This window comes from Halanaerobium sp. (assembly GCF_003070835.1).
The window spans coordinates 1-57,671 of record NZ_QBLR01000001.1; the positions used below are offsets into that span (position 1 = coordinate 1).

Sequence of the window (57,671 nt, forward strand, 5' to 3'; positions counted from 1 at the left end):
AGTACCGGCTGACCTTTTTGATATAAACTTTTTATTTCTGCGATTACATTCTTGTATTTAGCCTCTTTATTGGTAAATACCAGATCAGGCATATCATCTCTAATCATCGGCTCATTTGTTGGCACAACGACAACTGCCATATCATAAATTTTAATGAATTCTTCTTCTTCAGTTTCGGCTGTACCTGTCATTCCGGACAGTTTATCATACATTCTAAAGAAATTTTGCAGAGTAATTTTCGCAAAGGTCTGACTTCCCTTCTGGACCTCCACTCCCTCTTTGGCCTCAATAGCCTGATGTAAACCCTCACTGTAGCGGCGTCCTTCCATTACCCGGCCGGTAAATTCATCTACAATTTTTACCGCTCCATCTTTAACTATATAATCTCTATCCTTTTTCATTAAGGTGTGGGCCTTTAAGGCCTGATTTAACTGATGGTTAAGCTTAAAGTTCTCTTCTGAATAAAGATTGTCCACATTTAATTTTTTCTCTGCTTTTTCAACCCCGGCTTCAGTCAGAGTTACCAGCTTGTTTTTCTCATCAATCTCATAGTCTTCCTCCCGGTTGAGGGCAGGGATTACGCGATTAAACTTGCGGTAATCTGAACTTTTTTCCTGAACAGGACCGGAAATAATCAGCGGAGTCCGGGCTTCATCAATTAGTATACTGTCGACCTCATCTAAAATTGCATAATGATGCTCTCGCTGAACCAGGTCCTCTTCCTTATAGGCCATATTATCCCTTAGATAATCAAAGCCAAACTCGTTGTTGGTACCATAGGTAATATCACAGTTATAAGCTTCTCTTCTCTCAGCAGGAGACATTCCACTTAAAATTACTCCCACAGACATCCCTAAAAAGCGATAAATCTGGCCCATCCACTCACTATCTCTTTCGGCCAGATAGTCATTAACTGTTACTACATGTACCCCCTGTCCACTCAGAGCATTAAGATAAACAGGTAGAGTTGCAGCCAGCGTTTTTCCTTCCCCGGTCTTCATTTCTGCTATTTTTCCCTGATGAAGAACAATTCCTCCAATCAGCTGAACATCATAGTGACGAAAACCAGCTTCGGTTGCTCTCTGAGAAGCTTCTCTTACAACAGCAAAAGCCTCCGGTAAAAGCTCATCCAGACTTTCTCCCTCCTGATATCTATTTTTAAACTCTGCAGTCTTCGCCTTTAAATTCTGATCGCTCAATGCCTGCATTTCAGGTTCAAGAGCATTAATTTTTTCTACAATCGGTTCCAATTTTTCCAGTTCTTTTTCGTTTGGATCTTTAAATAAGTTCTTGAGGAACTCAAACATTTATCTTCCTCCCTAAATTTGACGATTAAAAAATTTTCAATCGTATTATAATAATATAATTCCATTTGTAAATCTAATGCATTCCTGCTATCTCAATCAAAGTAATTATATCATCTTAAACCCTAAAACACAATTAAAGGCAGATTAGATTATTGGTTAATTCCCGGTACCAAAAGATCTATTTTCTTATTTATAGTGAATAATTTCTCATAATGGTATAAAAAAAGGGAGCCCGCCAGGGCATCCCTCTTAATTCAATCTTATCTAATACTATTATTATCTTAACCAAATGTTGGCTCAATCAAGCCATAATTTCCATCGTTTCGCTTATAAACCACATTGGTTTCTTCTGTATCAGCATTATGGAAAACAAAGAAGTCATGATCTAAGAGGTCCATCTGCATACAGGCCTCTTCTACATTCATCGGCTTCATTGGAAAACGCTTGGTCCTCACAACCTGCGGCTCAAATACATCAGTATCAATATTTTCTTCCTCATTACCTAACTGATGATTTAAGACCTGTTCTTTGCGCTTCTCCTTATATTCTTCTTTGTATTCCTGTTTCTTCTCAATATATCTATCGTGAATCTTAGTTTTATATTTTCTAACCTGGCGCTCAAGTTTATCCATTACACCATCGATAGAAGCATACATATCACCGGAAGCTTCCTCACCTCTAAGGATAAGACCCTTAACAAAGGCTGTAACTTCGACAATATGTCTTTCTTTTTCTACTTCCATGGAGATCTGAACTTCCATCGGTTCTCCATTGAAATACTTCTCCAGCTTCTCTACCTTCTCCTCTGCGTGCTTCTTTAGAGCCGGGGTAACATCAATGTTTTTACCATAGGTCATAATTTTCATGAAGCTCACTCCTCTCATACAACTATTATTATTATTATATTTTGCTTTTCTCTGTATATTATATTATTCTACAAAGTGAAAATAATTCCTGCCTTAAAAAATAATTATTAAAAATCTTAATTTAATTTTAATCTAAATAGTTTTAATTTAAGTTCAGAAAGAAGCGTAACTCAAAAACTAGTCTAACTTAACCGGTACTGAAGCTGCTGTCAGCACATAAACATTTTTGGCACCCATCTCTTTTAAAACAAAATGCGAAATCTCAGAAGAAGTAGTACCTGTTGTAATTATATCATCAATAATCAAAATGTTTTTGTCCTCAAAAATAGCGGGATCAATCTTATCTTTTAACTCAAAAGCTCCCTCCAGCTCCAGTTTTCTTGCCTTCTTGGTCAAAGTATAAAGTGGGAGTGAATTTTTAACTCGAAAAAGCACATCCTTATATTCGACTTTTATTTTTTTGGAAAGCTCTTTTGCCAGTCTGGCAGCCTGATTATAACCGCGATATGTTTTGCGGTCACCATGCATTGGTACTGGAATTAAAAAATCTATATCCCGATCTTTAAAATATTCATCATAATAGAGAAATAACATCTGCGAAAATGGCTCAGCCAGATCTGGCCGATGACCATATTTATATTCCAAAAGTACTTCTCTGGCATAACCTGAATAAGTGAAAACACTGCGGGCATAATTGTAAGGCGGTCTTTCTTCCTTACATTCCGGACAGGGCTGCCCTTCAATTAAGGTTGCCGGAACAACCTCTCTTCCACAGACCGGGCAGGCATCTGTAATAAAAGAAAAACGGGCCAGACAGCGGTCACAAACCCCTTCTATTTCGGAATGATCATATCTGCGACCACAGGCAAGACAGACAGGTTTTTCAGGATAAACCAAATCTTTTAAAATATCCAGTACTTTCAATTTTAATTAACAACTCCTTTGAGGTTGTAATGTTCACGCAGATCATCAATTTTCTTTCTGGCCCTCTGCAGAGCATTGTCAACCGTTTTGACATTAATATCAAGATCTTCGGATATTTCCTGATAGGATTTACTATCCAGATAAAGCATAAACACATTCCATTCAAGATCTGTTAATTCTTCCGAGAGTTCGTCAATAATTGTAGTTAAAGTTTCCTGACAGATAAATTTCTTTTCTAGATTTTCTCCTTCATCTGGTAAAATTTCATTAAAAGTTCTTCCCGTTTCATTGCCATAGTCCAGGCTTTTATCAAGAGAAGCAGAGGTATTTAAAGGCATGTGTTTCTGGCGATTTGCCTTTTTTATAGCAGAAACCAGCTGTCTGTGTACACAAAGCTGAGAAAAACCTCGAAAAGAAGCTCCTTTATCTTCTTTAAAATCCCGGATTGCTTTGTACAGTCCAACTCGTCCCTCCTGAATAACATCATCCCGATCCAGACCCTTGATAAAAAAGAATCTGGCCTTAGCATAGACTATATCCATATTTTGATCTATTAGATATTCTATTGCAAAGTCATTTCCAGCCTGGGCCATCTCTATAATCTCTTCTTCTTCCTTCTCTTTAAACAAGAATATCCCCCCATCCTGGTCTCAGTTTTCCCTCAAAAACTCATCAAATCCTGAAATGAAATACCCAATTCCAGCATTGTCACTCCTAAAAGTAAGAGGGTCAGCAGAATAAGAATTTGTAGTTGACTATTTTTCATCTTTAATCTGCCTTATCTTTTTAATTAAATTTGTTGTTGATTTTCCCTTAACCTCGGTAATTAAAACTATTTTTCCACCATAACTGTAAACTGTCTCCGCCTCAGGTAGATCTTCAATTCTGTAATCTCCACCTTTAACATAAACCTGTGGTTTAATCTGCTCCAGTAAGTTAGTGGCATCAGCTTCCGAAAAGAGTATTAGATAATCGACCATTTCCAGAGCAGCCAGCATTTCGAGTCTGTCAGCCTCCGGCATCAGAGGACGTGTTTTCCCTTTCAGCTTTCTAACTGAACTGTCACTATTTACAGCCAGCACCAGCTTATCACCCAGAGAAGCAGCTTTTTTCAAATAGCGAATATGACCAACATGCAGGATATCAAAGCAACCATTTGTAAAAACAATTAATTCTCCTGCCTCTTTTCGGGCATCAATTTCTTTTTTCAAAGCATCGAGGTCCATAATTTTAGCTGTCATTTTTATTCACTTCCCTGATTAATTCGGCGCCTGTAACTGAAGCAACCCCACTTTTGCGGACAACAATCCCGGCAGCATAATTGGCAATTCTAATCGCAATCTCTGCCGGTGCACCTGCCGCCAGGGCCAGAACCAGTGTACCAACCACGGTATCTCCAGCACCTGTTACATCAAAAACTTCACTAAAATTAGCAGCGGCAATATGCTCTATTTTATCTCCGGGTGCAAAAAGAGTCATTCCATCTCCACCCTGAGTTATAAGCAGATATTTTAATTCCAGCTTTTTCCTCATTTCTAGACCAGCTTTTTCTACTTCAGCCTGAGATCTCAGTTCCCTGCCATAAATAGCAGAGGCTTCTTCTAAATTAGGAGTTGCAATTACAGCTCCCTTAAACTGATTTAACTGATAACGGCTGTCTACAGCTGACTCTTTTCCGGCAGCAGCGGCAGCTTCTACAAACTGAGCCGTACTATTCTGATTAAAAATTCCGTTTCCGTAATCCGAAAAAAGAATCGCATCACTGCTGGCGATATTTTCCTTAAGGTAAGAATTTAATTTCTGCTGAAGCTGAGTACTGATATCAAAACTCTTAACTTTATCAACCCTTACCACCTGCTGGCGAACAATCTGCTCACCACCGGCCAGAATCCTTGTTTTCTCAGCAGTCGGCCTGCTTCTGTCCTTAAAGACTCCTGCAGTTAAAATCTGCCGTTCTTCAAGCTCTTCAATCAGAGCTTCTGCTGCCAGATCCTCTCCTACAACACCAAGCAGATCAACCTCTGCTCCCAGGCTGGCAATATTGGCAGCTGCATTGGCTCCACCACCAGGCAGGATTTTCTCCTGCTGATGTTTTAAAATCAGAACCGGTGCCTCGCGAGAAAGCCTTTCTGGATCAGCGATAATAAATTTATCAGCTATTAAATCTCCCAGAACCATTATTCTTTTTTCGCTAAATTTATTTATATATTTTATTAATTCCTCTGAACTATAGTTTCCCATCTCAGCCCCCTACATTTTATAGGTCAGACCAAAATTTATAACTCGATTGCTGAGATCCCAGTACTGATTACCAATACTTATCTCCAAATCACTGCGGGGACCAATATTATATCTGGCACCACCTCTGTAATAACTGTGATCAGTTAAGTCCTCATCAACAAAGTAATAGGTCTGCCAGAAAAAGTTTAGATCCTTATTTAAAGTTGCAGCCGAAATTCCTACCCCTTTACCAAAGTCTTGAGCATCAACTTTGTCTGTCAGCATCAGATGCAGATCCATTTTAAACTCAGGCTGGGAAATCATATTCAAACCAATATCTGCACCAATATGAAAATCGTCTCCATCAAAAGCGAGGTTCAGCTTCCCCTGATGGCCACCATTAAGAATAAACTTTGGCTCTAACTGCAGAGTGTCAATCTCCATTGAATCACCTGAAATAAGGTAATTTACCTCTTTCAGTTCAGCTGCATTAACTGCTGTAAAAACTGTAAAAATTAAGCTTACTGTAATCATTAATATCATTATTTTTTTAGTCATTTTATCTCTCCTCTAGTGTAATTTTATTATATATTAGATAAAGCTATATTTAAAATTATTTCTGCAAAAGTTACTTTCCAATGCAGAGCTTTAATCTTCGCGATTAACTATGACTCCATTCGAAATCAAACGATCTGCACTGGGACGATTCATTGTAAAACCTCTGATCACCATTCTGGCTGAGGCACCACCATCAAGATTCATAGCTTCAACAGCACCCAGCTCTCTTAAAATTTCAGCTGTTTCTTCTAAACTCATTCCAATGCTCAATTTTTCCTGTCTACCATCAATAGTCAGCATCAAAAGATGATTATCCGCTGTTAATCCAAGTGCTGTTCTCGGCGCTCTACCATTTAAAATGTCAGGTTGAAATTTTTCTTGCTTACCTGTAATTTTTATTTCTCCATTTTTCAATAGACGCGGGCCACCACCGACAGCATAAATAATATTCTTCTCTTCTAAATCAGGCGAAAACTTGTTATTAATCTTTACCCTCTGGTTCTTTAATTCGGGTGTTAAATATATTAAATCTCTTCTTTCGGAACCAACCCGAACCACAAATCCATCCGGGGGAATTGGAGTTTCAGCTCCAGGCTCAGTTTCTGTACCCAAAATTTTTCCCGAACGAATAACAAGATCATAATAGCCCTTACTTAAGGCCGGCATTCGAGCCCCATAATAACTGTTAAAAACAACTGCTTCATCGGCATGAACTGACCTGTTAACACCATTTATTTTAAAACTTCTGGAAAGATCAGTTATTAACAGTTCTCCCTCCCAGTCTACCTGAGCAAAAGAAAGTTCTTTGTCCTGAGCAATTAAAAGTGCAGTTCGTTGATAAAGCGGTTCACTGACCAGAGTTCCATCAAGATAAAGCAGCCCCAGCGGTCTGCCGCTGTAATGAAAATAGCCTCCATTAACACCAGCCAGAGCAGAATGATCACGAATGATATCACCAAGATCTTCCCTTCCCGGTACAACTCCCTGAGCCAGCACTGGCTTTAAATTAAGTTCATCAACTGAGAGGTCATAGTCAACAACCGTAATTACTCGGGGTCCGGCCCAGCTCTTTTGCCTGATTTCCTTAAAATTAAGTCCCCGGTTAATACGAGCAGTAAATTTAAGCTCACTATCTATAAGTTCTGTCAGTTCCGCAATTTCCGCTCGATCATAATAATATTCTATAATCTCCTGAAAATTATAATCTGCCTGAGCCAGGGGAACAATACCAGCTCTGGGACTGTTAATTTCTTTTAAAGAAAAATCACTATTATAATAAAATTCCTTATCCCTGGTAAGTACCTGGCCTGAAGTCGCTGCTACAGCTTCTTTAAACACCGGACTCAAACGACCAAAGGCTAGCTTATTAAAGTTTTCCAGGCGTGCACCCTGAACTTCCAACTGATAGAGCAGTGAAGTCCTATAAAGAATAGACTGGGCCTTTAGTGCCTCCACCGGAGCACCTGCATTAAAAGAACTCTGCAGCAGATAAGCTGTCATCTCCTCCAGATTAGTTTTATAGCTAAATAAGACTGAATTTCCAATCGGTCCAAATTGAAACTCTCCCTGCATTTTTCTATCCTCAACCTTAAACTGACCCCTAATTTTAAAAACATGAGCCGCTCTTATTTTCTCACCAGCATCATTATAGAAATTAAGCCCTTCTCCAACCTCCTGATTGTAGGGCTGAACCTGCTGATTTTCTACTTTTTGCTGAGGATCAGAATCCTGATTCTTAATCTTAATCTCTCTTATCCAGCCATTATAGCCGGCTTGCTGCAATTCTTGCTGGAATGCTTCTGCCTGTCCGCGCTCGTTAAAGGCTCCGGCCAGAACTTTAAAAAGCCCCTCTTCTTCTTTTACAATTATCTGTTCCTCAAAATCTATTTCTACCTGGTTTTTAAACTGACTGGCATTTTCGGCGGTAGAACTGGCCATTATCTGAACTCCCCAGCCACTTTTTAATTCAGGCTGCTGCAGGTTGATCTCTCCCTGAGTTATGTAATACTCTTTGCCAGCTTCCAACTTCAGATTTTCAGCTCCTGCTGCTATTAGAACTGTGTCTTTTTCAGCCCGCAGGCTGATCTCAGCTGTTGGAGAAAAAATAGGTACTGTTATCTGATGGTTGGACTGGATAAAATCAATTAATCCGGATTGATAATACTCTGCAGAAACAGGAAACGCCAGCAAAAGCAATATAATTAGAGCAAAACCAAAAATTTTTAAAACAAATGAATTTAATTTAATCACAATTTTCATCTCCATTTATTATTATCCGATTTTCAATAATCCGTATAAATCCAAAACTTTTCCGCGAGATCTTTTTTCCCTACTTATATATATTTAATCTCAAAGCCGCAAATCCTGCCTGGATTTTTGATTTATTCAGGTATTTTTCCTCGGGTTAAGCTTTATGTTATAATAAAGTCAAAGAAACTGTTAAAAAATCACTTATCAAGATTACATAAAACTAAAGTTGAGACATTAAAAAGCTCTTTTAAACTCTTTTTAAGAGCTTAAAACAGCAAATTAATAGTGAGAAAGGAACTAACCATGAAAAATAACCAGTTAAAAATCACAGTAATAGATGGATATTTAGATGAACCCTCCTGCCTCGGAGTTCCACCTTATATTTCTCCTCATATCCGCTATCTCTGGGGTGCTCTCCTGGAAGCAGGCGTGCGAGACGATAATCTTAACTACCTGACCATTGACAGCCTAAGAGAAAATAAAGATTTAGAACTAAAAAAAATGGAAACCGCAGACATAGTAATTATGATTGCCGGAACCACAGTTCCCGGACATTATCTCGGGGGACAGCCAGCTGCAGCGGCAGAAATTAAAGAAATAGGCAAAAAAGTTTTTTATCCCACCAAAGTTCTGGGGGGGCCAATCACCTTAATTGAAAATATGAAAGAAAAATTTAAAGATAATTTTGATATTATAGCAGCGGAAATCGCTGCAGTAGATATTTTTAAAAGGCTGACCGAAACAGAAATTTTACCAGCTGAAATTGACAAGTATATAAACAAATTTGCCTTAAGCGGCAGTCATTTACTCAAGAGACACCCCAATTATCCAAAAATAATTGCCGAACTGGAAACTTTTCGAGGCTGTCCCCGGAGCAGCCACTGTGCTTTCTGCAGTGAACGCCTAAAGAATTTAACTTACAGCCGCAGCCCGGAAAATATTGCCGCAGAAGTTAAGGCTCTGGCTGAAGTAGGTATTCATCACTACCGCCTTGGAAGCCAGACAGATCTACTGCTCTATGGGGCTCAGCTGAAAAATGAAAATTTTATTTTAAACCCAGATCAGATCAAGGAACTCTATCAGGGCATTCGCAGAGCGGATCCTGATCTCAAAGTGCTGCATATGGATAATATGAACCCGGCTGAAATTGCCCGCAATCCAGAAAAATCAGCTCAAATTATAGAAACCATTGCTAAATATAACACTCCCGGTGATACAGCAGCCTTTGGGCTGGAATCAGCCGACCCAGAAGTCTTAAAGAAAAATAATATAGACAGCAGCAGTAAGGATAATTATTTTGCCATTAAACTAATGAATGAAATTGGCGGCAGAAGAGAAAACGGCATCCCCAAACTGCTTCCAGGTCTCAATTTTCTCCACGGCCTGATTGGAGAAAGCCGAAAAACTCTTAATTATAATTATCAGTTCTTAAAAAAATTACTGACTGATAATTTAATGCTCAGAAGAATTAATATCAGACAGGTTGTCCGCCTGGGCAGTTATCCTGAAGTTAAGTACTCCCAGGGTGAATTCAAAAAATACAAACAAAAAATAAATAAAGAAATTAATCAGCAAATGCTAAAAAAAGTATTTCCGGCAGGTGTTGTTTTAACTGACCTCTATTCCGAAAAGAAAAAGGGCAGTCTCAACTACTGCAGACAGCTGGGTACCTACCCGATACTAACAGCAGTCATCGATCAAAATGACAATTTTTTTCAAAAAGTAAAAGTTGTTGATCACGGTTATCGCTCAATTACAGCTCTCAAATGGCCCAAAAAATTTAATGATTATAGTAAAAAAGAATTGGAAGCTATCCCGGGAATCGGAAGCAAAAGAGCTTCCCGACTAATACTGGAAAAACCAGCAGATATTAAAGAATTATCTGCTCTACTGGGGCCAGATTTTGATCAGAAAACTCTTTCCCATTTTTTTCAATTCTAAATACTGATTAAAAATCTGCTGTCAGTTCCTTTAAGTATTTTTTAAATTCAGGCCCCAAATCTTCTCTTGCCAGAGCCAGCTCAACTGTGGTTTTTAAAAAACCCATTTTATTTCCAACATCATAACGTTTTCCTTCGAAATCATAACCATAAACTACTCGCTTATCAAGCAGAGTCTTTAAAGCATCAGTTAGCTGGATCTCTCCTCCTTTGCCTGGAGGCGTGTTTTCTAAAATATTAAAAATATCAGGAGTAATAATGTAACGTCCTAAAATTGCAAGATTGGAAGGCGCCTCTTCCAGTGATGGTTTTTCTACCATATCTTCGACCCGATAAACATCACCATCTTTGCGGCTATAATCAACTATTCCATATTTATTTACGTCTTTTTCGGCAACAGTTTTACAGCCCAGAACAGCAGTCTCTTTTTCTTCATAAATCTCCATCATCTGCTGAATAACTGGCTTTTTAGAATGGATTATATCATCCCCAAGCAGGACTGCAAAAGGATCATTACCCACAAATGTTTTGGCACAATAAATAGCATGGCCCAGACCTTTCTGCTCCTTTTGCCTGACTGAATGAATAGTAATCATCTCCGAAATATCTTCAACCATATTTAAAAGCTCTGTTTTACCCTGTCTTTTTAAAGCTGCTTCCAGGGCCTGAGATTTATCAAAATGATCTTCAATGCTCTGTTTATCTTTAGAGGTAATGATTAAAATATCCTCAATTCCTGCTGCAACTGCCTCCTCAACTATATACTGAATAGAAGGTTTGTCAACAATCGGCAGCATCTCTTTGGGTTGAGCCTTGGTTGCCGGTAATAGTCTGGTTCCCCAGCCGGCTGCTGGAATTACTGCTTTTTTAATCTTCATTATATCACTCCCAAATAATTTTCGCTAAGTCTAAGTCAGATTAATCAAAATTTCTCTTATTAATATTATAACATTAAATCAGATAGATGTTAAAAACTGTAGGAAAACTGAAGTCCATAGCGTTGATCTTTAATTTCAAAATCATGGGCCACAAATAAATCAACTTCTATTGGTTTTAAACCTAATAAATATAATCTCGAATTAAAAGCAGGCCCAACTGCCAGTCCCTCCTCTGACCACTGCTGATCACTGTAATAGTCAACAAATAGGTAACCTCCAATATCAGTTAACTGCAAGAAATTTAGAAGTTCCATCGGCAGCTGCAAATTATAATTATAATTGAAATTTAAAGAAGCCTGCAGATTGGTATTACTGTCCAGTTTTTGACCCCTATAGATAAGTGGAGATTCCACAAAATCACTGCTATTATAAATAACTTCGGTCCCAATACTCCAGGCCTCAGTAAAATCATAATTAATAAGGTGTGAACTCAAAATATCAACATCACCCTGCTGATAATTTAAAAAAAGATCATTTTCGGACTGCCACTGAAAGTCATCACCCAGATAGCGAAAATCATTTCCAAAAAGCAAATATTCAGTCCCCTGTCTCCTGCCATAGCCGGCAGATAAATTAAATCTTCTACCAAAATATTTAAGTTCTGCTTCATAATCACTTTTAGTAGCCGAATCATAATCATTTCTATATTTTAAATATAGATCAAGACTATCCGTAATTTTTTTTATTCTTAGAGCAGCTGAGTAAGCATCCTCCCAGCTGTCCTCTCCCAATAGAGCAAGCCTGGCCCTGTTATAATAGATCTCAGCACCTACCTGAAATTGATCCAGTGGTGTACGAAATAATTCCTGGCTGAAAGGCGAAAAATCTCTTCCATAATAAATCAGAGGACTTATTCCCCTTTCTTCTACAATCAGCCGGTCGAATTCAAGATCTCGCAGTATGCTGTCCAAACTATAATTTTGACGAGGAACTGGTTGTCGGAGAGGTATACCTGCTTTTTTTAATTCAGCTTTTAACTGTGGAATTTTCTTTAAAGTTTCCAGGTAACCTATTTCTACCAGTCTGCTGGCATAATTAAAATCCATAAACGTATAGTTTTCAACATCGGCAGTAATAATAAAATCAGCATATCTGTCCAGTATCTGGCCGGAATACTCATCCTGAATAATTTCTAAAAAACGGTTTGCTGATTGAAAAGGACTTCCATAATCATATCTTTTCTCATCTTCAGGTGTGTGAGTGGCAATAACATAATCAGCTCCCAGCAGAGCAGCTGATTTTGCAGGAGATGATTCCAGTACCCCTGCATCAATAAAATAATGCTCATTCTGAGAATGGATTGGAAAATAACCGGGAATTGAATAGGCCGCCTGCAGCACCTCTGAGATTTTACCCTCTGTTGTTAAATATTTTTTTCCTTCTGCCAGATCAAAACTAAGCTGAGCTGTCGGAATCAAAAAATCTTCCAATTTTTTTTGCGGTGCAACTGATTCCATAAAAATATTTACTTTTTTACTATTCAAAAGAGCACCCCGACCGAAATTAAAAAGTCTGGCAAAAGGAGTATCAGTTACAATTTCTTCGATCTGATCCACCGACAGACCACTACCATAGAGAGTAGCAATAATTGAACCCATACTGGTTCCAGTCATTAAATCAATGGGAATGTTATTTTCTACCAGAGCTTTTATGACCCCCAGATTTGCAATTGCTCTGGCTCCTCCACCAGAAAGTGCCAGCCCCACGGCCGGCTCACTTTTTGCTCCAATCCTGTTTTTAAAATGCTGATAATTTTCCACCAGATAGCTCTCGCCATCAAATTCTATTTCCTGCAGACTATTTTCTGCTGCAGATCTTTCGGGCTCTGATTCAGCAAAAAGAAGCCCGGAAAATAAAGTAGTGAAAATAATAACTAGAATAAAAATGAAAATTATTTTTTTCATAATAAACACCTCTGTTCGGGAAAAGCTGAATAAAACAGCAAAGGGAGGCAGAGCCTCCCTTTTATTTTTTTAATTCTGCCTCTTATTTTTCTATTACTCTTCTTGCATGCCAAATACTTAGAAGCTGTTCATTATCTCCTCAACTTCAGACATTAAATTCTCCTTAAATCCGGCCAGCACTTTTTCTGCTGTTGCCTGATCTTTTTCGCGAACTGCAAAATAAAATTTAAGTTTGGGTTCAGTTCCGGAGGGCCTAATAGTGAGTTTAGCATCACCTTCCAGTAAATATTGAAGCACATTTGATTTAGGCAGCTTTATTTCTTCTTCCTGATTTTCATCTAAATAATTAATTGTAGATAATTTATAATCCTTAACCACCTTAACCCTGCGGCCTGCTATTTTTTCGGGACTCTCTTCTCTCAGTCTGGCTATTGTTTTAGTTATTACTTCCTGGCCTTCCTTTCCTTCCAGGCGAATCGACTCTAAATCTTCCAGATAATAACCAAATTCTTCTCGCAATTCTGCCAGACGCTCCAGCAGATTTGTTCCTTCTTCTTTATATTTTAGAGCCATAATTGCTGCCAGACCAGCGGCAACCGCAGCATCTTTATCGCGCGCATGTTTACCAATTAAATATCCGAGGCTTTCTTCAAAACCCAGAATAAATTCTTTTTCCCCTGATGCTTCAAACTCTGTAATTTTTTCTCCAATAAATTTAAATCCTGTCAGTACATCGAGTACTTCCACCCCGTACTCAGCAGCAATATCTAAAACCATATCTGTAGAAACAATTGACTTAACAATAACTCCATTATCAGGTAGCTTACCTGCTGCCTTTGCTTCTTTTAAAAGAAAATCAGCAAATAAAACACCTGTTTCATTCCCATTTAAAAACTGATAGTTCCCCTCAGCATCTCTAACTGCAGGTGCCATCCGATCACAGTCAGGATCAGTTGCAATAACCAGATCGGCTTCTTCTTCCTCAGCCAGCTTTAATGCCAGATCAAAAGCCTCTCTGTCTTCAGGGTTTGGACTTTCTACGGTAGAAAATTCTGAATCTCCATCTGATTGTTCTTCCACAAGATGCAGGTTAGAAAAACCTAAATCACTGAGAAGTTTTGGGATTACTGTACTGCCTGTTCCATGTAGTGGAGTATAAACCACTGATAAATTGCTGCCCTTCTCTGCTGCTAGATCTGTATCTGGTAAAATATCTATTAAAGTTTTTTGATAACTATCATCAACTTCGGCACCAATGTAATTTAATAATCCCTTATCAACTGCCTCCATCTCATCCATAGTTTTAACAATAGAAAAATCATCTATTTCTTCAATTTCAGCAATAATATCTCGAGCCTGCTCAGGTACTACCTGTCCCCCATCTTCCCAGTAGACCTTATAGCCATTATATTCCGGTGGATTATGACTGGCGGTAACTACTATGCCACCGATTGCATCTAATTCTCTAACTGCATAAGAAAGCTCCGGAGTTGCTCTCATTCCGGTAAATAAATATGTTTTGATGCCATTTGCAGCCAGCACAAGTGCTGCTTCCAGTGAAAATTCCGGCGAATTATGTCTTGAATCGTAGGCAATTACAACACCTTTTTCCTGACCATCATCACTGTAATTAATTATATAATTGGCCAGACCCTGAGTGGCTTTCCGGATCACATATTTATTAATTCTATTAGTTCCGGCCCCCATTTTTCCTCTCATACCACCTGTACCAAAATCAATATTTTTATAAAAGCGATCTTCAATTTCTGCTTCATCATCCTGGATGGCTTCCAGCTCTTCTTTTGTCTCCTTATCAAAATAGTCACTTAAAAGCCAATCGCGATATCTGGACATATAACTCAAAATTGATCAACTCCTTTGTTGATAAACGATCTAAAGTATTTATGCTACTCATTGAAAATATTATATCACAAATAATTTTTTTTATAAAGTTTTTAAAGAATTAAGAAAAATTAGAGTTTATATTTAAATTTCAAAGAAATTTTGCGGCCACTCTTATCAGTTCGACCGGAATTTTTCGTATTTATCTGCTGGTCAAACTGCAGCTTTGTGTCCAGATCAAGATTTTCGCTAAATTTCCAGCCCCACTTTAAGGAAACTCGATTCAATCGATAGTCATCTTCCGGACTGATCTTATATTCAGTCCACTGTCTTTGAAATAAAATTTCATAATCGTGTTTTTCATTTAAATCATACTGCAGTGTGTACTGCACTCGGGCCAGCTGATAGTCTTTTGTTTCCGCCTCCAGATAATCCTTATCTCGCAGCAAAAGTTTAAATCGATTGCGCAGTTTCTCAGTTAAATAAAAGGTATAATTACCCTCAACTTCTAAATTCAAATTATCATAGGTCTGACTCTGTTCATAAATGCGCTGCTGCCGTTGAGCTTTCAAATAATAATATTCACCTACAGCCAGCTTCTGTTTATATCGCAGCCACTGTTTGTTATACTGATAATAATCAACAATGTTATCTTCATTTTCTTCCAGGTCTCCCGGATCAGTATAAAGCCGATCTCCACTCTCAAAACTGCCACTAATTTCCGGCCTATAGTCTTTAGCTGCCACCGGGGCTGCATAAAAACCAGTTAAAATCAAAGCAGAGAAAATTAAAAGAATAGAAACTATCAGAAAAGTTATTGTGTTCTTTTTCACAAAAATCACCCTTTTTCTTTATTTTTCACGATTAAAAGGAAAATTCCTGCAATTTTGTGAAAAAATATTCAAAACCCTGTCCTTTAATCAGACAGGGTTTTAATAAATTAGATTAGATTTAAATAGAAAGACCAAAATTAATACTTTTATCAACAAATTCATAGCCAATAAAAAAATCAAAACAGTCTTCTTTTTTTCTAAGTCGAAGATTTATTTCGTCCCATTCTTCGCTAGATAAATCAAAACTGCCATCAGTCTCAAGTGCCCAGGCTGAATCTGGATAATCACCTCTGATATCTAGAGAAATTGAAGGTTTAAGCAATCTTTCCTCTTCTTCCCGATCATCGACTAATGGGGTACTGCCCATCACTCTATCCTGCCGATAAAAAAGGGCAGATTTAAAAAGTAACTTTTTATTTAATTGATTTCGATAGCGAAGACCGGTATTTAAAACCGAAAAGTGATAATTCTGATCATAGCCGCTCTGATAATGATCAAGTCGATAATTATGAGTTAAGTGGTAGGAGAAACCAGCTGGAAGCTGCCAGCTATTGTTGTAGTTTAAATTTAATCTGGATTTATTTAACTCTACTCCTCCATTTTCGACCCGTCCTGTCCCCAGGGAAGTTTTAAAAGAATAAAAAGCAGGAAATGAAAGTTCAAGATAAGGATAGTAATTGTAGTCTTCTCCTGCCACATATTTAAGATTCCAGTTAACAGCTGTCTGGTTATGGCTTAAACTGTAATTTTCTTTAATCAGTTCTTCGCTATTATATTCTCTTCTCAAAGATGCATTGACCCCTGTCCCAAAGCGATAGTCAGCTGTATAAACTGTTTCAATTATTTCTTTCTGTTCCGGATCGTATTTCTTAAAAAGACCAGTTTTCAAACCACTTTCAAATTGGTAATTTGCCTCAACAAAATATCGATTGACCGGCTCTGCAGGCAGTAAATCCCGCAAAAGTCCTGCTTCCAAACTTAAATTGCCAGGAGTATAAAGCAGTGAACTTCTAAATTCTTTTTCTTCTTCGTCTAAAACCTCATCCTCAAAATCATAATCATAAAGATAATAATAACGATTTTTAAAACTTAAATTCTCAGTAAATCGCTGGATATTAAGATATTCTCTGCGTTCATCTCTTTCCTCTCCGGACCCTTCCCGCCAGTAATAAATTCGGCCGCTGTTAGAATCTCCAATCTGGTAGGGATAGGACAACTCAACTGTAACTCCTTTTTCAGCATCATAGCCGAATCTGGGCAGGGGAAAGGTGTTTCTAAGTTCTTCTCCCTCTTTTCCGTCAGGATCATAGGTAACAGAATAATATGGAAAGTAAAAAACAGGTATATTGGCTATGTAAGGAACTATATGATGAATAGTAATCGTATTATCAGGATTAATTCTGACCTCTTTAGCCTTAAAATGATAGTGCGGTTCCGGACGACTGCAGGGAGTAAATGCTGCTGACTGCATGACACCTTCTACTGGTGAAGCCGAAAGTATATTTAGCTTCGAACCAGAAAAATATATCTGGCCAACACTTCCTTTCGCACCGTAAAGACTTCCCGTTTCCAGTTGATAATTATACTCCAGGCTGTCACCCCGCAGATCATCTTTATCAGATTCAATTAAAACATTTTTATAAGCTTTTAACTTTTTATTTTCGGTATCAAGTTCAAATTTATCTGCTCTAACAGTAAAATCAGCTGATTTGAAAACAGGTGAACCTTCAAAAACTACCAGACCTGTTTGCTCAATAAAAGTAATTTCTTCTCCTTGAACAACATAATCTGCTGCAGATACTGAAAACGAAAGTAAAAAAAGAAAGGCAAAAACAAGCAGCAAAAATCCTCCAATTTGATTTAACTGACAATGTCTATAATTATTTTTCTGCAAGATTCTAACTCCTTTTCAAATCAGTTTTCTGCTCATCTAAAATAATATGAAAAAACCCGCCTTTCTGGCAGGTTAGATCTATTTTAAAACTATACCCCTAATTTCTTTTTCTTCAATCAGCTGGATATATAACTCTGAACCAGCAGGAATTGTCTCATCTTCACCTTCAACAAAATAACCAACAACTACTCCCGGCAAACCAAGAAGGGCCGTTCCCAGCACACTGGCACCAATAGCCAGTTTCTGTGATTCGTTCTCTTCCCGGGCCTCATCTTCAATTGCAACATCCAGTGAACTACCATCAATAGCAGTCAGTTGAGGAAAACCAATTTTAATGTCTCCATCCTGCCCCATTTTCCCGGCTTCTTTAATTTCTGTAACTTCCAGCTCTCCTGTAGTACCTGCAGGTATGATTAAAACATCCCCAATTTTAATATCTTCTACCACCTGATAGGGAACCTTCTTACCCCGGCTGGCAGTTTTAGAATCAATTTCTTCCAGCAATTCGATCCTGATTAGCTGATTCTCTCTACTTTTTACAAGCTGAATTGGCATTTCCCGCCCGCTGATTGTTAGCTGATAAAGCTTCTTAATCCTTTCTTTAAGTGGACCCTCAGTAACTTGACCACTTACCATCTTCTCTAAATTATTGATCCGTTCAAGCAGGTTAGATCTCCCGATTTCTCCACTTATTGCCCACTCAACTGTATTAAAGAGAAAAACAAGAGAAGGAGACTTTTCTGTTGTTTCAAAAAGATCAGAAATTATTTTTTCTGTTCTTTCGACAATGGATCCCGACTGCCTTTTTTGATATAAACTCTGTTCAACATCACTAACCCGTTCTAAAATCGGCTTATCCGATACGGAACCATATAAAAGCCTTTCCGCATCTGCCAGACCATCGAGTGGAATAATCCCCGCAGCCTGCAGCTGGGAATAAGGCAAAATAGGTGTCATAATAATTGAAAATACTAAAATCAGTACTGTAATTTTTTTTATATTTATTGACAAAATACTGCACCATCCTTAAAAGTTTATTTCGAAAGAAGCACTAATATTTCTTTCGCTATCATCCTTATTTTCATCATTTTCGATTAATTCATAACCAAGATTCAAACCATAATTTTCATCAAAAGTTACTCCCAGACCTAGATCCCAGGCTGTCTGAGATTTTAAAGTTGACTCCAGGTCCTCTGGGTTCAGCAATTTATAGGAAGCACTAAAAGTTGCCAGATTATTAAAATCGAGCTCAACACCAGTTATTCTCTGAGTCAGTTCGTCATTTAAATCAATCTGATAGCTGGCTCTAATTGTTCCCATTGGATCATTATACTGCAATCCAAAGACTGTAGTATCAGCATTTAAGTCATAATCATCATTAAATGTATTTAAATCATTATTTTCTATAAAATCAGCAGAAACTGTAAGCCGATCACTGGTTTGATAGGCAAGTCCCAGACTGCGCCGACTTTCATTTTCTTCTCTAAAAACTCTCTCAGAACTGGCAGGTGTTAATAGGTTTTCCTCACTGTTAATAGTAAGATTCGGATTAGCTTCCGAATCAACTGTGGAAGAATTTACACTCTGCACCTCCCACCATTCTCGGTTAGCAAGACTGTAACCTGCTCTAATCAATGCTCGCGAATTAATGGCATATTCAAGCTGCAGCTGGGTTTCACTAATGACTTCATCATCAATAATCTGCTGGCTATAATCCGTATTAAAATTAAGATCAGATAAAAGCTGCAAACCTGTATTCTGCTGGCTTCCATTACCAGTAAGATTAAAGCTGCTGTTATCTATTTCAATATCTTCGATGTTAGTTGTGCTTTCAAACTGAGAAGCAATACCAAGCAGTTCTTCCCTGGCAGAATCGGAAAACGACTTTTCCTGAGACAGGTCCAGACTTTTAAGATTTTCTGTTTCAGGATCAGTATTGGTCTGATCTGCTTCCTGAGCCGAAATATTTAAAGTAAAAATTAACAAAATAATGGCAGTAAATATCAATAATCTCTTCATCTTTCCCTGCCTCCTTTCTTTTATAATTACACACTTTAATTATAACAGATCTGGCCTGAATAATCCAGATAAGAAAACCTTTTATTTTCCAATTTATTATATTTGTCTATTTCGATATAGTATTATATAATCTAATTAATAAAAATATATTTGAGGTGGTCATATGTCAGCAGATATAGGTTTGATTGCAGCTCTTTCGGCAGGACTTTTATCTTTCTTTTCTCCCTGTATTTTACCATTAATACCGACCTACCTGTCTTATCTAGTCGGTGATTACGCAAAAGCGAAAGAAAAAAATAAGAATATTTCAATTGTAATCTCTTCTCTCAGTTTTATTGCTGGTTTTACTATTATATTTATTTTGCTGGGCTTATCAGCCACATTTTTAGGTAAATTTTTAATTAGAAACCAGAATATCCTGACAAACATTGGCGGCATTATTATTATTATTTTTGGTCTTCATTTAACAGGAATTCTTGAAATAAGCTATTTCTATCGAGAAAAGAAATTTGAGTTACCGGATTATCTGCAGGGAAATTTGCGTTCCTTTGTAATGGGATTAATCCTGGCTCTCGGTTGGACCCCCTGTATTGGACCTATTTTAAGTTCAATTCTGATTGCTGCCAGTACAAGGTCTAATATCATGGAAGGTGGCTTGTTACTTTTATTTTATTCAATTGGTTTATCAGTCCCATTTTTCTTATCAGCAATTTTTATGGATTATCTCTTGCCAAAGTTAAAGGCTTTTAATAAGTATCTGCCATTAGTAAACAGAATAACAGGAATATTACTAATTATTTTTGGATTTTTAATGATCAGTGGTTATCTGGAAGTTTTAAATAGAATGCTGCTTTAAATTTCAAAAGATACCTTATAACAAAAACTTTTAAGAACATTATCTTGATCAGTAGCTTAAAATTGAGTTTCATATTTAAAAATAAAGGAGACTAATAATTTGCAAAGAATTATATATCATGGTACAAAATAAATAACCTCGGGAGAGATAATCTATGGAAAAAAGAAAACATATATTAGTACTTATATTGACTTTAATTTTATTTTTAAGTGGAACTGTATTTGCAGCACCCGAAATAGATATTTTTGATAATTGGATTACAAGTAAAAGTAAAGATTCTGAATCAGGGAATACTACTGTAGAAATATACCAATCAGATTATGCTATACCTTTAAGGGTGATTTGGAAAAATGGCGAGATAATGATAGTTATGAAGCCTTATAAAATAGAAGAACTAGGTAATGAATACGAAATATATTATCAATTCGATGATGGTGTAACTAATAGAGTTGTTTGTGAGGTTTCTCAGGAAAGAAAAAGTCTTTACCTTCCTGACCAGCTGGAAAAAGAATTGATTGAAAAAATGATGACTCATGAAAGCTTAAATATAGGAAGCTTTAAACTTCCAGATCCTACAGCAGGAAATGAATTAAACTATGATTTAAATAAATTTGATGAAGCAGTAAAAAAATACAGAGATTTATTTTTGACTAATTAAATTATTGTTTTAAAAAGCCCTTAAGTCAAAATTTGAATATCTGCCTTAAGGGCTTCTTATTAATTATTAATTTATCGCTTAGAAACTCTATGTTAAACCAGCTTTATATGAAAATCCGTTACTGTAAACATCTCCTTCATCCTCATCATCCATTTCAAGATATAGATAATCTATACCAGCATTAAAATCCCAGCTATCAGCAAATTGACGTTTATAACCAATACCCCATCTATAACTAACCGCATCTAAATCTACTTTTTCATCTACTAAACCTGAAGCAGCAAAAGCTTGACCTTCAAAATTCTTATCTTTAGTACCTTTATAAAAAGCTACTCCTCCACCAGTTGTCCATCTTTCACTTAATTCATAATCAGCTAAAAGAGCAAGACCATTAAGTGCAACATCAATTTCAGCTGATCCTTTTCCAACAGCAGAATCAAAATTTGTTTCTACTGCACCAAAGATATGTTCATACTGAATATTTGCTGTCCATTTATCACTTACTTTCTTTTTCGCTCCTAAATAAAGCATAGGAACTTTATCAATATTGTCCATTTTTTCAATATTACTTGTTGATATTGAACCCTGAAAATTGCTTGCAACTAAATTATTTAAATCATCTATTGTAGAATTCCATTTATCTAATGTAACATTTGTAATAGAAATCCCACCAACAGCTTCCCAATCAGATGCAGCTGCACTTCCTGCTAACAACCCTACTATCATTAAGGCCATCATTAATATTATAATTTTATTCTTCATTCTTTAAATTCCTCCTATAGTTTGTTATTTTTTTCCTATAAACATAGAAAACCCGAGGGATAAATCCCCCGGGTTGTTTTTATTTCTTTATATTAGACTATGATTAGAAGCTTACAGATAAGGAAGTAGTTACAGCATTACCTGTACCTTCGCCCTCAACGTCATCTTCTCCGTCAATCCACTTAGCTTCTGTATTCCAAGTCATATTATCTGAAAGTTCTTTTGTCATATAACCTTTCAGGTAGTTATAACTAATTACAGTGGCACCATTATCATCTTCATCTTTATTAACTAATTCTGCACCAAGAGTAGTTGTATCGTTCCAAGCATACTCAGTACCCAAAGTGATGATAGTAGTATCATATCCATCTTTGTAAGTATCATTCATAGTATAAGCAACAGATGCACTATTAGTAAACTTACCATAACTATTATCTAATGCTACTTCTACAGTATTTTTATCTTCGTTATTGTCATTAGATTCATCTTGAACTAATGTATAGTCACCAGTAACCGTATTATTTTCATTTAATACATATGATGCACCTACATTAAACTTGTTATAGTCATTAGCTTCTTCAAGATCTCCTAATACACTTGCTGACTCAAAATTCTCGCCAACAGTTTCAAACATACCATCAACAGTTAATGCGTCACTAACTTTTGCTTCAGCATTAACATTGAATAGTGTATCACTTTCTGTATCAGTATCATTAAACACAACTTCTCCACCAACAGTTACCATATCAGTAACAGCTACATCAGAAACTTCTACTGCTACATCAGTAACATCTTTAGTTTCTAAATCAAAACTAGCCTGATATACTTTTCCAGTAACAGTACCGAAGTCCATTTCTCTACTTACATGAACACCATAATAATCTGTATCAACATCATAATCTTCTCCTAAAACAAAAGCAGTGATGTCATTACCCATGTAAGAAGCTGTCATTTCCATACCTTCCATATCTTCATCATCAATGAAGTATGAAGAAGCTGTATATCCGTCTAAGTCACCAAACTTAAATCCATAATCATTATAAGCAACTTCTAATAAAGCACTATCAACAGCTAAATCTAATCCATCTTCTTCAACACTATAAACACTGCTATCAAAAACAGTATCTTCTTCAGCAAATACATTAGTAGTAGTATCTACAGCAAGATTAAAGCTAGCTCCATTTAATTCACCAGCAGCGTTAATTCCAATTTCCTGCCAGAATTTCTTTTCTGCTGGGAAATCTTCTGCATCTTCTTCTTTAGAAGGACTAACTGGTGCAGCAATATCTAGAGCGTCTCCATCAGCCCACAGTTCTATAACAGCATCTGCGTTATCACCATAGTTAGCAACTTCTGCAAATGTATCTATAGTAGCTGTAAATTCAATGTTATCTTCTGGTACGTCCATAGCGTCTACTTTAGCTTCTAATTCAGCCATATCTTTACCTAAAGCATCAACGTCTGCGCCTAATACTTTAAGCTCAGCAGCTAATTCGAAAGTTAAAGCGTCAACGATATCTGCTACTTCTTCAGCTTGAGCATCGCTTAAGCTGTCCTGAGTGTTCTTTTCCATTAAGGACTTAACGATAGCAGTTACGTCTTCTGCCTGACCTGTAGTTAGACCTTCGCTCATTTCGTCCATTGCAGCAGCCATTTCTTCCTGCTCAGCAACAATGTTGTCTAATGCGCGGCTAACCATAACAGCCATTTCGTAACGAGTCATGTTCTGGCTACCTTTGTATTCGCCATCAGGATAACCTTCGACGATACCAGCAGCAACTAATTTGTTAATTGCATCGTATGCCCAGTGATCACTTGGTACGTCAGAGAATGACTGACCAAATGCAGGCATAGCTAATGCTACGACTAAGATTAAAGCAATTGTAATTGTAAGTTTTTTCATTATTAAAATCCCCCTTGATTGTGTTCTAACATTTTTCTTTTTCGATATATAAGTTCTAATAACTTATACAATCATAGAGGACATCCGAGCGAGTTACCTAGTTTCCTCTTCATCTGTCCAAAAGATTTTTGATAAGTATCTTAGAACTCTTATAACTCTACAGCTCCGCAGCTTCGGGGGCACCTCCTTTCCGCCGCATTTTAGCGTTGAGTTTATAAGCATAATTAAATTATCAATTTGCAAATTAAATTATAACAGTAAACTAACCTAACTGTCAAATTTATTTACTATTAATCCTCAAACCCTATTGTAAAGCACTTAATCGATTTTGTCAAGCTTATCGAGATATTTTTCACCAATTATTAAGGCTGCATAATCATCAAGCGGCTTTTTAAGCTTCCAGCTGACCACTTTTCGCAGCAGTTTTTCGTAGTTAGACATCGGCTTTTCCTTTAAATAGCGGGCCTGAGCTTCCTCTGTTGTATATTCTTCAGCAACCATTGTTATTTTTAAATCAGAATAACGGCTGCTGACCATTTCTTTTACTGAATCAGCCCCGGTCCCATCACCAATTATTATTTCTTTGATCTGATAATTATTAAAAATCTCAGCTAAATGATCTAAAAGCTCTTCTTTTTTGACTATTGTTTTTTCTTTTTCTTCTTTAGTATAACTTAAAACTGCAGTCCCAACTTTGTCACTGCCCGGATCCAAAGCAAGTAGATTATTCATTATTAGCCTCCTCAGCAGAACCATCAGCCCCAATCTCTTCCAGCTCAAAGTCTAAATTATCATTTAGTCTATCCTGTCTCCAGATATCTCTGCCGGCATAAATATTAATCCGGACTTCACCACTGGCTGAGCGTACCCTGTTAACCAGATCATAAAACTGGCTGAAGTTGATACTGCCGACCTGGCCTGAGTTATCGGGTAATAGTCCCTGGTTAATTGCTTTCTGGTTAATATCCTGCAGCAGTGCTTCCAGTTCAGTCTCTATTTCTTTACTACTCTGTTCAGCACTAATTTCTCTACTGCTGATTAGCTGTCCCTTTTTGAAGACTTTAAAATCCTCATAAAGCTGGAAATTCGCATAAAGCCAGTCGTTTTTAGGAACATTAACTCTGGCTATTAAAGAAACAATAACTCTACTGCCCGGCTCCATATTGTAAATGATGCGGGCGGCATTTAAAATATCCTCAGTCTGTAAGCGGAGTGCCATCCCGGTTTCTTCATTAACTTCAATCTCTTTTTTTACTGCAACCTGATTGGCTGCCTGCAGATACTTATTTAAAGCAGAAATTGTTTCCTGTTCACTGCGGCCGCCTTCTAGCACATCAGTATAGATCACATCACCTTTTTGATAAACCATATCTTCACCCATGTAGTAGATCACACCGGCCTGCAGCTGGTTGGCAACCTTCCGCAGCTCATCATAATCAGCTTCCAGCTCGGAAATTTGATTTTTTAGCTCAGCAACCTGTGATTCCAATTCTTCGCGCTGAGAACTCAGTTCTTCTACCCGCTGCTGCAGCTGGTTTCTATTTTGAGTTAATTCTTTTAGTTCACTTTCTACAGCTGCTATTTCCTTATCCCTTTGAGCTATCTCTTTTTCTCGTGCCTCAATTTCAGCCTCTTTTTTAGCTATCTCTTTTTCTCGCGCCTCAATTTTCTGCTGCAGTTCTGAGAGCTCCTGGTCTTTTGCTGCCAGCTTCTTATCTTTTGCTGTCAGCTGCTGATCTCTATCTGCTAATTCTTCGTTTAAATATTCCAGTCTTGTTAGAACATCATTAATGTTAAATAAGGCTTGTCTCAGCTCAGAATAAACCGCAAGCAAAATGGTAACTGAGAGAACAGCGATTAAAATTCCGGTTACAATAGTAATAATAATTGAAGAATAACGGGGGCGGAGACCAAATAAGGAAACACGCTTTTTACCCATCTTCATTCCAATCCGATCACCAATATAGGCGATTAAACCACTTAAGATAACTACTGCTCCTATAATTACAAATGCGTTAATAATCTCCACCTCCTTTAAATCTACTGTCTTGCCGTTTTAATTAAAAGTCCAACTCCAACAATAAAGATTACTATATTCTGCAGCCAGGCTCCAAGCCAGGGCTGAATTGTTCCCTGACTACCGAGAGCATCCCCAACTGTCATTAAAACATAATAGATAAAGATAATGATAATACTGATGCCAAAACCGGTTGCCGAACCAGCTGAACGCTGAGGCTTAATCCCCAGCGGTGCTGCCAGCAGTGCAAAAATAAAGCTGGCTAAGGGAATCGAAAAACGGTGATGCAGTTCAACCCGCTCCTCATAAGCTGCTCGACCCTGCTCTTCTTTAAGGGCAATCTGTTTGCTCAGCTCTCTCACATTCATCTCATCAATATTCTTACCCAGACTGCCTGCCTGAGCTGGAGAATGAATCTCCTCCCGGGAGCGGTAACTGCTGAATTCTAAAGCCGGCTGCCTGTTATTTCTATCTAAAAAATAAACCGTTCCATCATAGAAATGCCAGCCGTCACGCAACCATTCAGCTCTTTCTGCTTCCAGCACACTGTCTGGACTACCGTCCTCAAAGCTCTGAACAACCACATCCTTCATCATCCCGCTCTCTCCATTAAAACTGTGGGCATAGAGCATATAGTCAGGTCGGCGGGTACTGCTGTCCATTGGGGTTAAAAATAAATCATACTGAGTTTCCGGCCGCTGCTCTCCGTGGCGGGCCTGATACATAATCTGCTCAGCCTGATAATTGGCATTGGGCACTAAAAATTCTGAAATAGCAACAGTAACTCCACTGGTTACAAGCCCCATAATCAGTGCCGGCAGCACCAGCGAAATAATGCTGATCCCTCCAGCCCGCATAGCTGTAATCTCACTGTCACCAGAAAGCCTGTTGTAGGCCATAATTGTTCCCAGAAGAGATGCCATTGGAAAAGTTAAAACAATAATCTCCGGCAGGCTTAAAAAGAAAAGCCTGATTAAAGTTAAAACATCAACACCCCACTGCGTATAAAATTCTGTCAGTTCAAAAATTAGATCAGTCCCGATAAAAATACCGGTAAAAGCTGCTACACCAAAGAAAAAAGGTGCAATCAATTCTTTATAAATATATTTGTTAATTGTTTTCAAAAAAGATGCACCTCACTAAATTTTAAATTTATCTCCCAGATAAAATTTACGTGCCTGTTCATTATCTGCAATTTCCTCTGAGGTTCCGGAAAGTAAAATCTTACCCTCATGCATAATATAGGCTCGATCTGTAATCGAAAGGGTCTCCCGCACACTGTGGTCAGTGATTAAAACCCCAAGACCTCGATTTTTAAGATAGCGGATAATCTCCTGAATATCATTAACTGCAATCGGATCAACTCCGGCAAAAGGTTCATCTAAGAGAATAAAAGCCGGATCAGCAGCCAGGGCTCTGGCGATTTCCACCCGGCGCCGCTCACCACCGGAGAGCTGAAAACCCTTGCGGTTTCTCAATCCTTCAATGTGAAATTCCTGCAGCAGTTCTTTAATATTTGCTTCAATCTCCTGACTGTTTAAGTCTCTGTACTCTAAAATAGCCTTCAAATTTTCCCCCACCGTCATTTTACGAAAAATCGAAGCTTCCTGAGGCAGATAGCCGATCCCGAGTCTGGCTCTTTTGTAAACAGGGAGGTTTGAAATATTATGCTCATCAAAAAATATCTGACCTCCATCAGGATTGATTAAACCTAAAATCATATAGAAAGTAGTTGTTTTGCCGGCTCCATTAGGGCCTAAAAGACCAACAATCTGGCCGCGTTCCACTTTTAAATCAACTTCGTTAACAACCCTTTCCTTATTATATTCTTTAATTAAGCCCTGAGCTTTAATTGTCATCTAATTATTCCTCCACTGTCTCACTATTAGTATCTGCAGCAGCTTCCTCTTCACTGAAGCGGAGAGTTGCTCTTCCGCGCAGCTTAACTTCTTCAGTCTGCTGATTAACCTCTGCTGACTGAGAGCTAAAGGACTCTCCATTTCGCTCACCCTGAACATTACCTTTCAGAGTTATTATTTCACTATTGAGATTATAAGTTATCTGATCTGCTTCAGCCCAAAAATTATTATATTCCAGGTAGGCATTACCCTTAACCTCTATTCTATCTTCGGACCGGTAAATATCGATCTGTTCTGCCTGCAGCAGAGAATTTTCGCCTCTGACTTCAGCCTCTTTGATTAAATGAAAAACCTGAGTCTCAAGATTTCCGGTCAGCTCAACAGCCTTCGCTTCAAAGTCCTGGTAAAAAAGTTTTACATTATTTCTAAATTCAATTTCCCCGTTATAACGGCGGTAAATACCAACATCTTCAGCTGTAATCCTAAGCTCATCATATATCAGTTCTACACTGCCGGTGGCTCTAAACACCTGACCGGCTTCAGTCTGCTCCAGGTCAAGATTATCTCCGTTCAATTCCCTGACTGCAGCTGCATTAGCTGTCAGCGCCAGGATAAATACTAATAAAAAAAATAAAATTTTTTTCTGCATCATTAATGACTCCTCATTCAAATATAATGGTTTTAGAAAGTATTTCTAGTCCTCCGACATCTCATCAAAATCCACTTCAGCCTGTCCATTATCACCCTTAAGCTTTAAGTTCCTTAAATCAAGATCTGAATTAAAGCTTGCTGCCCGGGAATTAAATTCACTTCCCGTAATTTTAACAGAGCCTCTTCCTTCGAGATAATTGCGGTTTAAATAATAGTCGAGCTCCTCTGCTTCAATCTGATAGCGGTCACTCTCAATTAAGACATTACCTCTGATCTCCAGATATTGATCATTACTGTGATAGACTGCAAAATCACCACTGAGCGTATATAATAGCTGGTTGCTGTTTGTTGAATAAACTTCTGCCTCAAGTGGTCTAAGTTCCATTCGCTGTTCATCTTTAAAGTTTTTTAGGTGTTCAGTCTCCAGCTTCAGCTCCTGATTCTGCTGGTTATTAAAAACACTGAAATTCACGCCCTCCAGCTCCTCTTCGGGTAGCTCTTTATTTTCAGCTGTCGGCTTAGGTGGAGTGATTGGATTTTCTTCCAGAGTAAAATAGAGTGAAAAAATAATAGTGATAAAAATAAAGAGCGCTAAAAAAATACTTTTTCTATCCACTATTTTTTAGCCCTCCTTCTCTAAGCAGTAAGTCTGCTGTTTTTTCCACTGCACCTCCACCACCAAGTTTGTGGCGCACGGTCTGCAGCTTCTCTTTAATTTTATTCAATTCTTTTTTATCATTCAGCCAGTTCAGGGCAGTTTCTGTAATTTTTTCTGCTTCAAAATCCTGCTGCAGCAGCTCGGGTACAACCTCTTCGCCGGCAATGATATTGGGTAGGCCGACAAATTCAACCTTAAAAACATACTTTGCCAGAAAGTAGGTGGTCAGAGCCGCCTGATAGCAGATAATCTGCGGTGTATCCAGAATCGCCGCCTCCAGAGTTGTGGTTCCCGAAGCAGAAATTATAAATTCGGAAATCTGCATCAGCTGGTAATTCTTCTTTTGAATAATCTTTAAATCAAGCTCAACCTTTTCGGTAAAGGATTTTAAATACTCAGGCTCAATTCCTTCTGCAGCTGCCAGCAGAAATTCAATTTCCGGTTTTTCTGCTTTTATACTGCAGGCTGCCTGGAGCATCTCCGGCAGCAGTGACTCGATTTCTCCCCGGCGGCTGCCCGGAAAAAGCGAAATCACCTGTTTCTGCTGATCTAAATTTAACTCCTTTTTAATTTCTGCTGCTGTTTTATCAACTTCGACAATATCTACCAGAGGGTGACCGACAAAAGTAACTTCTGCTCCGGCTTCTCGGTAGACATCTCTTTCCATTGGAAAAACAGCTGCAATATGAGTTCTATAGGAAGCCATTTTGTCAGCCCGGCGCTTATTGTAGACCCAGGCTGAAGGCGGAAAATAATTAACCGCCTTAATTCCCTCCTGACTGCAGGCTTTGGCCAGTTTCATATTAAAGGCCGAATAATCAACCAGAAATACCAGATCTGGCTTCCGCTCCCGCAGGATTTTTTTCATCTCTTTGAGATGTTTAAAATGCTCTTTCAAATTTTTTAAAGCTTCTATATAACCAATAGTACTGATTTTGGTGGGGTCGATTAAAATCTCTGCTCCTATTTCCCGGAGAGCAGTCGAGCCCATACCAAAAATTTGGATACTACTATTTTTTTCTTTTACTTTTTTTAGGACGGCAGCGGCGTGCATATCACCAGATACTTCGCCTGCTGAAACCATTATTTTTGCCAAGGTAGGATTAACTCCTCTTTATTATATTCCGCAGCAGCAACTACAATTCCTTCTGCAGCTGCCCGGCGGCAGAATTCTTCTTTGTTTAAAATAAATGTTTTATCTGCTTCAATTATTAAAGCTCCTGCTTCTGCCTCAATTAAATTCTCCAGGGTTTTTAAACCAACAGTGGGCAGGTCAAACCGAATATCCTGATTTCTTTTGCTGCATTTAGCCATTACAATTCCCGGACCTCCAAATTTTGCCGCCCGCTTAATTGCTTCATCTGTTCCTTCGATTGCTTCCAGGGCCATAACTGCTCCACCTTTAACTAAGGCAGTCTGACCGATATCAAAACGACCGAGGTTATAAGCGGTCTCAAAAGCAAAAACCAAATCTCTTTTTAGTTCAGAATCTACTTTACCAGCCAGAATTCCTGGCTCTGCCAGCTGTTCTTCTAAAAGATAGGTCTGGGGCAGGATTTTAACTCCCGAATTTATAAATTCCAGGGCCAGAGCCATCAATATAGTATCATCATTTAATTCCGGCAGCTGTTTAAGCAGCTGCTGGAGCTTCTGGTCCGGATTGAAATCATTAAAAAGATGTGCCTTCTGGATCTTACCGAGCCAGATAGCCTCTTCGATTTCTTCTTCTTCTAAAATCTGCAGGATTTCTCCCAGCTGAGTTAAATTAACCGTATATTCTGCACAGTCTAAATCAGAGAATTCAGCTGTGATCTCTTCGGCAATTTTAATTACAATAAAATTCTCAGCCTGAGCTGCAGCCTTTTCAGCCCAGAGACGGGGCAGCTGACCCCAACCTGCGATTAGAGCTTTTTTAGTCATCACTGCCACCTACCGGCAGATTCCGCGGCTGGCATTGCGCAGAAAACGCAGAAAATGCTCGATTTCCTCACTGGCATCGAGTTCCTGGTCCATCTTTTCTATCGCCTCGTCAATATTCAGCTTGGAGCGGTAGAGAGTTTTGTAGGCTCTTTTTATTTCTCTACGCATTTCGGGGCTGACCCCATTGCGTCTTAAACCAATAACATTGATCCCGTTGACTCCTGCTGGATGACCATCGACTAAAATATAGGGAGGTACATCCTTAACTACCTTAGAATGTGCACCAACCATACTCATCTTACCAATGCGAACAAATTGATGGACTCCAACCATACCTGCGATTACTGCATGATCTTCGATTGCTACATGGCCTGCCAGGTTTGTCGCGTTGGACATTACAATATGGCTGCCCAGCTGACAGTCATGTGCTACATGACAGTAGGCCATTAATAAATTATCATTTCCAATTCTTGTCTCCCCTCCGCCATCGGCGGTCCCCCGGTGGATAGTAACATTTTCTCTAATGGTATTATTGTCACCGATAAAAAGGTAACTCTTTTCCCCATCAAATTTTAAATCCTGGGGCTCAAAACCTATAGAAGCCCCGTGGAATATTTCATTATTTTTACCAATCTGAGTCCAGCCCTTAACTACCACATGAGGTCCAATTACTGTCCCCTCACCGATTTCAACATTTTCACCGATGATGGCATAGGGCCCTATTTCAACATTTCTCCCAATTTTGGCTCCCGGAGCAACAATTGCTGTCTCATGGATATTGCTCATGTGGAGCACCTTTCCTTTTTTTTCAGCTGCCAAGACTATCATTCCCCTTCCAGAATTCTCTATCTATTTCTCCTCAAATGTAAACATCATTTCCGCTTCTGCAGCAAGATTATCGCCCACATAAGCTTCTCCTCTCACCTTAGAAACTCTTTTACGCAGTCTTACTATTTCAACCTTGATTCTTAACTGGTCACCCGGTTTAACAGGTGTCCTAAACTTAGCTTTATCAATACTGGTAAAAATAGGGAGCTTATCTTCCATATCTTCAAAACTGTAATAAATCAAAATTCCTGCTACCTGGGCCATCGCCTCAACTATCAGAACACCCGGCATAATTGGGTGATCAGGGTAATGACCTAAGAAAAACTCTTCGTTGATTGTTACATTTTTAATCCCAACAATTGATTCCTTTTTATGGACTTCTTCAATTCTATCTACTAATAATAAAGGATAACGGTGGGGTAAAATTGACCTGATTACACCAATATCAATAATTTCATTTATCTCACTCAAATTAATTTTCCTCCTCAAGCATTTTTTCTCTAATCTTCTCCGCCAGTCTGACATGAAGTCGGTGACCGGATTTGACTGCTATTATATGCCCCATAATTCTACCATTTAAAAACATGTCCCCAATAACATCTAAAATTTTATGTCTGACAAACTCGTTCTCAAATCTGAGCGGGTTAACCGTTTTTGTTTCTTCTATTAAAACCGCATTATCAAGACTGCCTCCCAGTGCCAGCCCCTGAGCATGGAGCTTTTCTACCTCGGCTGCAAAACCAAAAGTTCTGGCCCTGGAAATTTCTTCTGCAAAATCTATTTTTTCAGCATCGAATTCGAAATAACTGCTTCCGATTACAGGATGCTGATAATCGAGAGTATAAGATATTTTAAAACCATCATAAGGCAGGATAGTAATATATGAATCATCCTGACGGGCATAAACTGGAGACTCAACTTTAAAAATTTGCCGCTGCTCCTGCTGTTCCTGCAGCCCGACACTGATTATCTTTTGATAATAAGGATAGGCACTTCCATCTATGACTGGAATCTCTGGACCAGAAACTTCAATTTCTAAATTATCAATTCCACTTCCCCAGATTGCAGCCATCAAATGTTCTATAGTACTGACTTTAGCCTCTTTAACTTCTCTACTGCCGATGGTTGTATTTCTAACCAGATTAACTACTGACTCTGGAACTGCCTTCAGCTTCAGCTGCTGTTTCAAATCAGAGCGAAAGAAAACTATTCCGGTTCCTGCAGCTGCCGGTTTTAGTCTAATTTCTGCATCCTTACCTGAATGGAGGGCAATTCCTTCGATTATAATCTCTTCATTTAATGTCTTCTGCTTGCCTTTTTCTATATACAAAGCTGTCATCCTTTCATTAAAAGCCTTTCAATAGTTTATTATATATTTATTGACTTTATAATTCAAGGATTATTTATTTTCCAGCTCCGCCAGTCTTTTTTCTAATTTTTTTATTTTATCAATATATTTCGGCAGGCGCCTTAAATAGGCCTGTTCCTTAAGAGCTTCCCGGTGAATCTGAGCCGGCGCTCCGGAAATAAAATCCCCCTCATTTGTCGGTGAAGTAACCATTGCTCTGGCGGCGGCAGTAGTATTGTCTGCCAGCTTGATGTGGCCGACTACACCAGCCTGCCCCCCCAGAGTTACCCGGCGGCCGAGTTTGGTGCTTCCCGCTACTGCAGAATGCGCTACCAGCAGTGACTCTTCTCCGATTTCAACATTATGCCCAATCTGAATCAGGTTATCAAGTTTGCTTCCCTGCCTGATAACTGTTGGTCCGCTGGCTCCTCTGTCAATTGTGACATTGGCTCCAATCTCGACCTCAGATTCGATAATCACATTACCCTGCTGAGGAATTTTGTGGTGACCGTCTTCGTCTGTTGCAAAGCCAAAACCATCAGAACCGATTACAGCACCGGATTGGATTATAACCTCATCCTGAATTATCGTTTCTCTTTCGATAATAACTCCGGGATGTAATAAACAATTAGCCCCAATCTTTACATCCGGTCCTATAATCACTCCTGGTGCCAGGACTGTGTTTTTACCAATCTCTACATTTTCAGCAATTACAACTCCGGGATGAATAGAAATGTTTTCTGCCAGTTTAACTGTCTCAGCAAGCACAGATTTCTCAGAAATTTTCCCACTCTCATAAGGTCGCGGTGTTAAAAGATCAGCTATTTGAGCATAAACTCTCCTTGGATTATCAGTCAGCAGAAAAGTTTTTTTCGCTTTTAAGTTTGAGTCCAGCTCTTTACATATCTGCTGGCTGCTGACAATTACTGCTGCCTTAGATTTTAAAGCCAGTTGTAAATATTCTTTTTGATCAGCAAAGGTGACCGAGCTGCCTCCACTTTCTTCTATACCACGCGCATTAGTTATTTTTAAATCTTTATCCCCTTTGATTTCTGAATCTGTAATTTCTGCTAGTTCTTCGACTTTATAACTTTTTGCTGCTGTCAATTTAATCTTATCCCCCTTAGAACAAAACTAATTATTTATATTTGTTATCTATTTTATCAGCAATTTCCTGGCTGATGTTTTTTCCTCCCTGATAAACTGCCTGGTCAATTATAATACTGCTGTAACTATTTTCTGCAGCAATAATTTCTGCTTCCCTGCGCAAAATTTTCATTATTTCCTTTTCTGCTGCCCGAAGAGAGCTCTCCCTTTTTTCTGATTTATCTCTGACTGCTTGCTTAATCTGACTTAAGTGTTTGCTGGCAGCAACTACCTGATCTAAATTAACAACTGCTGTTTGCTCTTCTTTATCTAAAAATAGTGGCATGATTAAAGTTAGCACAATGATAAATACTGCAGTTGCCTTACGATAATAATGCATTTAAAATAAACCTCCTGGTTTAATAATACAATTTTTTACTATTAGCAATTATATCTTCTAATTCAGCATCTTTTTCTGCTTTTGCTAAAGCTAAATCTTTTTTTATTTCTTCTCTGGCTGCCGCCAGTTCAGCTGAGATTTTTTCCCGCAGCTCAGAAAGTATCTGCTGATGCTTATCTCTAATCTTCTCGCGATAAGCAGCATACTGCTGATTAAATTCCATGATCAAAGCACTGGTTTTACTGGAAATGGCCTCATTTAATCTAGAATTTTTTGCGGCCATTAAAGCCTGCTGTTCTGATCGTACTTTTTTCAGCATATTCCTAAATTTTTCTTTTTCACTTTCTGTGTGAGCTGTAAATTCAATCTGAAGCTGTAAATTAATTATCCTTAAATAATTGTCAAGTATTTCTTTCTGATTAAAATCAGAATATTTGTTCCTTATTTCCTGCCTCAGCTGCTGCAATTTTCGCGAAAGTTCAGCCTCCAGTTCCTGCCTTTTTTGCTGCAGTAGCTTCTCCTCTCGCTGATCTAAAGTCCTTCGTTTAGCTTCTAATGCCTGCATCTTTTCTTCCCGCAAACCATTCAGTTTTTCTAGATAACCTGCAGTAATAACTGCCAGCATCCTTTGTTTGCTCTGCTCCATCAGTTCAAAACTTCTATCTCTTAAAGTTTTTTCAAAGGCCATTTTTTCCTGCTGCAGAGATTTTTCTACTGCCAGAGATTCGAAATTAAAAGTCGGCTTTTCCTCTGAAAAAATTGACTCTTTCTGCTGCAGTCTGTAAACCGGGTAATTTTCTCGCTGCTGAGGAGTGAAAACATAAATAAGAAGAAAGGCAAAAATTAGAGCCAATAAAATTGAAGTTAAAAATTTTATCGAGATAAAATGATAATCATATTTATCCATTTTGCCTTTCTCCTTTCTATTTAAGTATTAATTAATATTTAGTTGATAAAATGATAGTTTACCATTCTTTATTAATTTTTTTAAGAACATCATCAGTCAGGTTATAACCACCGGCTAGAATCTGTTCTGATTCCAGAACAAATTTTACTTTTTTTTCGGCTGCAGTTTTTTTGATTAGTTCCTCAACTTCTGCGGTAACAGAGGCCAGCAGTTCAGACTCTAAATTCTGCAGTTGCTTTTGATATTTTACCAGCAATTCTTTCTGCTCAGCCCCGGAAAGATCTTCAGCCTTATTTTCCAGCTGCTGCTGATATTCGGCAGCTTTTTGGTTTAAAGTTTTTTCGGCCGCTGTTCGAGCAGGGTGTTCTTCAAAAACTCGCTGCAGATTTACATAAGCAACTCTGTCAACTGATTTATCTTCTGTAATTATTCCAAGCAGAAGTACTGCAGCCAGAATGGCCGCCAGTAAAAGTACAACTGCCAGTTGAAACTTACGCTCACTCAAAATCATTTCCTAATTCCTCCAGGTAAATCAATTATCTTTTATCCAGCTTGATTGTCATTCTGTAATTCCATTAGTTATTTCTGCTTCGACTTATATTAAAATGTATTTCCAATACTGAAGTAAAGCTGACCATCCTGTTCCTCATCCCAGCCGTAGTCCAAGCGCAACTGGCCTACAGGGGTGTTCATTCTAACTCCAAGCCCATAACCGTAATTAAGATCACTTAGAGAAATACTATCCCTTTCTTCCCAGACATTACCGGCATCTGTAAAGATTACCCCGGTAAAGCTCTCATTAAAGGGTATTCTGTATTCTAAGTTTAATAATAATAGGTTATTATTTGGCTGACCTTCAATATCAAAGTCGCTGCGCTCATAACCGCGCAGGCTGTCCGAACCTCCGAGATCATATTCTTCAGAGTCTAATGGAGTTCTGGGTTCACTCAAACCAAGTTTCATCCTTACCGCCCAGGCATGGTCACTAAATCCCTGATAATAATGACGGGTATCCAGATTGAATTTAGTAAAGTCCATTTCTCCACCAATAAAACCACCTGCTTGTTCGATTTCAAAGTTATTTATTGAGCCAGAGGTGGGATGGAATCTGTTATTAGAAGTATCTCTGCTGAAACCAAGAGTTACTGAGCGAAGGCTATTATCATACTCAATTACATTACTATCACTCCGAATTGCTTTTGTATCCTGAGCTCTATATCTCAGTGATGTCCTCCACTGATTTGGCAGTGAATAGCCAAAGCTTACACTACCACCTTTACTTTCTTTCGTGTATTCCCCTATATTATCGGTTCTTTTACTTTCGCGATCATAAATACTGAAACCAAATGAAAAATCACTCTGTAATAGATAAGGCTCATAAAAGTTTAAAGAATATGTTGTTGTATCACCAAACTGCCATTTGGCACTGATATTCTGACCGTTGCCAAAAAGATTCTTCTCACTTACATCAACAAAGCCCAGCCAGCCATCTGTAGAGCTATAACCACCACCAAAATTAAGTCTCCCTGTTTTGGCTTCATCTAAATTTATTACCAGTTTAGCAAGGTTTTTCTCACTGTCTACTCGCTGTAGTTCAGGGTTAATGTTTTCAAAAAATTCGAGTCTGTGCAAATTTTGATAACCCCGCTGAATTTTTTTAATGTTTATGATATCCCCTGCTTCGATTGGCATTTCTCTTAAGATAACATCATCGTTAGTTTTTGTATTACCACTGATCTCGACTGAATCGAGATATCCGGGGCTGATTTCAACTGTCAGCACACCTTCCTCAGAAATATTCACATTTTTATAACGGGCCAGAATATAGCCGTCATCCTGCATTTTTTCCTGAAAAGACTTTAAATTCTCATTCATCTTTTTTACATTTAAAACTGTCTCCACTTTGAGGTCAAGTGCTTCTTTGATTTCTGCCTCAGTGTATAAACCTTCGTTGCCTGAAATCTTAATTTCCTTCAAGACAGGATTTTCTACAACTTCAAAAATTACATTCAGACCACCTTCAAAATTTTCAAAAACAATATTCACATCAGAAAAATAACCAAGATCAAAAATCGACTGCATATCTGACCGCAGGGCTTCCTGGTCAGTCTGATCTCCAACCTCAGTTTTGACTGCATTTAAAATTTCAAAATCACTAACATACTCATTTCCTTCAACTGTGATTTTAGTAATCTCATCAATTGGAATGTTTTGAGCTACAGTTGAACCGGCAAAAGTAATCGTTAGGGTCAAAATCAAAAATGCTGTTAATAAAACTTTTCTCATTTCTCTGCCTCCTAAAATTCAATTTCTGTTTCTATACTGATCTGATATTCGTCATCTCCAAAATAAGTGCCTTTTAAAACTGTGGGTTCTGTCAATTTATATTGGAAAGATATTTCTCCTCGGCGTCCTTCTTCATCAAAAAAGGATGCATACTCTAAGTAAAGTTTATCTGTAATATTTTTCCCTAAGTAAATTGCAAATTCTCTCTCCAGACCATACTGAAAAGCATCAATCTCTGCTCTGTCTAGGGAGAAAATCGTGGCAACATCTGACTCCAGATCAGAAATTACTCCCCGCTGCAGAAATGAATTGACTATCCGCATTAACTCCTGCCAGATAATATTTTGAATCCCTATATCCTCTCCCCCAATTATAGCAGAACCAAGAGCTCCCCGGGTAGAAAGCAGATTTAAAATCTCATCTTCTGTCAGATCAGAATTTGAGCTCAGGGTAATCCGCATATTATCTGCAGAACCTGTTAAGTTGATATTAATTTCATTTCCACCAGCATAGGTAACCGCGTTAACACTAAGGGTTGGAATGTCTCCTTCATCAACCGGAGTAAAGACTGCTTCTGCGTTTTCCAGCCTAAAACGGGAATTATAATAAGTAAAGGTACCCTCTTCACTACGCAGGCGGCCTTCCATTGCCAGCGGATCCTCCAGCTGATTATTAAATTGGAGATTAAGACTACCGTTTTCCACCAAAATTTCCATATTCTCATTTTCAACAGTTACATTTTCTCCCGGTCTGATGTTCAGATTTAATTCCGGGACAAAGGCATCGGGATTGACCTCATTTTCTGGCCACTCAAAAGGAATCCCAATCACAAAATCATAGACCAGCAGATCTCCCTCGAGTAAAGGATTAACTAATGGACCAGTAAAATTAAGATCTGCGTCAAAGTCTCCCGCCAGAGAGCCCTGTTCAAAATAAAGCTTCTGACCACTCAGTGATAAATCCCAGGCATTTTCGGGATCAGATAAATTTAAAGCTCCCTCAATCCTAAAGTCACCTTCAGCAAAACGGCCGCTTAGATTATCAATAACCGCACTTCTGTCCTGAAGATCAATCTTTAGATCCAGGTCTTCAATTGGGTCTGTAAGACCAAGCTCCAGAGTGTCAGCTTCAAGGTCAAGATTACCACTTAAAGTAGGAGATTCAAGACTACCCTCGGCTCTAAAAGAACCATTAATTCTACCGGAAGCAGAATAATCTTCGCCCAGAAAAGAAACCAGGAATCCAAGGGGCAGAGACTCCAGATTTGAACTTAAATTTAATTCCTGATCAATCATAGAATAACTGCCATCAAGGTTGAGAGAACCACCCTGGCGATAATTAATGATCTCTGAAATTGAAAACCTCCGGTTGCTCTCAAGTATAACTTCTCCTTCAACCTGGTCCAGAAGATTGTTATTTACACTCAACTCTCTCAACTTATGGTCAAATCTGACTACAGGAGAACTGAGACTTCCCTCCACAGTACCACTAAAATCAACTAAACTTTTTAAATTCAAATTAAAATCATACTGTCTGGAACTAAAATCAATTCTAATTCCTGAGCCCTCAAAATTGAGAGACAGAGAGTCATTAATTGTCCCAGCTAAGTTTAGGCTTCCCTGACCTGATTTAGAACTGGCACTGATGTCCATCCGAGCCTGATAATCCCTTCCCTGAGAATTTAGATCTACATTTCCAGTAAAAATAAACTCAGATGTCAGAGGATAAAAGTCAATAAATTTACGAGTTAACTCTCTGGTTGGGACCTCGATCAGTTTAAGATTTAGCGTGCTTTTTAGCTTGCTATTTATATCAAATATTTGACCACTCAAATTATAGCTGCCAGAATCAACAGCAAAATTAAAACGGTCAATTAAAATTTTGTTTTCATTAACTATAAAACTGAGAAAATTATCGCCTATCTCCAGATCAAGCTCTGCATAACTTAAGTTTTTAGACTGAAGCTGGAAATCAAAAACCGGCTTCTCAAGTGCACCACGCAGATGTCCTTCTAAAGAAAGGCTACCGTCAATATCACTGGCATATTGATAATTATTTAAATAGTCTGCAGGCTCAAAACCACTGAGGCTTAAATCAATATCAAAACCTTCTTCAAAGTTAAAGCTGCCCACCGCCTTGAGACTTAAATTCTGCTGCTCAGCAGTTAAATTTTCAACTATAAAATCACCATTAGTTCTGCTGATTTCAGCTTCCAGTTTAGAAAACTCGATCTCCTGTCCATCTAATTGCAGAATACTGTTGCCAGCTGCAAATTTTAAGTCAAGATCATAATCAGCCAGGCTGCCTTTAATTCCTGCCTGCAGCTGAACTTCGCCGTTTAAAGGAATTTCTTGCGAACTGAAATCCTCTAGATCCTGAAAATATAGATCCTGACTGTTAAGCTTGAGATCAAGTTCCGCCTGTTCCAGACTGGAAATTTTTCTGATCTCACCTGAAGCAGAAATTCCTGCCTGAGCAATCCCTGCCTGGAAATTATTGATTTTTAAATTATCATTTTCATAATCTGCCGATAAGTTTAAATCCCTAAGCTGATAACTGTCGTAATTTAGCTCTGACATTTTGAGATGAATACTGGCTGATGGACTGCTAAAAGAATTAGAAATTGACCCCTCCACATAATCTATATCAGAATCAAGTTCCTTTAAAAGTTCTAAATGATCAGCTGTAAACTCGTTAAGTAGATCAGCTTCCAGATTTCGGGCTGCATATCGGAGCTGTATTGATTGTGTGTCGAAATCCAGCTCTCCCATTAAATCCAGTTGACCATAATCTGAATTGAGTTTTAACGCATTAAGAAAAAGCTTGTTATCTGTATACCAGAAAGAACTGTCCACTTCAAAATCTGAGTTTGAAGCGGCTGTTTTAAAAGCTAAATTAAAATCTCCATTTACGGAAATAGCGTCGATCCCATTATATATGCCAGCGGCATCAATTTTAAAATTTAAATTTCTATCTTTTATTCTGTCTATCTGACTGAGGTAATTATTATTTTCAAAGTACTCTATTTGGCTGAGCTGGGAAAGTATTTTTTCGGAAATAATAAAATCTTCTGCTTCAGCGCTCAAAAGATAGTTTTTTTCGGTCAAATTATAGCTTCCTTTTAAATTAAGCTGATTATCTTCACCCATTATAAATTCGGCTCTGTTGACAAAAATCTCATTTTGAGCCAGCATTAGAGATATTTCTGCTCTTTCCAGGTTCGAATAATCACTTTTCAACTCCGAAGCTGAGACTTCTGCTCTTGCTGTTTGAATCCGATTTGACTCTGCAGCCAGCTGAAGAGCAAAGTCAAAACTGCCTTTATATAAATAAGGTCTTAAAAATTTATAATCAAAATTAAAATTTTGGGCCCTTAGTTTCAGATCATAATCCTGAGTCTGCTTCCAGTTAAAACTTAAATCAACCGGATTTTGGTCCAAAAAAACTCTACTTTCAGCAATCGAAAGTTTCATTTCAGGACCTGCAAGCTGAATATTTAAGATAGGAGCAGTTAGTTTTATATCCTCCTTCTGAGCTGGTTGAGAGCTGTAGCTGCTCATTAGTGCTAAGTTTTCAATATCAAGCTGAGCTTTATAATCCTGAAGCCTGTGATTCTTAAAACTGATTTCTCCTCTGGCTGAACTGAGGCCTCTGAGAGTTTCTAAATCAAGCTCAAATCCCTGATAATTAAATTCGGATACAGCTATATTAGCTGCTAATTCTGCCATTCTAAAATCTCTGGCATAAAAATAAAGTTCGGCCCTGGAATTTTTTCTGTCAAACTGCAGCTCTAATTTATTTATATTAAAGTTAATTAGGTTCCGACCGCCAGCAAGCTGCAACTGATTAAGCTTCAGAGCTGTAGTAATATTTAGAGTATAAATACTGCCTGCTTCTGCTGTCAGACCGAGCTGTAGGTCAGTTAATTTTAGATCAACAGCTTCCGAACTTAAATTTAAACTGGAATTTCTAATGTTGACTTTTAGGTCTGACAGATAATCCGGCAGATTAAGCTCAGTTAGAAAATCAGGATCATTCAGCACAGTTCTTAGATTTTCAGTACTGTCTGGATTTTGAGTGCCATCTGAATTATCAGTTAAATTAAGAAACTGATTAAGCTGATTTTGGACTTCAATTTTTGCTCCTAAAAGTTCTATAAACTCAATCTCAATTATTTCGTCATCTCTAAAGTTAAGACTGTAATCAAGATTCAAAGCTTCAGCTTTGAAATAACTCCCCTCACCGTTAGTAAATTCAAACTGATTGAGTCGAATTCGATTCAGAGGCCATAAAGAGACAGAGCTGAAAGAAATCTCTCCCTCAAATCTTTCTTCCAGAAAAGCAATAATATCGTCTTTAAAATACCGGGGCAGACCACTCAGCAGGCTTAAAAAATAGGCTGTAATAAGCAGTAAAATTAAAAGCCCCAAAAGATATTTAATTTGCTTATCCATTTAAAAACCTCCATAGAAAGCTCTCAGAAAAAAGATTTAATACTGCTTTTTTATATTATTTATCGGACCTGCGGTATTGTCTCCTTCCACAGAACTTACTTCTGCCTCCCCTGCGCTGTCTCTACTGGCCGGGTCCATAATTTCTAGATCAAGATTCAGACTCCCCTCCAGCACATAGTCAGTGGAATAGCGTTCTTTAATTTCTTCATCAACATTTTCCAATTCATCAGCTTTCTGCTGCCCTTTCTCAGCTGTCTGGGCTTCCGAATCTCCTTCGGTAGATTCTCCCTCATTGTCATGTCTGGGAGCTGTTTCGCTGCTCTCCTGATAGATCGGAGCAGCATAAGAAGGGTATAACTGTAAAATTAGATCATTATTATCCGGAGAATCCAGATATGAGTTAAGCATTGACTCGAAACTTTTGTGCCCTGAAATTTCGGCTTCATTTAAGCCTCCACTGCTCTGAATCTGAGTCGAGCTTTCTTCCGGCCGCATAGTCTCACCTGTATAGCCGCCATCAATAAAAAGGGTTGCAATACCCGGTTCTACATCTTTGGGCACCTTAAGTGTAAGTTTCTTTGTTTCGGTTCCATTCCGGTAGCGGTGTAAAGTCACCTCTACCTCAAGTTCATCTCCCGGGTAAATCTTATCATTTAAAACTTTCGCTTCCTGAATCAGCGCCACACTGTCACTTTTATTGAAATCTAAATCCAGTCTAATATCAATTAAATTAACCTCTTTAAAAGGATTGGTCAAAATCAAATCTAAAAGCTGAGAAAAATCATAAAGAGCCATGCTGCCAATGTCATTCTGACTGTAGTACATATTACTTGATTCTATCTGAAGCTGTGGCAGTCCCCTTCCCATGATTTTTACTCTAGATTCTGCTGATCCAGGTCCAATCCTGTCCAGGGCAGAGTCGACCGCCTGTAAGGCTGCACTATTGGCCAGCGAAGAGAAAAAATATTCGTCATTAATAATCTGAAGATTGACTTCTTCCAGTAATCTGCCATTTTCTGAAATAGAAATATACAGGGGAGTTATCCTGGGATAGGTATCTATTCTACCTGCGATTCCAGCCCCTCTATCCTGAGTTACAGAGCCCAGAAGTCTGCTGAATGGTGAACCAAGTTTAAATGGCTGTTCTGAACTAGGTATTACTGCATTGATATTGGCTCTACTTAAAAGATAATTAACCTCTCCCTTATTTGTAAACGGGTGTCCAAAAGCTAAAAACTGTCCCTGATCAACATAGGTCAGAGTCCCTATCGAAGCGACACTGATATCACCTCTTACCAGCTGAACCGCAATTGCTTCTCCTGGTTCAGGCGGCCTGCTGATCTTGTCCTCTTCTTCAATTCCGGAACCTGGAATCACATCCAGATTTAATTGAGCCAGATTTTCTTCCAGCCTTTTCAGAGCTCTGCCGCTAATACCGCTGACCATGATCGGGCTTTTAGTTCTAATAATGTTTTCTCCCGGATTAAATTCTTCCAGTTCAAAATCGATATCACTAATATTACCACTGCTTTTTTCAACTTCATTATCCTCCAGAAGTTTTAACATCCTCCCAATAGGAGTAACTAGACCATACCGGTGATCACTGTTATTCCAGCCATAACCGATTGCTCCAATCAACTGATCATTGAGATAGATGGGGCTGCCGCTCATCCCGGCAGCAATACCACCATATTCCTCTACCTTATCTCCTGTCAGCTTAATTAATATTAAATCCTCATCTAAACTTCGGTTGTCCAGCACGTCAACTATTTTTACTTCAAATTTTTCTATCCTGGTACCAGAAAAAACAGTCTTCCCATAGCCTGTCATTCCTGCTTCTACTTCATCTAATGGCATAATCTTTTCGGCGGCAAAAACCGGAGTATTTATTAAAATAAGAACTATAAAAATATAAAATAAAATTTTAGCTGTCTTCCTTTTCAATTAAATCACTCTCCAGTTACTTTTACGATAACATGCCCTGCTCACCTGTGCTTAAAACATTTGATATCCTGTCCAGTTCACTTAGAGCCTGTCCGGTTCCTTCTGCCACACAAACCAGTGGATCATCAGTTACAAAAGCACCAACCTCTGTCTGCCTGCTGATAAACTTATCCAGGCCTTCAAGCAGTGAACCACCACCTGTTAGGATAATTCCTTTTTCAACTATATCAGCTGATAATTCTGGGGGTGTTTTTTCCAGAACTCTCCTGGCGGCCTGAGCAATATTATCCAGCAGTTCTTTAAATGCTTTGTTAGTCTCTTCTGCTGACAATTCTATGTGGCGGGGCAGACCTGACATCAAATCTCTTCCTTTAACTTCAAATTTAGCAGAAAAATTAGGATCTGCACTACCAATGTTAATTTTAATCTCTTCGGCAGTAGATTCTCCAATAACTAAGTTATAATTTTCTCGAACATAGCGTACCAGAGCTTCATCAAATTTGTCACCACCGACTCTAATTGACTCACCAACTACTATTCCTCCAAGTGAAAGAACTGCTATTTCTGTTGTTCCACCACCTATATCAATAACCATATTACCTTCTGCTTTCTCGATTCTGAGACCGGCCCCAATTGCAGCTGCTACCGGCTCTTCAATCAAAAAGGCCTTGCGCGCACCCACCTGTACTGCGGCCTCAAGAACCGCCCGACTTTCTACTCCTGTCACACCTACAGGGATACAGACCATAATTAGTGGTTTAATAAACCTGCTCTTAACCCCAACTTTTTTCAAAAAGCTTTTGAGCATCATCTCCGCTACCTCAAAATTTGCTATCACACCATCTTTTAGTGGTCTGACAACATCAATATTAGCTGGAGTCCTTCCGAGCATTCTCCTTGCTTCTTCTCCAACTGCAATCACTTTATTTGATTTGGAGTCAATAGCCACAAAAGAAGGTTCCTGCAGAACAATCCCTTTGTCACTTTCGTAAATAATAACAGTAGCCGTTCCTAAGTCAATTGCAATTTTCTTGCTGAATTTATTCAAAAGATTCAATAGCATACTCCTTCCTTATAATAACACTGTCTGTATTAAATAAGCATTTACAAAACAGTACTTTAAAATACATTCGCTCTACAATATAATTTCTCTAAAAATACAATGATTCCTGCTGTTTTAACTGATCATTTATCCCTCCACTTCTCCTGATCTAACTACCGCTTCTTTGATGAATAAAGGACCGAAAATCTCAGTCAAAGCTGCTGTCAGAATCATCATGTTAAAGATCATAAATATGAAACCGCTACTGCAAATTATGCAGCTCAAATGCTGATTCTAAACTGTTTTACATTCTTACACCTCATTATAGACTATCAATCTTAAAATAAAATTAAAAAGCAATAATACTTTTAGTGATGATTAGTCTCCATTTGTGATTCACCTGCGTTTACCACAGCATATTTAGTTAATAAAGGACCAAAGACTTCAGTCATTGCTGCTGTAAGCAGTAGAGTATTAAAGATTAAAAGCCCTACTTCTGGATCCTGGACATACTGCTGCTGGACTGAATAGGCCAGGGCAATTGCAACACCACTTTGTGGTAAAAGTCCTAAACCAATATATTTTTTTACAGCTTCCGGAGCCCCGGAGATTCTAGCAGCCAGGGTAGCCCCCCCCACCTTACCGATGATACGCGCAGTTAAATAAATAAATGCTATCAGCAGAAAACTAAGGGAACCCATCTCTGAAAATCTAATCTCTGTACCTGCAATTATAAAAAACATTGCATATAATGGAATTGTCAATGTATCTATTTCTTCTGAAATCTGCAGATTCTTTTTGGCAAAGTTACGCACAGCAAAACCAACAGACATATTTGCTATCAGAGCTGAAAATCCAAAGAAAATAGAAACAGAAGAACTCAAAGTAATTGTAGTGACTATGGTCAGTATTTTGCGGGTTTTTTCGTTAAATTTGGTTAGTAAATATTGGGCAGCATAACCAAATAACAGGCCCAAAATTATAGCACCAAAAATTTCTATCAAAGGCAGAACCAGGACTTCTGAAAAGTTAATTGCCCCTTCCCCCTTATACTGTGAATAAGCTATCGGACTAATTAAAGAAAAAATAATTAAGGCGAAGGCATCATCAAGCCCTACAACCGCCATGATTGTTGAGGTCAGCGGTCCTTCAGCATTATATTCTTTTAGAACCATGACTGTAGCCGCCGGTGCTGTTGCAGAAGCTATTGCACCAAATAAAAGAGCCATATAAAGCGGTCGACCTATCATATATACTGCTGCAGTAACCACTAAAAAAGCTGCCGCAGATTCCATAAGTGCAATTGAAAAGATGCTTTTGCCCAGTCTTTTTATTGTTTTTATTGACAGCTCACTACCAATTGTAAAGGCAATAAAAGCCAGGGCGATATTTGTAACATAATCTAAATTAGCCAGAACAAAAGTATACATATTCGACATTTCCTGATCTATCTTAGGAAAAATAGAGATAATATCCGGACTCAGTAAAATCCCCAAAAATACGTAACCAACTACAATTGGTATTCTATATTTTTTTGCCAGTAATACTACTAAAAATGCAAATAAAAAGAAAAAAGAAATCAAATACAACTCTTTATCGGCAATATTATTTAAAACCAGCCAATTTTCAACCTCATGTGCAGAAAAATTAATTAATTCATTCATTAATCACACCCCATTTTATACTATTTTCTTATAAAATTATAAAAATTATTAAATAGTTTATTAAGTCAAATATAATAATGACTCAACTATTCTCCATCTCCCTCAGCCTCATCCAGTAAATAATGCAGCAGATTGGACCTTTCAATAAAGCCCCTGAGATAACCCTTGTCATTAATTACAAAAAGCAGTGACTCCTTATTATTTAGCATAATATCCGCGATCTTTTTCATATCACTGTTTTCTTTGACAGCATCACGATTGCGGGCCATATATTTTTCCACTCTTTCGTCTTTAACATATTTTAGATTCTCCACCGCTTCGTTAACTTCATAAAAAAGGCGGCTGCTGTCTAAAAAGCCGAAGCTCTCAGGAATTATGTTCTTTAAAATATTGTTGCTGTAGATGGTCCCCACAAAAAGATTCTGATGATCCACCACCGGCAGTACAGACTGTTCTGATCTGTACATTAAAATTATCGCCTTGCGGATACTGTCATCAGGAGTCACTGAATTCATAGTCCGCACCATATAATCTTTTACATTACTCATTTTTTTACACCTCCAGCTTATTGATTTCGAGTCTATCCAGACAGCTGTTATAGTTTTTGCGATCATCTAAATAAATTTCTTTATTTTCTGCGATCCACAAAGCAGCTGCTCCTCCACGCCGATTCGCCTCTAAAAAGTCAAATTTATCCGTTTTGAAGGCATAATCTAAATAAGCAGAATTATAGGCGTCACTTGCCCCCAGCCAGTTAATTATACAGTAACCTTTTGGTGAAAGCTGATAAACTGAGCCATCCTTATCAAAAAGAAGGCGGTCACAGTGGAAAGGTATCATAACTCTTTTGGCACCCATTTCCTGCATTTTTTTACCTACTCTTAGATAATCTTCTTTATCATTCATTTCCATGTCCAGAATAGTTTTGTGGTGCTTAAAATATGGAGTAACAATATCTGGTTCTGATTTTAGAGCCAGTTTTAGAGCTTCCCCGCTGGCCTGCAAAAATACATGTTTACCTTTCTTTTTAGCAATTTTTATCAACCGCTGATAAATATCAAAATCTACACCCTCGGGTACTGAGCCGGACATTAAAATACAGCCGCTTTCAGAAATTGACCGCTTAAAGCGAATAATTAGTTCTTCTACTTCTTCCTTTTTCACTTTAAATGTATAGTCGTTGTACTGAGTATAGGTAGCCGGTTCCCGACCAATTATTTTAACATTATTTCTAATTTCACTCTCAGTATAAATATAATTACTGATAATGTCGTGTTTTTGAACCATTTTTTCAAAAAACAATCCCTGCTTACCGCCAACAAAGCCAATATTCTGCACATCACCATAACCCAAATTTTTAAAGTTAATAGCGCTGATCAGGCCCTTACCACCTGGATAAACTTTTAAATCTTCATGACTATAAATGAACTGATTTTTCATAACCTCATTTTTGTCAACAAAATATTCGCGGTCAATCGCCGGATTTAATGTAACTGTTGTAATCATTTTTTTCACCACCCTATTTTTTTGAAAAGCATAATTAATTTTTAAAACAGAAAGCCGCTGAAATATCAGCGGCAGGTTATATTTACTCAGATACTTTATTTATTGAAGCCCCAACTCCCCGGAGCCTCTCTTCTATATTTTCATATCCTCGTTCTACATGGTAGATATCTTTGACTTCTGTTTTACCTTCAGCAGCCAGTCCGGCCAGAATAAGCGCAGCTCCTGCCCGCAGATCTGTAGCCCTTACTTCGGCACCTGTCAGTCGGCCTGGTTTGATGAGAGCACTGTGTCCATCAATCTTAATTTCCGCTCCCATTCTCTTAAGCTCATCTACATGCATAAAACGATTTTCCCAGACTGTCTCAATAATTAAGCTTGTCTCGTCAGCCTGAGTCAGTAAAGCCATCATCTGAGACTGCATATCTGTAGGAAAACCAGGATAAGGCAGTGTCTTAACATCAACAGCCTTTAATTTATTGCCAGCTTTGACTCTGACTCCTGCTATATCTTCTTCTACAGAAATACCCATCTCATGCATCTTAGCAATTAGTGGTTTTACATGCTCTGTCAGCACATTGCGGACAAAAACATCCCCACCGGTAATAGCAGATGCTATCATATATGTACCGGCCTCAATCCTATCCGGGATGATGCGGTGTTCAACCCCGTGCATCTCATCCACACCCTCAATCTTAATAATATCTGTACCAACACCTTTAATATTAGCTCCCATAACTGTTAAAAAGTTGGCTAGATCTACAATTTCGGGTTCTCGAGCAGCATTTTCGATCACTGTTTTTCCTTCAGCCCGGCTGGCAGCAATCATAATGTTGATTGTTGCTCCTACACTTGGATAATCCAGATAAATTTCAGCACCTTTAAGCTGATCACCCTTAACATCTACCACCCCATGGTCCAAATTAACCTCTGCTCCCAGAGCCCTAAAGCCCTTAAGATGGAGGTCGATCGGACGATTGCCTATGTTGCAGCCTCCAGGCAGAGTAGTTCTTGCATGACCGGACCTGGCGAGCATTACACCAAGAATATAATAAGAAGCACGCAATTTTCGGGCCAGATCATGATCAGCCTCTGTCTTGGAAACTGTGCTTGAATCAATTTCAATTCGGTTTTGATCTCTTTTAACTTTTGCACCCATATCTTCAATAATACTGCATAAATTTGTTACATCTCTAAGTTTCGGAATATCTTCTAAAACAACCTGAGAATCAGCAAGTAATGATGCAGCTATAATCGGTAAAGCCGCATTTTTTGCTCCCCCAACTTTAATCTCTCCGTTAAGTGGATTTAAACCTTCAATAATATACTTGTCCACCTCTAAAAGCCCCTTTCTAAATAAATCACGCCTTTAAAGGCCGCGTTAAAAATCATCATTTATAATTATAATGACGGTTATTTTTTCTGGCAGCCTGTACAGCCTGTACCTGTTAATTTATCAAATATGCCGGCCTTTTTATAATTAACTTCTTCCTCCGGCGCTTTTTCCATTAATTCCTTCCAACAATCACTGCAGAGCAAAGAACCTGCATTCTTTATAATGTTATCAGATAAACCCTTTTTTTGCAACTTTTCTTCCCGGTCAGGAATCTTGCCAAACTGCTGTTTTACTGCATCTTTTCCAGCAACTGCCAGCGCTACATTTCCCCGGAATTCTGGAGAGTTTTTTCTGTTAAAACTGACTCCTGCCTCACGGGCCCATTCTATATAATCTGAGATAAGACTTTTATCAATATCGCCTCTAATAATCAGCTTATTTGCTTCCTTACTCTGCAGGGCCTCTTTGATTTCAGGATATAATGCCTTTTCCTTAATCTGACTCTCTGAGAGATAAGCAATTACTCGCTCCTCAAACTCACCTAAAAATCTATTTTTTTCTCCCTTTTTTAGCTCTGTTGGACCAAAAGCTCCTTCGCGGGCAGTCTTCTCTAATTTGCTTTCACCATTGTTATTCATAGAAATACCTCCTCTTAATATTTTATCACTTTACTCCACCGATGTACAGATATGTGCGTTTGTGTTTGTATTTGTTTGTTTATGTGCACGCACCGTGAACCTGTCGGTTTTTGTCGCAATTTCTACTTGACACCCGGCAGTAATAGTGATAAATTTAACTAAACATTGTTTAATATTATAAACAATGTTCATTTTGCTATTTTTGCAGTAAAATAAAATACTGAGAAAGGAGTAAATTATGAATGAAAATTTAAGGAATGCCAAGAATAAATTGATCAAAGACAGTATCATTAAAGCAGCAAAAGAAATTATCGAAAAAGATGGACTGGCTGCTCTTTCAATTCGGAAGCTGGCAAAAAAGGTGGGCTATTCTCCGGCTGCTATTTATCAGTATTACAACAGCAAATCCGAGATTGTCAAAGCTGTAATTGAGGAAGGTTATAAAGATATTATTAAATCTATTGTGGGTGGACGCTCAAATTTCAATTCTGTCGAAGAAGAAATTCGCTTTAAATTAAAAAACTATATTAACACTGCTCTGGAAAATAAATATTACTATCAAGCTGTAATGCTTAGCGAAGAGAAAAATATTCTGCAATTTACAGCGGTTTTGAATACAGATCTCCGCCCTAATCAGTCAGCACTGCAACTTCTGATAGATTTACTTAAAAAGGGTCAAAAACAGGGTGAATTTTCAAGTGGAAAAGCTGAAAATATAGCAAAAGTCATCTGGACAGCCACCTTTGGCCTTATCAGCAGAATGATTATCGAGAGAGTTGAGGAGCAGAAGAAGCAGAATGAATTAATAGAAAGTCATTTTCAGTTGGTTTTTAGTGGGATCAGAAAAAAATAAGGGAGGAAATATGAATATTTTTAAATTTGGATTCTGGCCGAGCCTGGCAACTGCAGCTTTACTTTTGATAATTTTAGGAACTACTGCAGTTTTAATTGGAAAGTGGGAGTTTAATAAACAGATTGATTCAGAGCTTGAAAGATTAAGCGCAAATAATGCAGCAGCAGATATTAATCATCAGAAAATTAAAGAAGAAGATCTGGAAGCTCTGCCGGAGCCGGTTAATAAATGGCTTAGAAATTCTGGTATCATTGGGAAGAATAAAATTTCAACGGTTAATTTAAAGCAGAGCGGAAAGATGAAATTAGAGCCCGGTCAGGAAGAATGGTTTAAACCAGAAGCAGAACAGCTAATCACTCTCAATGAACCCGGTTTTCTCTGGCAGGTTGACCTGAATATGATGCCATTTATTAAGACTAAAGGCCGGGATCTCTTTCAAAATGGCGAGGCTTCGATGCTGATTAAAATTGCCTACCTGCTGCCGGTTGTTGATCAGAAAGCAAATGCTAAAATTAATGAATCAGCCCTGCATCGATTTTTACTGGAACTTCCCTGGTACCCAACTGCCGCCTTAAATAATTATCTCAGCTGGGAGAAAATTGATGCCACTACTGCCAGGGTTACAATGAATTATCAGGGGATTCAGGCCTCTGCAGACTTTTATTTTGATCAAGAGGGAAATCTTTTAAGTACTGAGGCAATGAGATATAAAGAAAGTGATGAAAGTGCTGAGAGGTTGAAATGTACCGGTGAATTAAAAAATTATAAAGAGTTTAATGGAATTAAAATTCCGACGGAAATTGATGTCAGCTGGTATCTGGACGGCGAAAAATTTACCTGGTTTAAGGTTGAAGTTGAGGAGATATCATTTAAATACTGATAGATGAATTTATTATGAATAAATTATAGTTTAAAAAAAGGGCCCTAATTAGGACCCTTTTAATTTTATATTAAATTTTCTGCCCTAAACCACCCGACTTTTTTCGACAAAAAGCGGGTGGTTCACGGTGCGTGCACATAAACGAACATTTTCGCTTACAAACGATCATAGCCGTGATCATGGTGTCCGGCTGCTTTTAGGCGGGCCAGAGCACGATCATAGGCAGCTTCTGCCTTAGCAAAATCTATATTATCATGATCTGTTTCCAGCTTTTCTTCTGCTCGATCACGAGCAGATTTAGCACGATCAACGTCAATTTCTTCAGGCAGCTCAGCTGTTCTAACAACCAGATTAATCTTATCAGGCTGAACTTCCATAAAACCTTCGCTGATAGCTATTTGAATTTCCTCACCATCTTTAACAACCCTGACAACTCCGATCTGCATTGCAGTCACCAAAGGTGCATGGTCCGGCAAAATACCAATCAGACCGTCAATGGCAGGTCCTTCGATCAGGTCTACCTCTTCACTGTAAACCAATTTTTGTGGTGTTACTACTTCTAGCTGAATTTTTGGTGCAGCAGCCATTGGCTACTCACCTTCTTCCAGCTGTTTAGCTTTTTCTACTGCGTCTTCGATTGTACCTACCATATAGAAAGCTTCCTCAGGCAGATCATCATAACGCCCTTCTAAAATTCCTTTAAAGCCGCGAATTGTGTCATCCAGTTCCACATACTGACCTGGAGTTCCTGTAAACTGCTCAGCAACATTAAAGGGCTGAGATAAGAAACGCTCAATCCGGCGGGCTCTATTTACAACAATTTTATCCTCTTCAGATAATTCATCCATACCTAAAATAGCGATGATATCCTGTAAATCCTTGTATTCCTGCAGAACCTCCTGCACCTCACGGGCAACCTGATAATGCTCCTCGCCAATAATTCTTGGATCAAGAATATTAGAAGATGAGTCAAGCGGGTCAACAGCAGGATAAATTCCTTTCTCCACAATATCTCTGGAGAGTACTGTAGTCGCATCTAAGTGAGCAAATGTAGTTGCAGGAGCAGGGTCAGTCAGGTCATCTGCAGGTACATAAACAGCCTGAACAGATGTGATTGAACCTTTCTTTGTTGAAGTAATTCTCTCCTGTAAAGTACCAACATCATAAGCAAGTGTAGGCTGATAACCTACCGCAGATGGCATTCTACCTAAGAGAGCGGATACCTCAGAACCAGCCTGAATAAAGCGGAAGATATTATCAATAAATAATAATACATCCTGACCGGCTTCATCACGGAAATATTCGGCCATTGTCAGTCCTGTTAAAGCAACTCTCATTCTCGCTCCAGGTGGCTCGTTCATCTGACCAAAAACCATGGCAACTTTATCTAAAATATCAGCTTCCTGGAATTCCAGCCAGAGGTCATTACCCTCTCTGGTTCTCTCTCCTACACCAGAGAATACAGAATAACCACCGTGCTCTGTCGCAATATTGTTAATTAACTCCTGGATAAGTACTGTTTTACCTACACCAGCACCACCAAATAAACCAACCTTACCACCACGAGTATATGGTGCTAAAAGGTCAATAACTTTAATACCTGTTTCAAAAAGTTCTGTTGAAGATTCCTGCTCCTCAAATTTTGGAGCCGGACGGTGAATAGGCATTCTCTCATCTGTTCCTACTTCACCCCGATTATCAATTGTATCTCCTAAAACATTAAAAATTCTTCCGAGAACAGCTTCTCCAACAGGTGCACTGATTGGAGATCCCTGTCCAACAGCTTCCATGCCTCTAACTAAACCATCAGTTGAGGACATAGCAACCGAGCGAACTCTATCGTCTCCTAACTGCTGCATAACCTCACAGGTTAGGTCAATTCCTTTTTCTTCATTCTCTATTTTAACCGCGTCATTAATCTTGGGTAGTTTTCCATTCGGAAATTCAATGTCAACTACCGGACCAATAACCTGAACTACTCTACCAATGTTCTGGTCACTCACGCAAATTCCTCCTTTATAAAACTTTATTTAAGTGCCTCTGCTCCACCAACAATTTCAGTAATTTCTGTAGTGATTTCAGCCTGACGGGCTCTGTTGTACTTAAGCGTCAGTTTATCTATCATTTCGTTTGCATTCTCGGTAGCAGAATCCATTGCTGTCATCCGGGCACCGAACTCACTCGCCTTGGACTCCAAAAGAGCTGAATAAATAACATTAATTAAATACTGGGGTAAAATATTATCGAATACCTCAGCTGGAGAAGGTTCAAAAATGTAATCTACATAATTTTTGGCTGCTCCATCTTCTCCCGGAGTTTCAGCTTCCATTTTTTCTGCATCCTCGTCAGTTTTTTCGGCTTCCTCAGCAAATTTCTCTACCGGTAAAAGCTGCATTTTCTTTACTGACTGGCTGATTGCAGAATTAAAGTGAGTATAAATCATCGATACCTTGTTAACATCCTCTGCTTGAAAATGATGAATAATCTCATCAGCAAGATTGTTGGCAAAACCATAACCCGGGTAATCTTCAAGCTGAACATATTCAGCCATAATATCTGTACCACGGCGGCGGAAATAGTCTCTTGCCTTACGGCCGAGAACCATTAGTGAAACTTCTTCTTCCGCTTCGACAATTTCTTCAGCCAGATCAATTACCTTATGGTTATAGGATCCACAGAGACCTCTATCACCTGTAATAACAATAACTAAATGCCGGCCACCTTCTCTCTCTGCTAAAAGTGGGTGGGCTGTTTCTTTAGTCCGAGTAAAAACTCCTCTTAAAACCTCCACTGTTTTATTGAAAAAAGGTCGGGCATCTTCTGCTCTATCCTGAGCATTTTTCAGCTTGGCGGCAGCAACCATTTTCATGGCCCTGGTAATTTTTTGAGTGTTTTTAACACTCCCTATCCGCCGCTGAATATCACGCATATTTTGCATTGTTATTTCACCTCAGCTTCCTCTGCTTCGGCATCAGATTCTTCAGAATCCATATCTACAATTTTATTCTCCTGAACCTGGAACATATCTTTAAATTCAGCAACAACCTCATCGAGTTTGTCTCTTAAATCATCAGATAATTTACCAGATTCAACAATTTCTTCTTTGATTTCTGCATAATTACTGTCGATAAAGTTTAAGTATTCTTCTTCAAAGCGTCTTAAGTTGTCAACAGGAAGATCATCTAAGTGACCATTTGTAACAGTATAGATAATGATAACCTGTTCTGCTACCGGCATTGGCGAATACTGATTCTGTTTTAGAATTTCTACGATTCTCTCACCACGGGCCAGCTTCTGCTGAGTTGACTTATCAAGGTCAGATCCAAACTGAGAGAAAGCCTCAAGTTCACGATACTGAGATAAGTCAAGACGCAGTGTGCCTGCAACATCCTTCATTCCCTTAATCTGGGCGTTACCACCAACACGAGATACAGAAATACCAACATTAACCGCCGGCCTTACACCAGAGTTGAAAAGTTCACTCTCAAGATAGATCTGGCCATCAGTGATTGAAATTACGTTGGTAGGAATGTAAGCGGAAACATCTCCAGCCTGAGTTTCAATAATTGGCAGAGCAGTTAAAGAACCTCCACCTAAATCATCATTTAACTTAGCTGCACGCTCTAATAAACGTGAGTGTAAGTAGAATACATCTCCAGGATAAGCTTCACGTCCAGGTGGTCTTCTTAAAAGAAGTGACATGGAACGGTAAGCTACCGCATGTTTGGAAAGATCATCATAAATAACTAATACATCTTTATCATCTTCGTACATAAAATGCTCACCCATAGCACAACCGGCATAAGGTGCAATATATCTGATTGGAGCAGGCTCACTTGCTGTAGCAGAAACTACAATAGTGTAATCCATTGCTCCTTCTTCTCTCAATCTTTCTGTAAGCTGAGCTACAGTTGAGTTTTTCTGACCAATAGCTACATAAATACAGATTACATCATTATCTTTCTGGTTGATAATTGTATCAATACCAATTGCTGTTTTACCAGTCTGACGGTCACCAATAATTAACTCACGCTGACCTCTACCAATTGGAGTCATTGCATCAATTGATTTTAAACCAGTCTGCAGTGGAACCTCTACCGGCTGACGCTCAACAACACCAGGTGCCTCAGATTCTACAGGACGATATGTATCACTATCAATTGAACCTTTACCGTCAAGTGGCTGTCCAAGTGGATTTACAACTCTACCTAAAAGTGCATCTCCAACTGGAACCTCAACCACACGGCCGGTTCTTTTAACATCGTCACCTTCTTCAATCAGTCTTTCATCACCGAGTAAAACAACCCCGATATTATCTTCCTCTAAGTTTAGAGCCATTCCGAAAACTTCATTGGGAAATTCCAATAATTCTCCAGACATAGCATCCTTAAGTCCGTAAACATGAGCGATACCATCACCTACATCTAATACAGTACCGACACCCACGGATTCTAATTTCTGTCCGTAATTTTCTATTTCTTTTTTAATAATCGAACTAATTTCTTCAGGTCTCAGTTTCAAATTAATTCACCCCTAACTTACTTACCGGAATCATCTTTAACTTCTGCTGTAATGAATTAAGCTCATTACGCAGACTGCCGTCAATAATATAATCTTCGACTTTAAGAATTAATCCAGCAATAATGTCTTCATCAATTTTATTTTTGATCTGAATTTTATAATCTAAAAGTGAATCCAGTTTAGATTTTAATTTTTCCAGCTGTGATTCATCTAATTCTACTGCGGAAGTAACTTCTACATGGAGAATGCTCTCTGCCTCATCAACAAGGGTGTTGAATTCCTTGATAATTGATTCCAGAAAAAATTCTCTCCGCTTATCAATTAAAATAAAAAGAAAATGTAAAATATCCTGATCAAGTTCTTCAGCAAAAATTTTATCCAGAGTTCTCTTTTTATCTTCCGGCATAATCCGCTGATGGAAAAGAAGTTCATTTAGATCCTCATTATCTTCTACCAGCTGCCAGAATTCATCCAGATTCCTTTTTAACTCCAAAAGATTATCATGATCTTTCCCCAGCTCAAAGAGTGCTCGGCTGTATTTGGAAGCTACTTCGTTTCTCATTGCAGCTCACCCAGTTTCTCTTCGTCCAGCTGGTCTATAAAGTCCATAATCATCTTCTGGTGTGTCTTTTGGTCTAACTGCTCCTGGATAAGTTTGTTTGCAGCTAAAACAGTGTAATCAGCAATGCTGTCTCTAAGTTCAGCTGCTGCTTCCTTTTTAGCCTGCTCAATCTCTTCTAATTTCTTGGCCTTTAAATTCTCGGCCCGTTCTTCTGCTTTATTTATAATATCTTTAGCCTTTTTGTTGGCTCTTGTTTCTGCATTATCTACAATTTCCTGTGCCTCACCCCGAGCATCTTTTAATTTCTGCTCATATTTTGCTTTTAATTCTTCTGCCTCTTTGCGGCGGGCTTCTGCATCATCTAAATCACCATTGATCTGAGCTGCTCTCTGATCAAGCATATCCTTAATCGGTGAATAAAGAAACTTGCGCAGTAAAAATAAAAGCACAAAAAAGTTAATTAACTGCCATAACATTGTAGTATTAATATTAACCAAGAGTACATTCACCTCCTGAAATATATTTACCCATCATAAGATGGGAGAAAATTCGTCAGCTATAGTAAGTACTATTAAGTCAGGAGATTGCTCTCCCGACTTAATTTAAACTCTACTATATTGTAAAGATTAAAACAATGGCG

Annotated in this window: 53 protein-coding genes (1 of these 53 running past the window's edge); 5 read left to right on the forward strand and 48 right to left on the reverse strand. The window is 38.4% G+C overall.

The window, feature by feature from the left end; genetic code table 11:
• The 8 genes from CI949_RS00005 to CI949_RS00040 form a co-directional block, all read right to left on the reverse strand.
• The coding region (locus CI949_RS00005; RefSeq protein WP_290761745.1) for a DEAD/DEAH box helicase at positions 1-1,307 on the reverse strand (1,307 nt) is incomplete at its 3' end.
• Between the two features lie 281 nt (positions 1,308-1,588).
• On the reverse strand, positions 1,589-2,173 hold the full coding sequence (gene raiA / locus CI949_RS00010) for a ribosome hibernation-promoting factor, HPF/YfiA family (protein ID WP_076545712.1): 585 nt from the start codon (positions 2,171-2,173) through the stop codon (positions 1,589-1,591).
• Positions 2,174-2,350: 177 nt separating this feature from the next.
• On the reverse strand, positions 2,351-3,097 hold the full coding sequence (locus CI949_RS00015) for a ComF family protein (protein WP_076545711.1): 747 nt from the start codon (positions 3,095-3,097) through the stop codon (positions 2,351-2,353).
• A 2-nt stretch (positions 3,098-3,099) separates the two neighbouring features.
• Positions 3,100-3,726, reverse strand: a complete 627-nt coding sequence (sigH, locus tag CI949_RS00020; protein WP_076545710.1) for an RNA polymerase sporulation sigma factor SigH — start codon at positions 3,724-3,726, stop codon at positions 3,100-3,102.
• Positions 3,727-3,852: 126 nt separating this feature from the next.
• Positions 3,853-4,338, reverse strand: coding sequence for a D-glycero-beta-D-manno-heptose 1-phosphate adenylyltransferase (gene rfaE2, locus CI949_RS00025; protein ID WP_076545709.1), 486 nt, complete (start codon positions 4,336-4,338; stop codon positions 3,853-3,855).
• A complete protein-coding gene (locus CI949_RS00030) occupies positions 4,328-5,338 on the reverse strand; it encodes a bifunctional heptose 7-phosphate kinase/heptose 1-phosphate adenyltransferase (RefSeq protein ID WP_076545708.1) in 1,011 nt (336 codons plus the stop codon). Before CI949_RS00030 ends, rfaE2 begins: the two co-directional genes overlap by 11 nt.
• A 9-nt stretch (positions 5,339-5,347) precedes the next feature.
• A complete protein-coding gene (locus tag CI949_RS00035) occupies positions 5,348-5,875 on the reverse strand; it encodes a hypothetical protein (protein ID WP_076545707.1) in 528 nt (175 codons plus the stop codon).
• Positions 5,876-5,965: 90 nt separating this feature from the next.
• Positions 5,966-8,134, reverse strand: a complete 2,169-nt coding sequence (locus CI949_RS00040) for a phosphodiester glycosidase family protein (protein ID WP_133530575.1) — start codon at positions 8,132-8,134, stop codon at positions 5,966-5,968.
• A gap of 294 nt (positions 8,135-8,428) precedes the next feature.
• Here CI949_RS00040 and CI949_RS00045 point away from each other — a divergent pair, with 294 nt between their 5' ends.
• Entirely contained in the window at positions 8,429-10,066 is a 1,638-nt protein-coding gene (locus tag CI949_RS00045; RefSeq protein WP_133530534.1) for a radical SAM protein, read from the forward strand.
• Between the two features lie 7 nt (positions 10,067-10,073).
• Here CI949_RS00045 and galU read toward each other — a convergent pair whose 3' ends face one another.
• The 7 genes from galU to CI949_RS00080 all read right to left on the reverse strand — a co-directional run bounded on the left by galU (position 10,074) and on the right by CI949_RS00080 (position 19,495).
• Positions 10,074-10,943 carry a UTP--glucose-1-phosphate uridylyltransferase GalU gene (gene galU, locus CI949_RS00050; protein ID WP_076545705.1) on the reverse strand — a complete coding sequence of 290 codons (870 nt, stop codon included), beginning with the start codon at positions 10,941-10,943 and terminating at the stop codon, positions 10,074-10,076.
• 89 nt (positions 10,944-11,032) lie between these two features.
• Complete coding sequence (locus CI949_RS00055) at positions 11,033-12,907, reverse strand: patatin-like phospholipase family protein (protein WP_114489475.1); 1,875 nt, start codon at positions 12,905-12,907, stop codon at positions 11,033-11,035.
• A 117-nt stretch (positions 12,908-13,024) separates the two neighbouring features.
• On the reverse strand, positions 13,025-14,770 hold the full coding sequence (locus CI949_RS00060; protein WP_084566200.1) for a phospho-sugar mutase: 1,746 nt from the start codon (positions 14,768-14,770) through the stop codon (positions 13,025-13,027).
• 110 nt (positions 14,771-14,880) lie between these two features.
• A complete protein-coding gene (locus CI949_RS00065) occupies positions 14,881-15,582 on the reverse strand; it encodes a hypothetical protein (RefSeq protein WP_133530684.1) in 702 nt (233 codons plus the stop codon).
• Positions 15,583-15,700: 118 nt separating this feature from the next.
• Positions 15,701-17,476: an LPS-assembly protein LptD gene (locus CI949_RS00070; protein WP_133530683.1), complete on the reverse strand. Its 1,776-nt coding sequence runs from the start codon at positions 17,474-17,476 to the stop codon at positions 15,701-15,703.
• Between the two features lie 78 nt (positions 17,477-17,554).
• Positions 17,555-18,487 carry a hypothetical protein gene (locus CI949_RS00075; protein ID WP_133530682.1) on the reverse strand — a complete coding sequence of 311 codons (933 nt, stop codon included), beginning with the start codon at positions 18,485-18,487 and terminating at the stop codon, positions 17,555-17,557.
• Between the two features lie 15 nt (positions 18,488-18,502).
• Positions 18,503-19,495, reverse strand: coding sequence for a hypothetical protein (locus CI949_RS00080; protein WP_133530681.1), 993 nt, complete (start codon positions 19,493-19,495; stop codon positions 18,503-18,505).
• Positions 19,496-19,658: 163 nt separating this feature from the next.
• Here CI949_RS00080 and CI949_RS00085 point away from each other — a divergent pair, with 163 nt between their 5' ends.
• On the forward strand, positions 19,659-20,351 hold the full coding sequence (locus CI949_RS00085; protein ID WP_133530680.1) for a cytochrome c biogenesis CcdA family protein: 693 nt from the start codon (positions 19,659-19,661) through the stop codon (positions 20,349-20,351).
• Between the two features lie 154 nt (positions 20,352-20,505).
• The gene (locus tag CI949_RS00090) at positions 20,506-21,009 is read left to right on the forward strand and encodes a hypothetical protein (RefSeq protein WP_114489473.1); all 504 of its coding nucleotides are present in this window, start codon (positions 20,506-20,508) and stop codon (positions 21,007-21,009) included.
• Between the two features lie 87 nt (positions 21,010-21,096).
• On the opposite strand, the gene CI949_RS00095 is transcribed toward CI949_RS00090, so the two are convergent.
• The 26 genes from CI949_RS00095 to CI949_RS00220 all read right to left on the reverse strand — a co-directional run bounded on the left by CI949_RS00095 (position 21,097) and on the right by CI949_RS00220 (position 50,215).
• A complete protein-coding gene (locus CI949_RS00095; protein WP_133530679.1) occupies positions 21,097-21,771 on the reverse strand; it encodes a hypothetical protein in 675 nt (224 codons plus the stop codon).
• Positions 21,772-21,874: 103 nt separating this feature from the next.
• Positions 21,875-23,674, reverse strand: coding sequence for an S-layer homology domain-containing protein (locus CI949_RS00100; protein ID WP_290761780.1), 1,800 nt, complete (start codon positions 23,672-23,674; stop codon positions 21,875-21,877).
• 318 nt (positions 23,675-23,992) lie between these two features.
• Complete coding sequence (locus CI949_RS00105; protein ID WP_133530677.1) at positions 23,993-24,406, reverse strand: RuvX/YqgF family protein; 414 nt, start codon at positions 24,404-24,406, stop codon at positions 23,993-23,995.
• Positions 24,399-25,703 carry a DUF3084 domain-containing protein gene (locus CI949_RS00110; protein WP_133530676.1) on the reverse strand — a complete coding sequence of 435 codons (1,305 nt, stop codon included), beginning with the start codon at positions 25,701-25,703 and terminating at the stop codon, positions 24,399-24,401. Before CI949_RS00110 ends, CI949_RS00105 begins: the two co-directional genes overlap by 8 nt.
• An 11-nt stretch (positions 25,704-25,714) precedes the next feature.
• A complete protein-coding gene (locus tag CI949_RS00115; RefSeq protein WP_290761785.1) occupies positions 25,715-26,815 on the reverse strand; it encodes an LptF/LptG family permease in 1,101 nt (366 codons plus the stop codon).
• Positions 26,816-26,830: 15 nt separating this feature from the next.
• Positions 26,831-27,550 carry an LPS export ABC transporter ATP-binding protein gene (gene lptB / locus CI949_RS00120; protein ID WP_290761788.1) on the reverse strand — a complete coding sequence of 240 codons (720 nt, stop codon included), beginning with the start codon at positions 27,548-27,550 and terminating at the stop codon, positions 26,831-26,833.
• A gap of 4 nt (positions 27,551-27,554) precedes the next feature.
• Entirely contained in the window at positions 27,555-28,199 is a 645-nt protein-coding gene (locus tag CI949_RS00125) for an LptA/OstA family protein (protein ID WP_290761791.1), read from the reverse strand.
• A gap of 45 nt (positions 28,200-28,244) precedes the next feature.
• Complete coding sequence (lptC, locus tag CI949_RS00130) at positions 28,245-28,817, reverse strand: LPS export ABC transporter periplasmic protein LptC (protein ID WP_290761793.1); 573 nt, start codon at positions 28,815-28,817, stop codon at positions 28,245-28,247.
• The gene (gene lpxB, locus CI949_RS00135) at positions 28,810-29,955 is read right to left on the reverse strand and encodes a lipid-A-disaccharide synthase (RefSeq protein ID WP_290761795.1); all 1,146 of its coding nucleotides are present in this window, start codon (positions 29,953-29,955) and stop codon (positions 28,810-28,812) included. The genes lptC and lpxB overlap by 8 nt, the downstream gene beginning before the upstream one ends.
• Entirely contained in the window at positions 29,943-30,779 is an 837-nt protein-coding gene (lpxI, locus tag CI949_RS00140; RefSeq protein WP_290761797.1) for an LpxI family protein, read from the reverse strand. Before lpxI ends, lpxB begins: the two co-directional genes overlap by 13 nt.
• Positions 30,780-30,788: 9 nt before the next feature.
• Positions 30,789-31,607 carry an acyl-ACP--UDP-N-acetylglucosamine O-acyltransferase gene (lpxA, locus tag CI949_RS00145; RefSeq protein ID WP_290761799.1) on the reverse strand — a complete coding sequence of 273 codons (819 nt, stop codon included), beginning with the start codon at positions 31,605-31,607 and terminating at the stop codon, positions 30,789-30,791.
• 21 nt (positions 31,608-31,628) lie between these two features.
• Positions 31,629-32,078, reverse strand: a complete 450-nt coding sequence (gene fabZ, locus CI949_RS00150) for a 3-hydroxyacyl-ACP dehydratase FabZ (RefSeq protein WP_076545687.1) — start codon at positions 32,076-32,078, stop codon at positions 31,629-31,631.
• Position 32,079: 1 nt separating this feature from the next.
• On the reverse strand, positions 32,080-32,937 hold the full coding sequence (gene lpxC, locus CI949_RS00155) for a UDP-3-O-acyl-N-acetylglucosamine deacetylase (protein ID WP_290761809.1): 858 nt from the start codon (positions 32,935-32,937) through the stop codon (positions 32,080-32,082).
• A gap of 69 nt (positions 32,938-33,006) precedes the next feature.
• Entirely contained in the window at positions 33,007-34,062 is a 1,056-nt protein-coding gene (gene lpxD / locus CI949_RS00160) for a UDP-3-O-(3-hydroxymyristoyl)glucosamine N-acyltransferase (protein ID WP_290761811.1), read from the reverse strand.
• 31 nt (positions 34,063-34,093) lie between these two features.
• Positions 34,094-34,441 carry a hypothetical protein gene (locus CI949_RS00165; RefSeq protein WP_290761814.1) on the reverse strand — a complete coding sequence of 116 codons (348 nt, stop codon included), beginning with the start codon at positions 34,439-34,441 and terminating at the stop codon, positions 34,094-34,096.
• 19 nt (positions 34,442-34,460) lie between these two features.
• Complete coding sequence (locus tag CI949_RS00170) at positions 34,461-35,348, reverse strand: hypothetical protein (protein ID WP_290761817.1); 888 nt, start codon at positions 35,346-35,348, stop codon at positions 34,461-34,463.
• 58 nt (positions 35,349-35,406) lie between these two features.
• Positions 35,407-35,859, reverse strand: coding sequence for an OmpH family outer membrane protein (locus tag CI949_RS00175; protein WP_290761820.1), 453 nt, complete (start codon positions 35,857-35,859; stop codon positions 35,407-35,409).
• 89 nt (positions 35,860-35,948) lie between these two features.
• The gene (locus tag CI949_RS00180) at positions 35,949-37,634 is read right to left on the reverse strand and encodes an outer membrane protein assembly factor (RefSeq protein ID WP_290761824.1); all 1,686 of its coding nucleotides are present in this window, start codon (positions 37,632-37,634) and stop codon (positions 35,949-35,951) included.
• 11 nt (positions 37,635-37,645) lie between these two features.
• Positions 37,646-42,088, reverse strand: a complete 4,443-nt coding sequence (locus tag CI949_RS00185; protein ID WP_290761827.1) for a translocation/assembly module TamB domain-containing protein — start codon at positions 42,086-42,088, stop codon at positions 37,646-37,648.
• A gap of 36 nt (positions 42,089-42,124) precedes the next feature.
• Positions 42,125-44,032 carry a SpoIVB peptidase S55 domain-containing protein gene (locus CI949_RS00190; protein WP_290761830.1) on the reverse strand — a complete coding sequence of 636 codons (1,908 nt, stop codon included), beginning with the start codon at positions 44,030-44,032 and terminating at the stop codon, positions 42,125-42,127.
• 22 nt (positions 44,033-44,054) lie between these two features.
• The gene (locus CI949_RS00195; RefSeq protein WP_290761833.1) at positions 44,055-45,095 is read right to left on the reverse strand and encodes a rod shape-determining protein; all 1,041 of its coding nucleotides are present in this window, start codon (positions 45,093-45,095) and stop codon (positions 44,055-44,057) included.
• Positions 45,096-45,442: 347 nt separating this feature from the next.
• Complete coding sequence (locus CI949_RS00200; protein WP_290761836.1) at positions 45,443-46,738, reverse strand: cation:proton antiporter; 1,296 nt, start codon at positions 46,736-46,738, stop codon at positions 45,443-45,445.
• A gap of 86 nt (positions 46,739-46,824) precedes the next feature.
• Positions 46,825-47,286: an HPP family protein gene (locus CI949_RS00205; RefSeq protein ID WP_290761840.1), complete on the reverse strand. Its 462-nt coding sequence runs from the start codon at positions 47,284-47,286 to the stop codon at positions 46,825-46,827.
• A 4-nt stretch (positions 47,287-47,290) separates the two neighbouring features.
• A complete protein-coding gene (locus CI949_RS00210; RefSeq protein WP_290761843.1) occupies positions 47,291-48,244 on the reverse strand; it encodes a 1-phosphofructokinase family hexose kinase in 954 nt (317 codons plus the stop codon).
• 82 nt (positions 48,245-48,326) lie between these two features.
• Positions 48,327-49,577, reverse strand: a complete 1,251-nt coding sequence (locus tag CI949_RS00215) for a UDP-N-acetylglucosamine 1-carboxyvinyltransferase (protein ID WP_290761846.1) — start codon at positions 49,575-49,577, stop codon at positions 48,327-48,329.
• A gap of 77 nt (positions 49,578-49,654) precedes the next feature.
• On the reverse strand, positions 49,655-50,215 hold the full coding sequence (locus tag CI949_RS00220; RefSeq protein WP_108137677.1) for a YueI family protein: 561 nt from the start codon (positions 50,213-50,215) through the stop codon (positions 49,655-49,657).
• Between the two features lie 238 nt (positions 50,216-50,453).
• Between CI949_RS00220 and CI949_RS00225 the strand changes: the two genes are divergently transcribed.
• On the forward strand, positions 50,454-51,068 hold the full coding sequence (locus CI949_RS00225; protein ID WP_290761851.1) for a TetR/AcrR family transcriptional regulator: 615 nt from the start codon (positions 50,454-50,456) through the stop codon (positions 51,066-51,068).
• 10 nt (positions 51,069-51,078) lie between these two features.
• Entirely contained in the window at positions 51,079-51,948 is an 870-nt protein-coding gene (locus CI949_RS00230; RefSeq protein ID WP_108137673.1) for a DUF6920 family protein, read from the forward strand.
• 155 nt (positions 51,949-52,103) lie between these two features.
• On the opposite strand, the gene CI949_RS00235 is transcribed toward CI949_RS00230, so the two are convergent.
• The 7 genes from CI949_RS00235 to atpE form a co-directional block, all read right to left on the reverse strand.
• Entirely contained in the window at positions 52,104-52,535 is a 432-nt protein-coding gene (locus CI949_RS00235) for a F0F1 ATP synthase subunit epsilon (protein ID WP_108137671.1), read from the reverse strand.
• A 3-nt stretch (positions 52,536-52,538) separates the two neighbouring features.
• Positions 52,539-53,951, reverse strand: coding sequence for a F0F1 ATP synthase subunit beta (gene atpD / locus CI949_RS00240; RefSeq protein ID WP_290761857.1), 1,413 nt, complete (start codon positions 53,949-53,951; stop codon positions 52,539-52,541).
• Positions 53,952-53,974: 23 nt separating this feature from the next.
• On the reverse strand, positions 53,975-54,886 hold the full coding sequence (gene atpG, locus CI949_RS00245) for an ATP synthase F1 subunit gamma (RefSeq protein ID WP_290761860.1): 912 nt from the start codon (positions 54,884-54,886) through the stop codon (positions 53,975-53,977).
• A gap of 2 nt (positions 54,887-54,888) precedes the next feature.
• Positions 54,889-56,469, reverse strand: a complete 1,581-nt coding sequence (atpA, locus tag CI949_RS00250; RefSeq protein WP_290761863.1) for a F0F1 ATP synthase subunit alpha — start codon at positions 56,467-56,469, stop codon at positions 54,889-54,891.
• A 1-nt stretch (position 56,470) separates the two neighbouring features.
• Positions 56,471-57,031, reverse strand: coding sequence for an ATP synthase F1 subunit delta (gene atpH / locus CI949_RS00255; RefSeq protein ID WP_108137663.1), 561 nt, complete (start codon positions 57,029-57,031; stop codon positions 56,471-56,473).
• Positions 57,028-57,528, reverse strand: a complete 501-nt coding sequence (atpF, locus tag CI949_RS00260; protein WP_108137661.1) for a F0F1 ATP synthase subunit B — start codon at positions 57,526-57,528, stop codon at positions 57,028-57,030. The genes atpH and atpF overlap by 4 nt, the downstream gene beginning before the upstream one ends.
• A 115-nt stretch (positions 57,529-57,643) precedes the next feature.
• Positions 57,644-57,671, reverse strand: partial view of an ATP synthase F0 subunit C gene (gene atpE, locus CI949_RS00265; RefSeq protein WP_076544182.1) — the 3' portion only. Its footprint extends 230 nt past the window's final position; the window shows 28 of its 258 coding nt (coding positions 231-258); its start codon lies beyond the right edge, outside the window; it ends in the stop codon at positions 57,644-57,646.

Bases quoted from the DNA above. Each gene is read 5' to 3' on its own strand.
- raiA (WP_076545712.1), bottom strand. From the start codon at position 2,173: ATGAAAATTATGACCTATGGTAAAAACATTGATGTTACCCCGGCTCTA.
- rfaE2 (WP_076545709.1), bottom strand. From the start codon at position 4,338: ATGACAGCTAAAATTATGGACCTCGATGCTTTGAAAAAAGAAATTGAT.
- CI949_RS00030 (WP_076545708.1), bottom strand. From the start codon at position 5,338: ATGGGAAACTATAGTTCAGAGGAATTAATAAAATATATAAATAAATTT.
- CI949_RS00035 (WP_076545707.1), bottom strand. From the start codon at position 5,875: ATGACTAAAAAAATAATGATATTAATGATTACAGTAAGCTTAATTTTT.
- CI949_RS00040 (WP_133530575.1), bottom strand. From the start codon at position 8,134: ATGAAAATTGTGATTAAATTAAATTCATTTGTTTTAAAAATTTTTGGT.
- CI949_RS00045 (WP_133530534.1), top strand. From the start codon at position 8,429: ATGAAAAATAACCAGTTAAAAATCACAGTAATAGATGGATATTTAGAT.
- galU (WP_076545705.1), bottom strand. From the start codon at position 10,943: ATGAAGATTAAAAAAGCAGTAATTCCAGCAGCCGGCTGGGGAACCAGA.
- CI949_RS00055 (WP_114489475.1), bottom strand. From the start codon at position 12,907: ATGAAAAAAATAATTTTCATTTTTATTCTAGTTATTATTTTCACTACT.
- CI949_RS00080 (WP_133530681.1), bottom strand. From the start codon at position 19,495: ATGAAGAGATTATTGATATTTACTGCCATTATTTTGTTAATTTTTACT.
- CI949_RS00085 (WP_133530680.1), top strand. From the start codon at position 19,659: ATGTCAGCAGATATAGGTTTGATTGCAGCTCTTTCGGCAGGACTTTTA.
- CI949_RS00090 (WP_114489473.1), top strand. From the start codon at position 20,506: ATGGAAAAAAGAAAACATATATTAGTACTTATATTGACTTTAATTTTA.
- CI949_RS00095 (WP_133530679.1), bottom strand. From the start codon at position 21,771: ATGAAGAATAAAATTATAATATTAATGATGGCCTTAATGATAGTAGGG.
- CI949_RS00100 (WP_290761780.1), bottom strand. From the start codon at position 23,674: ATGAAAAAACTTACAATTACAATTGCTTTAATCTTAGTCGTAGCATTA.
- CI949_RS00105 (WP_133530677.1), bottom strand. From the start codon at position 24,406: ATGAATAATCTACTTGCTTTGGATCCGGGCAGTGACAAAGTTGGGACT.
- lptB (WP_290761788.1), bottom strand. From the start codon at position 27,550: ATGACAATTAAAGCTCAGGGCTTAATTAAAGAATATAATAAGGAAAGG.
- CI949_RS00125 (WP_290761791.1), bottom strand. From the start codon at position 28,199: ATGCAGAAAAAAATTTTATTTTTTTTATTAGTATTTATCCTGGCGCTG.
- lpxI (WP_290761797.1), bottom strand. From the start codon at position 30,779: ATGACTAAAAAAGCTCTAATCGCAGGTTGGGGTCAGCTGCCCCGTCTC.
- lpxA (WP_290761799.1), bottom strand. From the start codon at position 31,607: ATGATAGTCTTGGCAGCTGAAAAAAAAGGAAAGGTGCTCCACATGAGC.
- CI949_RS00165 (WP_290761814.1), bottom strand. From the start codon at position 34,441: ATGCATTATTATCGTAAGGCAACTGCAGTATTTATCATTGTGCTAACT.
- CI949_RS00170 (WP_290761817.1), bottom strand. From the start codon at position 35,348: ATGGATAAATATGATTATCATTTTATCTCGATAAAATTTTTAACTTCA.
- CI949_RS00175 (WP_290761820.1), bottom strand. From the start codon at position 35,859: ATGATTTTGAGTGAGCGTAAGTTTCAACTGGCAGTTGTACTTTTACTG.
- CI949_RS00180 (WP_290761824.1), bottom strand. From the start codon at position 37,634: ATGAGAAAAGTTTTATTAACAGCATTTTTGATTTTGACCCTAACGATT.
- CI949_RS00185 (WP_290761827.1), bottom strand. From the start codon at position 42,088: ATGGATAAGCAAATTAAATATCTTTTGGGGCTTTTAATTTTACTGCTT.
- CI949_RS00195 (WP_290761833.1), bottom strand. From the start codon at position 45,095: ATGCTATTGAATCTTTTGAATAAATTCAGCAAGAAAATTGCAATTGAC.
- CI949_RS00200 (WP_290761836.1), bottom strand. From the start codon at position 46,738: ATGAATGAATTAATTAATTTTTCTGCACATGAGGTTGAAAATTGGCTG.
- CI949_RS00205 (WP_290761840.1), bottom strand. From the start codon at position 47,286: ATGAGTAATGTAAAAGATTATATGGTGCGGACTATGAATTCAGTGACT.
- CI949_RS00210 (WP_290761843.1), bottom strand. From the start codon at position 48,244: ATGATTACAACAGTTACATTAAATCCGGCGATTGACCGCGAATATTTT.
- CI949_RS00220 (WP_108137677.1), bottom strand. From the start codon at position 50,215: ATGAATAACAATGGTGAAAGCAAATTAGAGAAGACTGCCCGCGAAGGA.
- CI949_RS00225 (WP_290761851.1), top strand. From the start codon at position 50,454: ATGAATGAAAATTTAAGGAATGCCAAGAATAAATTGATCAAAGACAGT.
- CI949_RS00230 (WP_108137673.1), top strand. From the start codon at position 51,079: ATGAATATTTTTAAATTTGGATTCTGGCCGAGCCTGGCAACTGCAGCT.
- CI949_RS00235 (WP_108137671.1), bottom strand. From the start codon at position 52,535: ATGGCTGCTGCACCAAAAATTCAGCTAGAAGTAGTAACACCACAAAAA.
- atpG (WP_290761860.1), bottom strand. From the start codon at position 54,886: ATGCAAAATATGCGTGATATTCAGCGGCGGATAGGGAGTGTTAAAAAC.
- atpH (WP_108137663.1), bottom strand. From the start codon at position 57,031: ATGAGAAACGAAGTAGCTTCCAAATACAGCCGAGCACTCTTTGAGCTG.